Origin of the sequence: Janthinobacterium paucivorans, from assembly GCF_051380805.1 — a bacterium.
Lineage (GTDB): Bacteria > Pseudomonadota > Gammaproteobacteria > Burkholderiales > Burkholderiaceae_D > Janthinobacterium > Janthinobacterium lividum_D.
Map to the genome: position 1 here is coordinate 115343 of NZ_JBNYXR010000009.1, position 56279 is coordinate 171621.

General features: G+C 61.5%; 55 protein-coding genes and 2 pseudogenes (1 of these 57 cut by a window edge). 29 read left to right on the forward strand and 28 right to left on the reverse strand.

The features are described 5' to 3' along the window. The 5 genes from ACQ4V8_RS12950 to ACQ4V8_RS12970 form a co-directional block, all read left to right on the forward strand. Positions 1-863, forward strand: the 3' portion of a protein-coding gene (locus ACQ4V8_RS12950) for an MBL fold metallo-hydrolase (RefSeq protein ID WP_436571601.1). It extends 481 nt beyond the left edge of the window; only the last 863 of its 1344 coding nucleotides appear in the window; its start codon lies beyond the left edge, outside the window; the stop codon is at positions 861-863. A 53-nt stretch (positions 864-916) separates the two neighbouring features. After that, positions 917-1426 carry a peptide-methionine (S)-S-oxide reductase MsrA gene (gene msrA / locus ACQ4V8_RS12955; RefSeq protein WP_010397805.1) on the forward strand — a complete coding sequence of 170 codons (510 nt, stop codon included), beginning with the start codon at positions 917-919 and terminating at the stop codon, positions 1424-1426. 367 nt (positions 1427-1793) lie between these two features. Next, complete coding sequence (locus ACQ4V8_RS12960; protein ID WP_010397807.1) at positions 1794-2192, forward strand: DUF1842 domain-containing protein; 399 nt, start codon at positions 1794-1796, stop codon at positions 2190-2192. A gap of 129 nt (positions 2193-2321) precedes the next feature. Continuing rightward, positions 2322-3626, forward strand: a complete 1305-nt coding sequence (gene hmgA, locus ACQ4V8_RS12965) for a homogentisate 1,2-dioxygenase (RefSeq protein ID WP_436571602.1) — start codon at positions 2322-2324, stop codon at positions 3624-3626. Between the two features lie 210 nt (positions 3627-3836). Next, positions 3837-6542, forward strand: coding sequence for a polysaccharide deacetylase family protein (locus ACQ4V8_RS12970; protein WP_436571603.1), 2706 nt, complete (start codon positions 3837-3839; stop codon positions 6540-6542). 21 nt (positions 6543-6563) lie between these two features. Here the strand turns inward: ACQ4V8_RS12970 and ACQ4V8_RS12975 are convergent, their stop codons facing one another. The 7 genes from ACQ4V8_RS12975 to ACQ4V8_RS13005 all read right to left on the reverse strand — a co-directional run bounded on the left by ACQ4V8_RS12975 (position 6564) and on the right by ACQ4V8_RS13005 (position 14577). Continuing rightward, the gene (locus ACQ4V8_RS12975) at positions 6564-7787 is read right to left on the reverse strand and encodes a response regulator (protein ID WP_436571604.1); all 1224 of its coding nucleotides are present in this window, start codon (positions 7785-7787) and stop codon (positions 6564-6566) included. A gap of 118 nt (positions 7788-7905) precedes the next feature. Then, positions 7906-8928, reverse strand: coding sequence for a hypothetical protein (locus tag ACQ4V8_RS12980; RefSeq protein ID WP_070347385.1), 1023 nt, complete (start codon positions 8926-8928; stop codon positions 7906-7908). Then, the gene (locus ACQ4V8_RS12985; RefSeq protein WP_436571605.1) at positions 8925-9944 is read right to left on the reverse strand and encodes a hypothetical protein; all 1020 of its coding nucleotides are present in this window, start codon (positions 9942-9944) and stop codon (positions 8925-8927) included. The genes ACQ4V8_RS12980 and ACQ4V8_RS12985 overlap by 4 nt, the downstream gene beginning before the upstream one ends. A gap of 71 nt (positions 9945-10015) precedes the next feature. Continuing rightward, positions 10016-11272 (reverse strand): alpha-xenorhabdolysin family binary toxin subunit A, encoded by a 1257-nt coding sequence (locus tag ACQ4V8_RS12990; protein ID WP_010397819.1) that lies wholly within the window; start codon positions 11270-11272, stop codon positions 10016-10018. Between the two features lie 69 nt (positions 11273-11341). Continuing rightward, positions 11342-12616, reverse strand: coding sequence for an alpha-xenorhabdolysin family binary toxin subunit A (locus ACQ4V8_RS12995; RefSeq protein ID WP_010397822.1), 1275 nt, complete (start codon positions 12614-12616; stop codon positions 11342-11344). 411 nt (positions 12617-13027) lie between these two features. Further along, on the reverse strand, positions 13028-13480 hold the full coding sequence (locus ACQ4V8_RS13000) for a hypothetical protein (protein WP_436571606.1): 453 nt from the start codon (positions 13478-13480) through the stop codon (positions 13028-13030). A 14-nt stretch (positions 13481-13494) separates the two neighbouring features. Further along, positions 13495-14577: a YeiH family protein gene (locus ACQ4V8_RS13005; RefSeq protein WP_436571607.1), complete on the reverse strand. Its 1083-nt coding sequence runs from the start codon at positions 14575-14577 to the stop codon at positions 13495-13497. Between the two features lie 118 nt (positions 14578-14695). Here ACQ4V8_RS13005 and ACQ4V8_RS13010 point away from each other — a divergent pair, with 118 nt between their 5' ends. After that, positions 14696-15598: a LysR family transcriptional regulator gene (locus tag ACQ4V8_RS13010; protein ID WP_436571608.1), complete on the forward strand. Its 903-nt coding sequence runs from the start codon at positions 14696-14698 to the stop codon at positions 15596-15598. Positions 15599-15610: 12 nt separating this feature from the next. Here the strand turns inward: ACQ4V8_RS13010 and ACQ4V8_RS13015 are convergent, their stop codons facing one another. The 3 genes from ACQ4V8_RS13015 to ACQ4V8_RS13025 all read right to left on the reverse strand — a co-directional run bounded on the left by ACQ4V8_RS13015 (position 15611) and on the right by ACQ4V8_RS13025 (position 18485). Continuing rightward, positions 15611-16717, reverse strand: a complete 1107-nt coding sequence (locus ACQ4V8_RS13015) for a flavodoxin family protein (protein ID WP_436571609.1) — start codon at positions 16715-16717, stop codon at positions 15611-15613. A 296-nt stretch (positions 16718-17013) separates the two neighbouring features. Continuing rightward, positions 17014-17442, reverse strand: coding sequence for a c-type cytochrome (locus ACQ4V8_RS13020; protein ID WP_280720894.1), 429 nt, complete (start codon positions 17440-17442; stop codon positions 17014-17016). Positions 17443-17606: 164 nt separating this feature from the next. Beyond that, entirely contained in the window at positions 17607-18485 is an 879-nt protein-coding gene (locus tag ACQ4V8_RS13025) for an EamA family transporter (protein ID WP_029496377.1), read from the reverse strand. A 210-nt stretch (positions 18486-18695) separates the two neighbouring features. On the opposite strand from ACQ4V8_RS13025, the gene ACQ4V8_RS13030 reads away from it, so the two are divergent. The 7 genes and pseudogenes from ACQ4V8_RS13030 to ACQ4V8_RS13060 all read left to right on the forward strand — a co-directional run bounded on the left by ACQ4V8_RS13030 (position 18696) and on the right by ACQ4V8_RS13060 (position 25828). Further along, positions 18696-19022 carry a hypothetical protein gene (locus tag ACQ4V8_RS13030; RefSeq protein WP_010397836.1) on the forward strand — a complete coding sequence of 109 codons (327 nt, stop codon included), beginning with the start codon at positions 18696-18698 and terminating at the stop codon, positions 19020-19022. 27 nt (positions 19023-19049) lie between these two features. Continuing rightward, positions 19050-19664: pseudogene (locus tag ACQ4V8_RS13035) on the forward strand (IS5 family transposase); the annotation flags it as partial. A gap of 168 nt (positions 19665-19832) precedes the next feature. Continuing rightward, a complete protein-coding gene (locus tag ACQ4V8_RS13040) occupies positions 19833-20759 on the forward strand; it encodes an AraC family transcriptional regulator ligand-binding domain-containing protein (protein WP_436571610.1) in 927 nt (308 codons plus the stop codon). 226 nt (positions 20760-20985) lie between these two features. Next, positions 20986-22380: a class I SAM-dependent methyltransferase gene (locus tag ACQ4V8_RS13045; RefSeq protein WP_010397841.1), complete on the forward strand. Its 1395-nt coding sequence runs from the start codon at positions 20986-20988 to the stop codon at positions 22378-22380. Continuing rightward, entirely contained in the window at positions 22380-23738 is a 1359-nt protein-coding gene (locus ACQ4V8_RS13050) for a sensor histidine kinase (RefSeq protein WP_436571611.1), read from the forward strand. The genes ACQ4V8_RS13045 and ACQ4V8_RS13050 overlap by 1 nt, the downstream gene beginning before the upstream one ends. Further along, on the forward strand, positions 23725-24822 hold the full coding sequence (locus tag ACQ4V8_RS13055; protein ID WP_070347230.1) for a hybrid sensor histidine kinase/response regulator: 1098 nt from the start codon (positions 23725-23727) through the stop codon (positions 24820-24822). Before ACQ4V8_RS13050 ends, ACQ4V8_RS13055 begins: the two co-directional genes overlap by 14 nt. Then, complete coding sequence (locus ACQ4V8_RS13060) at positions 24815-25828, forward strand: response regulator (RefSeq protein ID WP_436571612.1); 1014 nt, start codon at positions 24815-24817, stop codon at positions 25826-25828. Before ACQ4V8_RS13055 ends, ACQ4V8_RS13060 begins: the two co-directional genes overlap by 8 nt. 243 nt (positions 25829-26071) lie before the next feature. Here ACQ4V8_RS13060 and ACQ4V8_RS13065 read toward each other — a convergent pair whose 3' ends face one another. Then, positions 26072-26599, reverse strand: coding sequence for an SRPBCC family protein (locus ACQ4V8_RS13065; protein ID WP_010397845.1), 528 nt, complete (start codon positions 26597-26599; stop codon positions 26072-26074). A gap of 227 nt (positions 26600-26826) precedes the next feature. Here ACQ4V8_RS13065 and ACQ4V8_RS13070 point away from each other — a divergent pair, with 227 nt between their 5' ends. Both ACQ4V8_RS13070 and ACQ4V8_RS13075 read left to right on the forward strand, forming a co-directional pair. Next, positions 26827-27612: a DNA/RNA non-specific endonuclease gene (locus tag ACQ4V8_RS13070; protein ID WP_436571613.1), complete on the forward strand. Its 786-nt coding sequence runs from the start codon at positions 26827-26829 to the stop codon at positions 27610-27612. A 21-nt stretch (positions 27613-27633) separates the two neighbouring features. Next, positions 27634-27888: a nucleotidyltransferase family protein gene (locus tag ACQ4V8_RS13075; RefSeq protein WP_010397849.1), complete on the forward strand. Its 255-nt coding sequence runs from the start codon at positions 27634-27636 to the stop codon at positions 27886-27888. Positions 27889-28004: 116 nt separating this feature from the next. On the opposite strand, the gene ACQ4V8_RS13080 is transcribed toward ACQ4V8_RS13075, so the two are convergent. The 3 genes from ACQ4V8_RS13080 to ACQ4V8_RS13090 form a co-directional block, all read right to left on the reverse strand. After that, a complete protein-coding gene (locus tag ACQ4V8_RS13080) occupies positions 28005-30893 on the reverse strand; it encodes a M16 family metallopeptidase (protein ID WP_436571614.1) in 2889 nt (962 codons plus the stop codon). Between the two features lie 152 nt (positions 30894-31045). Further along, positions 31046-32032, reverse strand: a complete 987-nt coding sequence (locus ACQ4V8_RS13085) for a sensor domain-containing diguanylate cyclase (RefSeq protein WP_436571615.1) — start codon at positions 32030-32032, stop codon at positions 31046-31048. 85 nt (positions 32033-32117) lie between these two features. Continuing rightward, complete coding sequence (locus ACQ4V8_RS13090; RefSeq protein WP_436571616.1) at positions 32118-33011, reverse strand: sensor histidine kinase; 894 nt, start codon at positions 33009-33011, stop codon at positions 32118-32120. Positions 33012-33297: 286 nt separating this feature from the next. Here ACQ4V8_RS13090 and queE point away from each other — a divergent pair, with 286 nt between their 5' ends. From queE to tadA, 3 genes are read left to right on the forward strand one after another with little or no spacing between them, the layout of a single operon-like run. Then, a complete protein-coding gene (gene queE / locus ACQ4V8_RS13095; protein WP_010397857.1) occupies positions 33298-33933 on the forward strand; it encodes a 7-carboxy-7-deazaguanine synthase in 636 nt (211 codons plus the stop codon). 19 nt (positions 33934-33952) lie between these two features. Continuing rightward, positions 33953-34399: a 6-carboxytetrahydropterin synthase QueD gene (queD, locus tag ACQ4V8_RS13100; protein ID WP_010397859.1), complete on the forward strand. Its 447-nt coding sequence runs from the start codon at positions 33953-33955 to the stop codon at positions 34397-34399. Continuing rightward, on the forward strand, positions 34392-34901 hold the full coding sequence (tadA, locus tag ACQ4V8_RS13105) for a tRNA adenosine(34) deaminase TadA (RefSeq protein WP_010397862.1): 510 nt from the start codon (positions 34392-34394) through the stop codon (positions 34899-34901). The genes queD and tadA overlap by 8 nt, the downstream gene beginning before the upstream one ends. Positions 34902-35341: 440 nt before the next feature. Here the strand turns inward: tadA and ACQ4V8_RS13110 are convergent, their stop codons facing one another. The 6 genes from ACQ4V8_RS13110 to ACQ4V8_RS13135 form a co-directional block, all read right to left on the reverse strand. Continuing rightward, a complete protein-coding gene (locus ACQ4V8_RS13110) occupies positions 35342-36214 on the reverse strand; it encodes a CPBP family intramembrane glutamic endopeptidase (RefSeq protein ID WP_436571617.1) in 873 nt (290 codons plus the stop codon). A gap of 4 nt (positions 36215-36218) precedes the next feature. After that, positions 36219-36896, reverse strand: coding sequence for a DUF2987 domain-containing protein (locus tag ACQ4V8_RS13115; protein WP_157998731.1), 678 nt, complete (start codon positions 36894-36896; stop codon positions 36219-36221). A 2-nt stretch (positions 36897-36898) separates the two neighbouring features. Then, entirely contained in the window at positions 36899-37939 is a 1041-nt protein-coding gene (locus ACQ4V8_RS13120) for a lysophospholipid acyltransferase family protein (protein ID WP_436571618.1), read from the reverse strand. 19 nt (positions 37940-37958) lie between these two features. Next, entirely contained in the window at positions 37959-38900 is a 942-nt protein-coding gene (locus tag ACQ4V8_RS13125; RefSeq protein WP_436571619.1) for a hypothetical protein, read from the reverse strand. After that, positions 38900-40180: a hypothetical protein gene (locus ACQ4V8_RS13130; protein ID WP_436571620.1), complete on the reverse strand. Its 1281-nt coding sequence runs from the start codon at positions 40178-40180 to the stop codon at positions 38900-38902. The genes ACQ4V8_RS13125 and ACQ4V8_RS13130 overlap by 1 nt, the downstream gene beginning before the upstream one ends. 116 nt (positions 40181-40296) lie before the next feature. Then, a complete protein-coding gene (locus ACQ4V8_RS13135; RefSeq protein ID WP_280720904.1) occupies positions 40297-40422 on the reverse strand; it encodes a hypothetical protein in 126 nt (41 codons plus the stop codon). A 396-nt stretch (positions 40423-40818) separates the two neighbouring features. Between ACQ4V8_RS13135 and ACQ4V8_RS13140 the strand changes: the two genes are divergently transcribed. From ACQ4V8_RS13140 to ACQ4V8_RS13190, 11 genes and pseudogenes are all read left to right on the forward strand, one after another. After that, complete coding sequence (locus ACQ4V8_RS13140) at positions 40819-41391, forward strand: hypothetical protein (protein WP_010397874.1); 573 nt, start codon at positions 40819-40821, stop codon at positions 41389-41391. Beyond that, positions 41391-41636, forward strand: a complete 246-nt coding sequence (locus tag ACQ4V8_RS13145; RefSeq protein ID WP_436571621.1) for a helix-turn-helix domain-containing protein — start codon at positions 41391-41393, stop codon at positions 41634-41636. The genes ACQ4V8_RS13140 and ACQ4V8_RS13145 overlap by 1 nt, the downstream gene beginning before the upstream one ends. A gap of 352 nt (positions 41637-41988) precedes the next feature. After that, positions 41989-42846, forward strand: a pseudogene (locus tag ACQ4V8_RS13150) (Tn3 family transposase); the annotation flags it as partial. 229 nt (positions 42847-43075) lie between these two features. Continuing rightward, complete coding sequence (locus tag ACQ4V8_RS13155) at positions 43076-45451, forward strand: TonB-dependent receptor domain-containing protein (RefSeq protein WP_436571622.1); 2376 nt, start codon at positions 43076-43078, stop codon at positions 45449-45451. A 61-nt stretch (positions 45452-45512) separates the two neighbouring features. Further along, a complete protein-coding gene (locus ACQ4V8_RS13160) occupies positions 45513-46670 on the forward strand; it encodes a hemin-degrading factor (protein WP_436571623.1) in 1158 nt (385 codons plus the stop codon). 162 nt (positions 46671-46832) lie between these two features. Next, positions 46833-47774, forward strand: a complete 942-nt coding sequence (locus ACQ4V8_RS13165; protein ID WP_010397888.1) for an alpha/beta fold hydrolase — start codon at positions 46833-46835, stop codon at positions 47772-47774. Between the two features lie 206 nt (positions 47775-47980). Further along, complete coding sequence (gene ldcA / locus ACQ4V8_RS13170) at positions 47981-48898, forward strand: muramoyltetrapeptide carboxypeptidase (protein ID WP_070347236.1); 918 nt, start codon at positions 47981-47983, stop codon at positions 48896-48898. 5 nt (positions 48899-48903) lie between these two features. Then, entirely contained in the window at positions 48904-50103 is a 1200-nt protein-coding gene (locus ACQ4V8_RS13175; RefSeq protein WP_436571624.1) for a DUF418 domain-containing protein, read from the forward strand. A gap of 225 nt (positions 50104-50328) precedes the next feature. After that, on the forward strand, positions 50329-51453 hold the full coding sequence (locus ACQ4V8_RS13180; RefSeq protein ID WP_010397893.1) for an alkene reductase: 1125 nt from the start codon (positions 50329-50331) through the stop codon (positions 51451-51453). A 93-nt stretch (positions 51454-51546) separates the two neighbouring features. Further along, positions 51547-51852 carry an ArsR/SmtB family transcription factor gene (locus ACQ4V8_RS13185; protein WP_010397896.1) on the forward strand — a complete coding sequence of 102 codons (306 nt, stop codon included), beginning with the start codon at positions 51547-51549 and terminating at the stop codon, positions 51850-51852. A gap of 223 nt (positions 51853-52075) precedes the next feature. After that, complete coding sequence (locus ACQ4V8_RS13190; RefSeq protein ID WP_010397898.1) at positions 52076-52297, forward strand: hypothetical protein; 222 nt, start codon at positions 52076-52078, stop codon at positions 52295-52297. A 13-nt stretch (positions 52298-52310) separates the two neighbouring features. On the opposite strand, the gene ACQ4V8_RS13195 is transcribed toward ACQ4V8_RS13190, so the two are convergent. From ACQ4V8_RS13195 to ACQ4V8_RS13230, 8 genes are all read right to left on the reverse strand, one after another. Further along, positions 52311-52556, reverse strand: a complete 246-nt coding sequence (locus ACQ4V8_RS13195) for a hypothetical protein (protein WP_070347237.1) — start codon at positions 52554-52556, stop codon at positions 52311-52313. Between the two features lie 56 nt (positions 52557-52612). After that, entirely contained in the window at positions 52613-52834 is a 222-nt protein-coding gene (locus tag ACQ4V8_RS13200) for a hypothetical protein (RefSeq protein ID WP_070347238.1), read from the reverse strand. Then, a complete protein-coding gene (locus tag ACQ4V8_RS13205; RefSeq protein ID WP_070347239.1) occupies positions 52831-53037 on the reverse strand; it encodes a hypothetical protein in 207 nt (68 codons plus the stop codon). The genes ACQ4V8_RS13200 and ACQ4V8_RS13205 overlap by 4 nt, the downstream gene beginning before the upstream one ends. Positions 53038-53132: 95 nt before the next feature. Then, on the reverse strand, positions 53133-53702 hold the full coding sequence (gene mntP / locus ACQ4V8_RS13210) for a manganese efflux pump MntP (RefSeq protein WP_010397905.1): 570 nt from the start codon (positions 53700-53702) through the stop codon (positions 53133-53135). 58 nt (positions 53703-53760) lie between these two features. Continuing rightward, a complete protein-coding gene (locus tag ACQ4V8_RS13215) occupies positions 53761-54615 on the reverse strand; it encodes an undecaprenyl-diphosphate phosphatase (RefSeq protein WP_436571625.1) in 855 nt (284 codons plus the stop codon). 288 nt (positions 54616-54903) lie between these two features. Next, a complete protein-coding gene (locus ACQ4V8_RS13220) occupies positions 54904-55062 on the reverse strand; it encodes a hypothetical protein (RefSeq protein ID WP_157998732.1) in 159 nt (52 codons plus the stop codon). A 2-nt stretch (positions 55063-55064) separates the two neighbouring features. Next, positions 55065-55706, reverse strand: a complete 642-nt coding sequence (locus ACQ4V8_RS13225; RefSeq protein ID WP_436571626.1) for a hypothetical protein — start codon at positions 55704-55706, stop codon at positions 55065-55067. Between the two features lie 152 nt (positions 55707-55858). Beyond that, on the reverse strand, positions 55859-56176 hold the full coding sequence (locus ACQ4V8_RS13230; RefSeq protein WP_029496383.1) for a hypothetical protein: 318 nt from the start codon (positions 56174-56176) through the stop codon (positions 55859-55861). Between the last annotated feature and the right edge of the window lie 103 nt (positions 56177-56279).

Consider the following 56279-nt stretch of genomic DNA (forward strand, 5'->3'; position numbering starts at 1 on the left):
CTCCCTGGGACATGGTCTTGTGGCCCTTCCAGACCATGCGCGAGATTGCCGTCATCGCGCCCTCGCTGGCAGCGCGCGACCAGGTGACACTGCCCGATGACTGGGTGCCGCAATTGCGCGCCCTGGCGCCGCGTTACCTGGTGCCCAGCTCTTGCCAGTTCGTACAGGAAGATTGGTCCTGGTACAACCAGGCGATGTTCCCGATAACGTACCGCCAGTTTGCGCAGGAGATCGGTGCCGCCCTGCCTGATGCGCACATTTTTCGCCTCGATCCGTCCACGTCCGTGCTGCTCGATGCGCAGGGCTTGACGCCCGCCGCGCCGCTGCCCTGGGTCATCCCCGTGGGACCGCAGGACGTCGACTTCGACTATCGTCCGGCGCTATGCCCGCCCGCTACCGCCGACATCGCCCGCCATTTTGCGCCCTTGAATGCCGCCGAGACGGCGCTGGTGCTCGATTTTTGCCAGTCCGGCTTGCTCGAGCGCTACCGCGACATGGAACTGTCCGAAGACAGCTATTTCCAGGCCCCACGCCTGTGGCGCTTGTCGCTGTATGGCCATGACGGCGGCGTCACCGTCCTGCATTACCGCACGCATGGCGACGTGATCGACCGTGTGCCCGCCACCGGCGAGGCGCCGGACTGGACCACCGAAGTGCCCTTGGTGAAGTGCCATGCGGCGCTGGTGCTCGGTGAATCGCTGACATCAATGTATATGCGCATCAACGATGGCCCGTTTGACGCGGCGACGCAGGCAGAACTGATGGACGCCGACATCGTCGACGACCCCTTGATCCGCTGCCTGTTCAACGACGCCATCGGCGCTTACCAGGCAGCGCAGCTCAAGCGTTTGCTGGCCCGCTGAAGAAAATGCCGCGACAGGGTAAGATAAGGCCCTCAGATCAAGGAATGAACAACATGACACAAAATAACGAAACCGCGATCCTGGCCGGCGGCTGCTTCTGGGGTGTGCAGGACTTGCTGCGTCGCTATCCGGGCGTGATCGCCACGCGCGTAGGCTACAGCGGCGGCGACGTGGCCAACGCCACCTACCGCAACCACGGCACGCATGCGGAGGCCATCGAGATCATTTTCGATCCGCACACCATCAGCTACCGCAAGATCCTGGAGTTTTTCTTCCAGATCCACGACCCCAGCACGGAAGAGCGCCAGGGCAATGACCGTGGCACGAGCTACCGCTCGGCCATCTTTTACACCAGCGACGAGCAAAAGCGCGTGGCCGAAGCGACCATCCGCGATGTCGACGCTTCCGGCCTCTGGCCCGGCAAGGTGGTGACGCAAGTGGCGCCAGCCGGCCCGTTCTGGGAAGCGGAAGCGGAACACCAGGATTATCTGCAGCGCTTGCCGCACGGCTACACCTGCCACTACATCCGGCCGGACTGGGTCTTGCCGCAGCGTCAGCAATAAAGGCTAGCTCGGCAGGGCAGATGCGCAGCGCTGCGAGGTGGGCGATGCACAGCCATCGCGCCCGCCGGCTGTTCAAAAGGCGCTTGCGCGCAGCAGCATCGCGGCACTCCAGCCAGCACCATTGTTTGCGCCAGATCTAAGGCCGCATGCCGCATTCATGGCAGGGTGCCCCGCATATTGGGGAATGCAGAAAAACCCTGGAATTCAAGGCAATAATGTGAGTATATTGATACGAAAACACAGGCTATGCTGTCGCTAGAGTGTTGATGCGCCCAAGCGCCATCAGCATGGCTGATAGCCAGTGCCTGTCGCCGCGCGCGATCTCTCTTTTCATGGCTCAGTAACCATTTCCCCAAAGGAGTTCATTGTGTCTTCATCTGAACTGAATGCGGTAGAACATGTCTATCTGATCGCCGGCAATCTCGGACTGCCCGGTGCACCTATCCTGAATCTGGCCCTGTTTTACCATCCCGACGATGGCAGTGTCAGCGGTGAAGCCCTGATTACGCAGTCGATCGCGCCGCCGCATGGCCGCGTGGTGATCCGTCCCGTTAGCGGTCCCGTGCATGGCCTGGGCCTGGGTAAAGCCACGCGCGTGTTCAGCCTGACTGGCGAATACGTGGTGTCCGTGCCGCCACCGGCCATAGGCAGCTACCTGGCCAAGTTCGAAGCGACATTTGTGACGGATAACAACTGGAGCGGCCACGGTTCCTTCAGTTATGGCAACCAGAAGATCGACAACGTGCCCATCGCGAAACGCGGCTAGTGTTTTTGGCCAACGGACAATGTTGCGAGCACGCTTGGCCTTGCGGGGCATGGGCGCCATCGGCCAGGGTGACGTGGCGCAGCGCTTGCTGTGCCAGTTCGGCCTGGCCGGCGCCCTGGCGGTGAGCGCATGACAGGCGCCGGCTACCAAAGCGGCTTTGGCAATGAATTTGCCACGCAAGCGGCGCCCGGCGCCTTGCCGCAGGGACAAAACTCGCCGCAGCAGGCTCCCCTGGGCCTGTATGCGGAACAATTGTCGGGCACGGCGTTCACGGCGCCGCGCGCGCAGAACCGGCGCTCGTGGCTATATCGCATCCGCCCGGCGTGCCAGCATCGCCCATTTACCCTGCTCGACAATAGCCGTATCGTCAGCGATTTCCATGCCATGCCGCCCACGCCGCCGAACCAGCTGCGCTGGGACCCGCTGCCGCTGCCCGACAGCAGTACGCCGGTCGATTTTATCGACGGCTGGCAAACCATGGCCGGCAATGGCAGCGCCGAAGCGATGAGCGGCTGTGCCATCCATGTGTATGCGGCTAACAGCGCCATGCAGCGTTTCTTTTATTCGGCTGATGGTGAATTGCTGGTCGTGCCGCAGGAAGGGCGGCTGGCGATTGCCACCGAACTGGGCTTGCTCGAGCTGGAGCCGCAGGAAATCGCCGTCATCCCGCGCGGCGTGCGCTTTCGCGTGACCTTGCCCGACGGCCAGGCGCGCGGCTATGTGTGCGAAAACTTCGGCACGGCGTTTCGTTTGCCCGACTTGGGGCCCATCGGCTCGAATGGCTTGGCGAACGCGCGCGATTTCCTTACGCCGCACGCGGCCTACGAGGATATCGATGGCGAGTGCATGTTGGTGGCCAAGTTTTGCGGTCATCTGTGGCAGACAACGCTCGACCACTCGCCGCTGGACGTGGTGGCCTGGCACGGCAATTATGCGCCGTACAAATACGATTTGCGCCGTTTTAACACCATCGGCTCGATCAGCTACGATCATCCGGACCCGTCGATCTTTCTCGTGCTGCAAGCACCGAGCGAAAATCCGCTCTTCGGCGCCATCGACTTCGCCATCTTCCCGCCGCGCTGGCTGGCCGCCGAACATACGTTCAGGCCGCCGTGGTTCCACCGCAATGTGGCCAGCGAGTTCATGGGACTGATCCACGGCGTGTACGACGCCAAGGCGGCTGGCTTCGTGCCCGGTGGGGCCAGCTTGCACAACTGCATGTCCGGCCACGGTCCCGATGCGCAAACGTTCGAACGCGCCTCCCACAGTGACATCTCGGCGCCGGCAAAGGTGGCCGACACCATGGCCTTCATGTTCGAGACGCGCACCATCCTCAAGCCCACGCCCTTCGCCCTGGCCAGCGAACTGCTGCAAAACGACTATTATGCGTGCTGGCAAGGCTTGCGCAAGCACTTTGCTGCGCATCAGCCTTAAGTCCAACCGTCGTCACCCAGAGCGCCCCGACGCAGAGTTTCTTGTGCAGGGTCTTTGCCGTTTTTACGAGCAATCGTGGGTTGCCGGAAATTATTGCCGAAATTCATAGGTGCGCCCTGAGCAAGTGCCAAGCGTGCTCTACAATTATGCATCGTGCGCATCTGCGCCATTTCAATTGTATGCATAGTATGTGAAGGGAATGATAAGCCTGTGACTTCCAAGCAGATCAAGATCGCCGCCACCGTCGTCGTGGCACTCGCCGCCGGGGCCGGCATGTATCGCTACACCCGTCCTGCCGCCACCGCCACGGCGCAGGCGCCCGTCTCGGGCAACCCGGCCGCCGCGCCGCAATCCGGCGTTGATGCGGCCGCCGTGGCCAGCGATCTGCGCGACTTGCTGGGCAATTTCCGCAAGATCATCGTGTTGCTGGCCGATGAGCAAAGCTTGGCGGAAGGCGCGCGCGACGAGGCGAGAAAAGTGGGGCAGGCGCTGTTCCATGAAAACCAGGAACGCATCGCCAAGCTCGACGCCGCGCTGGACCAACTGACGGCGCCCACCAATCCCGGCCGCTTCGAGGCGCTTGATGGTCTGTTGACGTATATCGAATCGGCCCCCGGCCTGTTTGACGCGGACCGCCTGGCTTTTCGCGAACTGCTACAAAGCATGCTGGCCCACGTAGCCAAGGATAGCTCCTTGCCAGCAATCAAGCTGCACAAGCGCATTTCCGAGGATCTCGACGCGCTGGGCGAGATCGAGCGTCATTACGAGAAGGAAATCCGGCAAATCTTCGGCAACCTGGGCCAGCGCGCCATCGAACTCAAGCGCGAGCGCTGGGACGATTACGTGGCGCAACTGAAAAAGCTGTACAGCCGCGAGCAGATCCTCAAGGAAAATGGCATCATCGTACCCTACACGGTGCCGCCGGCCGCGCCGTCAGCCGGCACGGTGCCTGAAGTGAAGCCGGCGCCAAAAAAAGATGAGGCGGAAATCTTTGGCCTGGGTTTGCCGAAGAAAACCATCGTGCTGACCTTTGACGACGGCCCGCACCGTCGTTACACGGAAGAAATCAGCGCCATCTTGAAACAATATGGCGTGCCGGCCGTCTTCTTCAGCGTGGGGCGCAACCTCGGTAGCCTGGACGCGCAAGGGCGCGCCAAGCTCAATGCAGGCGCGCAAGTGAGCCGCAAGCTGATGCAAGAGGGCTATGCAGTGGGCAACCATAGTTTTAGCCATGCACAATTGTCAAAACAGACGGGCGACAAGCTGAAAGGCGAAATCCTCGGCACCGATACCCTGTTGAAAGCTATCAGCCCCGAGCGGGCCGCGCTGTTCCGTTTTCCGTATGGCGCGCGCAATAGTGAAGGCATGGCCGCGCTGGCCGACGCCCAGTTGAAATCCGTGATGTGGAATATCGATTCACTGGACTGGGCCGACCCCGTGCCGAGCTCGATCACGAATCGCGTGCTGGCCTCGGTCGACAAGGCGGGACGCGGCATCGTCCTATTCCACGACATCCACGAACGCACGGTGAAAGCCTTGCCGGCCGTGCTCGACAAGCTGATTGCCGAAGGCTATCAATTTGCGGGCTGGGATGGCAGTAGTTTCCAGGTCGCCAACAGCACGGCGCCCGCGCCCGAAAAAGTTGCCGTGACGACTGGCTATGCCAATTCCTGGGCCGTGGTGATCGGCATCGACGATTATGCGAAGTGGCCGAAACTACACTATGCGGCGCGCGATGCGCAGGGCATGCGCGAAACCTTGATCGACAAATTCGCGTTCGCGCCCGAGCGCGTCGTGACCTTAAAGAATGGCGAAGCGACGCGCAACAACATCCTGGCTGCCTTCCATGACAAGCTGGCCCACGGCGGCGTGCAAAAGAATGACCGTATTTTCGTCTTCTTTGCCGGCCACGGCGCCACGCGCAAGCTCAGCTCCGGGCGCGACCTCGGCTACATCGTGCCCGTCGATTCCGACCCGGCGCAGTTCGCCACGGATGCGATTGCCATGACGGAAATCCAGAATATCGCCGAATCGCTGACCGCCAAGCATGCGTTCTTCGTCATGGATGCCTGTTACAGCGGCCTGGGCCTGACGCGTGGCGCCGGTTCCAGCACGTTCTTGCGCGACAACGCCAAGCGCATAGGCCGGCAAATGCTGACGGCCGGCGGCGGCGACCAGTTAGTTGCCGATGGTGGGCCCAATGGTCATTCCGTGTTCACCTGGACTTTGCTGCAGGGCCTGGCGGGCAAGGGTGACCTGAACGGCGATGGTCTCATCACGGCCACGGAACTGGCGGCCTACGTGGCGCCGGCCGTGTCCAGCGTATCGAACCAAACCCCTGCGTTTGGCAGCTTGCCTGGTTCGGAAGGGGGAGATTTCGTCTTCGAATTGCAGAGCGAGACGGAATTTCTCAGCCCGAACACGACGCAGTTATCGACGCAAGCCATCGCCCTGAACAGCAAGCTCGATGCCAAGCCGCCAGCGGCCAGCGTGACGGTGAAGGATTTGCAGGGCGGCGAACAGACGATCGTCACGCCGGGCGCCGTGCCGACGTCCACGCGCCAGTTGGCGCAGCGGGCCAATGACCGTGGTTTGCAGTTGTATAAGGAGAAACAATATGTGGCGGCGGAAGCGCAATTTACGCAAGCGCTGAAATTGCGTCCCGATTTCGCGCTGGCGGCCAATAATCTGGGCTTTGTCTTTTACAAGCAGGAAAAATACCGCGAAGCGGCGCGCTGGTTTGAACATACGCTCAAAATGGACCCGTCGCGCGCCGTCGCCTACCTGAACCTGGGTGACGCCCATGCCAAGGCTGCCGATGTCGCCAAGGCCAAGGCTGCGTACAAAACCTATCTTGAGCTGGCGCCGATGTCTTCGACGGCGCCAGCCGTGCGGCAAAAGATGGAAAAACTGTAAGCCATGTCTGCCATGCATCTGTCATGAGATAAACGAAGGAGCGCCATCTGCGCGTCCTTGATGCAGTAGCTGGTTGACGCTGGCCAGCAGGCTGGTGCCCGAGGTGGTGATGAAGCGGGCGCCGGCCATTTCCGCTTGCGTGCCGTAGTTGGCGAGCGTATCCTTGCTGCAATATACGATGATGGGCAGCTCCGGCTGCACTTGCCGTACCTCGCGCACTGTGCGCACGCCCGCATCCTTGAGCCTGCGGCCGTTTTCCACCCGCCCCATGTCCGTGATGAACAGGGCGTAGCGTTTCTGTTGCAGCATGGCCAGTGCCTGGCGGGTCGACACGGCCTGGTCCACCTTGATGTTTTCCCGTTCCAGTTGTTCCACCAGCAAGGTATTGTTGCGCGGATGGTCGTCCAGCCACAGCACCAGGCTCGATGGTTTTTGCGCCGTCGGCACGCCGGCCATGGCCGTCACGGCCGCGCCGCCATCGGGCGGATGGGCCAGCAGCAGCTGCGTGACGGCTTGCTGCATGTCGTCGAGTGACTTTTGCTGTAATCGGCTCAGTTCCGTCACTTCGATTTCCTTGCCGCTTTCCAGGCGCACGGACTCATTTTTGACAAGGCTGTCGGCGCGCTTGATCATGATGGACAGGTAAATGCGCGTGAGCAGGTAGCCGATCAGGAAACCGTGCACGGAAAAAAACAGCATGATGCCGCCCACCAGCGCCATGGCCGTGGGCATGTCCGTGGCCAGGCTGGGCGCGATGAAGGCGGCCATGCTGTGCGCGCTGCCGGGCAAGCTTTTGAGCTCGATCAAGCCTACGCCGACGATGATCTTCGTCAACCAGTCCGACACCTCCACCAGGTTCGAATTGATTTCCATGGGTGTGGGCGTGCCCAAAAACAGGGTATTGCTGGCGTTGTCGGCCGCCGCATCGGCGTTAGGCGCAGGTGGCTCGTCCGTGGGCCTAGCCTTGCCATTGGCCCGCTCGTCGGACGGCGCGGCGTTGACGGTGCCCAGTGGCAGGCTGCGCGGTATGCCGAACAGAAATCCCAGCAGCATGCCGCTGACGCAAAGGCCCATGCTCCACAGCAGCGCCGGTACAGCGTGGTAGTACGGCGGCAGCAGGGCGCCCGCCATGACGGCCAGCAAGCCCGCCAGCAGGATGTATAGCAGGATGAATGGCAGCGCATCTTTCTTGCGCACCGCTGCCGGCGCACTGGCGCCGACGCTGCTGGTATCCGATTTGCCCACGGCCCCCCCCCCAATAGATGCGGCATTGCACAAGCTGCATATGCGCATCATAGGCAGTAGGGCGGCCGTGGCATTGAGACGGCGCAAAGCGGCGACATCGCGCCAGTGTCAGTCTTTGTCAGCCGCCTCCTTGCGCCAGCGCCGATTCGCGCGCCACCCGCGTATAGGCATTGGCCAGGTCGTGCCATTGCTGTTTCGCCGCATTCAGGTGCAGCCGCTCGAGGAAACTGCCCAGCTTGTCGTTCTGCTCCGCCTTGAGCAGGTCGAGGATGGATTGCATGTCGGTCTGCGAGGTGACGACAGCGCCCAGCAGTGCTGCCAGGCCGGTCTCGGCGCCGCGGCTGCTGCTATCGAGCTGCTGGAACGCTGCCGAGATGCTTAGGATCGAACGCTTGAAGTCGTCGCGGATGGCGTTGAACTTTTGCGGCAAGCCATCCTGGCAGTGATGCGACTGGGCCGCCTGTTCAATCTGCCGCAGCGCTTCCTGGGCCGAGCGGTCGGCACCCTCGATGGCCAGGCGGATCTGTTCGTGATAGGCGCTTTGCTGCTGCAGCGACACCGCCAGCGCCTGCGTGCCCGCCTTCAGCTGGGCCGAACTGCGCTCCATGTCGCTGCTCAGCTGTTGCAGCGCCTGCGTCGCCGTTTGCCGCTGCTCGTCGTTGGGCCCGATTCCCTGGCGAATCTGCTCCTGCACCGCCAGCACGCGGTCGGCGTTCGCGTCAAAGGCGCGGCTAAAGGCTGGCAAGCTGTCTATCCACGCCTGGGTGGGAGCATAGGTCGCGCCCAAGTTGCCCGCATCGCGTTCGGCGCGGGCCAGCACTTGATCGAGCTCGTTGCGCGTCCATGTGAAATCGACATTTTGCGACCATGTTTCCGTGGTCGTCTTGGTGCACATGCCAAGGCCCCACCACGCGTGCTCACTGCACCAGCTGCACTGCGTCGACAGCGGGTACGGTCCCAGAGGCTGGCGTACGGCATTGCGCATATTGGCCACTTCGCGCTGGAATTGCGCCAGTTGGCGCAGCGCGTTTTCCAGCGCGGCGGTATTGCTGTTTTGCGCCATGGCGGGCACATGCAGCAGTCCCAGCGCCAGAGTGGCCATGGCCAGCAGATGCAGCAGGCGTGCGACGGCGCGCATCATGGCTGCCATCCCGTCGCGTTGGGCGGCGCGGGGAAGTCGAGCAGCGCGTTGCTGGCGTAGCGTTGCGCGGCGACGATGAGCGCCTGCCACAGGGGAAAGGCGCTGGCGCTGGCCAGTGTTTGCGCCAGCCAGCTGTCGTTGCCCAGTTCCGCGTCGCTGGCGTCAGCCGCCAGCTGGGTCGTACCGGAACCGAGAGCACTCCACGCGGTGCGCAAGCCGTCCAGCCAATGGATTAGCTCATCGATAGCCGCTTCCAGCCAGCCGCTATTGGCCAGCAGCAGGTTGACGCCTTCCAGTTGTAGTCGCAGCTGTTCGGACAGCGCCGTGTCGCGCGCCAGCTGCTCGCGCAAGGCGTGCAACTGCGCCTCCAGTTCCTTTTTCTTGTGCCCGCTGAACAGTCCCAGGTGCGCCAATTGTTCCTCTATCGATGCGATGGCTGCCAGCAAGCCCCCCAGCGCCTCTTGCTGCGCCTGCAGATCGGTGCCCGTCTGTGTTGCCAGCATGGCCAGCGCCGCATTCGCCGGCAAGACGCCATCCTTCCAGCTGTTCAAGCCTTGCCGCAGGGGGGCAATGGACGCGCGCGCTTCTTCCACCATCGGTCCCAGCGCATGCAGTACTTCGCGCCTGTCGCTGGCGACAACACCGGCCTCGAGCAGTGATTGTTGATACGACAGCATGCTGGCAGCCGAACTTTTCAGGTGCAAGACAAACCACACCAGGCCCGCGTACAGCATGGCCGGCCGCGTGTCCTGCGCCAGGGCGTCAGGCGATGTGGACAGCAGGGCACGCAAGCTTTTCGGCGTGCCAAAGCGGGCAGCCTCGTCCGCTACGGCTTGCGCCGCCGCTGCCAGCGGCTTGTCCGGACCGGGCTGCTGCTTGTCCGCCTGAACGATGTAGTACGTGAGGTGATCCCAGGCGCTGCTGCCTTCAAACGCCAGATGGGGATTGCCATCATCAACCGGTTGCCACAGTGCCGCCTGTTGCACTGCCAGCGGATATCCGAATTGTCTCGACATGGTGTTTGCCTTTCTGTATGCCAACGATCGGTATGTTTGCCCCCCGGTGCCTGAACCGGGGGGCAAAGTCATCAAGCGGCGCGCTGGTTTTCCGACAAGTGCTGGCCGAATGCGAGGTTGTCGTAGTCGACCAGCGACTGCACGGTAAACTGCTTGGCGCTGTCATCGATGGCTTGCCAGGAATCGATGGCCAGATTGGCTTTCGCCTTGACGAGGAAAGGCATGCTGCCCACGTTCGATTCCGTGATGCTGTTGCCCAGTGTGATCATGTCCGTATTCATCTGCACCCATACGCCTTCCACCGTTTGCAGGCTGCTGAGGAATTTGGACATGGCCGGCCCCACGCGCGCCATCTGCGTGTTGAAGTCGCCCAGGTCGCTGCGCAGCCGCTGTTTCTTTTGCAATTCCTGCGTCTGGCTGCTGATCTGTGTGCAATATTCGTTGTAGGCGGCACGATTCTGCGCCGCCTTGACGCCCAGCCCGACGCCGGTGGCGATGGCCGCTGCGCCGCCCACCAGCAGCGAGACGCCGCCCGTGAATGGCGCCAGCAGGCCGCCGATCAGCGCGCAGCCGACGGACGCCGTGACGGCGGCGATGGTGAAGTCGCGCCAGGCCTTGTAGGCTGCATCGCGCAGTTTCTCCAGCTCCACGATCTTCGTTTCCAGGCCGCCGATGGTGCGGTTTACATCAGCGATCATCGTCGACGAAGTGCTGGTAAATGCCTGCAGCTTGCTGTTGTATTCATTCATTTTCTGTTCGAACAGACCCAGCTTCCTGATCAGTGCCGCCACTTCGGTCGACATTTTTTGCGCCAGCGGTATCGGACCCATGGTCTGGTCGAACAGATAGGCTTTCAAGTTCTCCACCTGTTCCTTGGCCGGCAGGCCCGGCAGTTCATCGAGCACGCTTTGATAGCCGCTCACCAGCTTGGTCGAGGTGTCATGCACGCGCTGGCCCAGCCATACTGTGTGCGTGTAGATCTCTGTCGGCGGCGTCGGCGTGGCCAGCAGGCCGGGATTCTTGATCAGGGCCGCGCGCAGGCTTTTCGGGTTGCCGAATTCGGTGGAGGCGTTTTGCACGCTTTTCATTGCGCCGATGCAATCGAGTACCGTCTGCGAGCCATCGACGGCACCGTACTTGCTTTCGAAATCGCCCTTGGTGATGGGCAACTCGCTGGCCGAGCCCACATAGGCTTGCAATTCGATCCAGCTATCGCTGAACAGGGCAAACTGGCTCTTTTGTCCGGATTGGGGATTGGCCGGCGTGGTCAGGCCTGGCGGCGGTTCGATCGATGGCGTGGCGGCGGTATTGATAGCGGTAACACTCATGGTAGTTCCCTTCAGTGATCAGGTCAGACTGCGTGGAAGTACGGAAAACAGCGACTGAAAACGCTGGCGTCAGGCGGCGAGCCTGGTCGCCAGTTGCTGCTGCCAGTCGGGCTGGTCTGGCGGCAAGCTGGCGCCAAAGCCGATCAGATTGGCATCGACAAAGGACCCGGTAATAAACGCCTTCAAGGCGTTGTCGAGCGTGCGCCAGCCATCGGCAGCCTTGACCATCTCGGCTTCGCGCAGCCATGGTCCGGTATGCAGGTTGTCCACGCTCAAATCGCTGGCGCGCGCGCCCAGTTCCCGCGCCGATGCGCTCCAGGCCGCTTGCACGCTGCGCAACTGGCCCAGGATGCCGTTCGATGCCGGCAGCGAGAATTTCATCAGTTCATCGAGCGCGCCCAGGTCGCTGCGGTAGCACACGCGCTTGGCGAGGAAGGCGCTTTGATCGTGTACTTCTTGTACCAGACCATCGTATTTGCCGCGCGCCACGCCGGCCGCCGCGCCCAGCGCCGCTGCGGACAGCGCCACGCCGCCGCCGGTGACGGCCGAACCGATGGCAAAGCTGCCGCCGCCCGTGGGCACGGCCAGGATCACCATGATGGCAATGCCGACGATGCCGATGACGGCCGGTACGATGCAGGCGGAAATAGTCAATGCCAGCCATTTCGAATAGGCGGCGTCGCGCGCGCGCTCCAGTTCCCCGATTTTCTGCCCCAGCGCGCCGATTTCCTTGTCGAGTTCAGTGCGTGTCTTCGATGAGCGTTCGGTGAAGGTGCGCATCAGCAACTGGGCTTCGTCCAGCGCTGTTTCGATTTGTTCGAATTCCGCAATCAACTCGCCGATTTGCGCGATGGTGTTTTGCATATTGTCGAGTATCTGGCCATTGTTGAGGAACAGGCTCTTGATGCCGGCCGTGACGTCGGCCGCCGATTCGTGGCGCGCCATTTCCGGGATGCTGCGCAAGGTCGACGACAGCGTAAAGGCATCGCGGTGCGCCCGTTCCACGGTCCAGACGGTGGCGGAAAAGGCATCGTTTTTCGGGCGCGTGCCGCTGGCCAGGAAATTCGGGTCGCGCAAGATCTTTGCCCGCAGGCTGCTGGGACTGCCGTAGCGCTCGGCCGTCTGGCGCAGCTTGCGCATGGCGTCGAAGCATTCCTTCATTTGCGAACCGGACGAGGCGTCGCCGTAGCGCTGTTCGTATTCGCCGATATCCGACGGCAGGGCCAGCACGGCCTGGATGCGCGTCTGCAAGTCTATCCATTGCTGCGAGGCCAGCACGAAGCGCTGGCTATCGGGATTGTCGCCCGGTGTCAGCAGAGTGGACGAGGGCAGGAACAATGTCATGTAGTTCTCCAGTTCAAAGTGGTCGCCAGGCCGCGCCGTGCAGGCGCGCCGGTGTCTGACAATATGGAAAAAACCAAAGATTTTGCCGCGGCTGCGCCAGCCTGCATGGTCGACATGGCAGGGCGTCGCTTAGACGGCGAAATCACAGCGACAGCCCTGATGCGCGCGGCGGTGCGGCGCGGGCGAAAGAGCGGCAGGCGTGGCGGGAGATGCTGGCGGGCCGGTCTTGTGCGCGGATTCTGGAAGCTAGTATGCACTTTTTACATGGCAACATTCTCTCTAAAGATAACCTTGCCTCGATTTATTGCATTGTTTTAAAACAAATGTTTTGCAGCTTGATTTTGCGCAAATGTTTGAATCTTAACGCCGGTGTTTTGCCTTTCTTCAGAAGCGAGTCACAAGCAGTTCTTTTCAGGATGAACGGCACTTGTTGTCCGGCCTGTAGGTCAACGGCAACAATGGACTGTGGGACGTGCCGCAAAGCGTGCGTAAATATAGCGGCGTGCTGCGCAATAGCCAGGGCAGGCCAGACGATGGGTACAGCGTGACGGGCATGGCGTATCGCAACAACTGGAACGCCACCGACGAGGTGCCGCTGCGCGCCTTGGAGTGCCGCAGCCCTGCCTCTTCTTTCCTTGAATTGGCCGTGCCGAGCGCCACGCGTGCATCGGCGACGATGCTGGTCTTGCTGCGCCATTGCGCGATGCCCAGGTACACCAGGTACAGTGCGCCAGCCAGTTCGACAGATGCATGGGTGTTCCTGGGGGAGGTCCGAAAGGGGAGTGTGGAGTCAAAACGCACTGACTGTCCGGAGTTTTCGACTCCTGCGTCAGTGGCACCCGCTTGAATCAGGCTCAAGCTCATCTTCAGCTTCAGCTTCAGGCAAACAAGCTGGCCACGACATGGTTGATGGCGGCGCCACCGGCGATCAGCCAGCAAAATAGCAGGCCGCCCAGCAGCAGGGGCTTGACACCGGCGCGGCCGATGGCCGACATGTGCGTCGTCAAGCCCAAAGCCGCCATGGCCATGGCCAGCAGGACCGTGTCCAATTCGGTGATGCTGGCCACTGTGCTTGCTGGCAACAGGCCCAGCGAATTGAAGGCCAGCACGGCAATAAAGATGAAGGCGAACCAGGGAATTGCCAGCGCGGCCGCCTTGTCCTGGTCGCTGTTGCCTGCCTGGCCCTTGCCACGCGCCAGCACTGCCGACAGGATGACGAGGAAGGGCGCAAGCATCATCACGCGCACCATCTTGGCGATCACGGCCGCATTCGCCGTTTCTTGGCCGATTGACTTGCCGGCCGCCACCACTTGCGCCACTTCATGTACGGTCGAGCCAATATATACGCCGAAGGCGGCAGGCGTGGCCGCCAGCACATGCCAGCCTTGATTCCATTGATACAGCAGCGGATAGACAAAAATCGCGATGCTGCCGAAGAGCACGACGGTCGAGACCGCTACGCTGACATCCTCGCTGTTTGCCTTGAGCACGGGTTGCGTGGCCATCACGGCTGCCGCGCCGCAGATGGAACTGCCGGCGCCGATCAATATGGCGCTGTTGCGCTCCAGCTTGAACACTGCGGTGCCGAGCAATATGGCCAGGCCAAACGTCGACATCAGCACCAGCGCGTCGATGGCGATGCCGGCCATGCCCACTTGTCCGATATCGTGGAACGTCAAACGAAAACCGTAGAGGATGATGCCCAGACGCAAGAACGTCTGCTTGGAGAGCGCCACGCCCGCGCCGCAGGTGGGCGCCAGGCGGCCATACACGCTGTTGCCGAGCACAATGCCCAGCATGATGGCCAGTGTCAGGGCGCTCATGCCGTGGCTTTGCATCCATGCGAGCTTGCCCAGGACGATGGCGCCATAGGCGATCACGCCGCTCAGCAGCAGGCCTGGAAGAAGGCGGCCATAGCGGTCGCAGAAACTTGTTGTGTTGCGTGTTGATAGCGATGACATGCCGTGCTCCATGGTTACTGGTGTGTTTGGCATGACTGTACAGTGCGCCTATTAAATGGTAAAACGGATTGTTTTTGTATATTCAACCTAAAAAATAGGTAGATAGGGGAGAGAAAGCGTGGCGTTAACCTTGCGGCAATTGCAAATTTTCCTGGCCGTGGCGGACACGGGCAGCACCAGTGCGGCCGGCGAGCGCATTGCGCTGTCGCAATCGGCCGCCAGCGCGGCGCTGAATGAACTCGAAACCTTGCTGGAGGCGAAACTGTTCGACCGCGTGGGCAAGCGATTATTGCTCAACGACAATGGCCGCCTGCTGTTGCCGCAGGCGCGGCAGATGCGCGACGCGGCTGACAGCATCGAGCGCCAGTTTGCGGGCGCCGACCCGTCCGTGCCCGTCAGCCTGCAAATCGGCGCCAGCACCACCATCGGCATCTATCTGTTGCCGCAGCTTTTGGCGCAGGCGGCGCGGCAGCATGGGCCCAGCATTCCGCAGGTGACAATAGCCAACACGGCCGACATCGCCGCCGCCGTGGCGCAGTTTCGTGTCGATATCGGCCTCATCGAAGGGCCGTGTCACGCAGCGGGCTTGCTGGTGGAACCGTGGCTGACGGACCAGATGTTGATCGTCGCCGCGCCCACGCACCCGCTGGCGCAACGGCGCCGTTTGCTCAGCTTTGTGGAATTGCAGCAGGCGGGCTGGCTGTTGCGCGAAGCGGGCTCGGGCACGCGCGAGGTGGTGGAGCAAGCGCTGCTGCCACATTTGCACTATTTGCGCGCCGCAGGTGAATTCAGCAACTCGGAAGCGATCAAATATGGCGCGGCGGCCGGGCTGGGCATCGCCTGCCTGTCGCGCGTGGTGGTGGCCGATCTGTTGGCCAGTGGGCAACTGGTGGAACTGGAAACCATGCTGCCTCCGCTGGAGCGCAACTTTTACCTGCTGCGCCAGTCCAAAAAGATTCTGTCGCCGCGCTTGAACCGGTTCCTGGCACTGTGTCGCCACGCGACACGCAAGGCGGGGTAGGCCGGCGCGGCCTCATTTTGGCCGTGGAGCCTGTAATGGCGCATCGGGCGGTACCAGCTCACCCGCCCGCAGTCGCTGGACGGCTTCGGCCACGGCGCGCGCCACGTTGCGCACTTCTTCCTGCACATGGGTATCGCGGTCCAGCGTCTCATGGCTTTGCGCATAGCTGTCGTAATAACCGATGTAGCGGTCCAGCCGCGATTTCGCGCCCGCATCGATGAGGCCCATCCAGTCGAGCCAATCCGACAGGCCCCGCCGCACGCCTTCGATGCCGGCCACGTCGCCATGCACGACCAGGCCATACGCGCGTCCGGCCAGGTGTTTCGGATAATTCCAGCCTTGTAATTCCAGAGCCTTCGCTTCCACGGCTTTTTTGCCATGCGTGCTCGTGGGGTCGGGGTTGCCGCCATCGGCGCAGACGAGCCGGTCTATCATCAGTTTCAGCACGCCAGGCGTCTGGTACCAGTACACGGGCGTGAGGATAATGACGGCGTGCGCGGCCGTCCAGCGCTCGTAAATGTCGGCCATCCAGTCATTCGTCTGGCGTTCGCCATGGTTCGGATAGCAGCTGCACGGCCAGTGGCACAGGGGCATGGCCGTCGAGACGCAGCCCTTGCACGGATGGATGTGCAAGTCATACGACGATGTCAGCAAGCTCAGGTCCAGCACGTCCGCTTCGATGTGCTCGGCCTGCAGCACGTCCTTGGCCCACTGCGTCATGCGCCAGGTCTTTGAGATTTCTCCTGGGCAAGAACCGTCGTTGCGCGCCGCGCCGCAGATCAGCAGCACGCGCGATGGCGTGGCTGGCTCTTTCTGGCGCGCTGCGGCGGCCAGCAGGCGCTCGCGCGTGGCCAGCCATTCCACCGACAGTTCGTAGTCTGGGTCGGCAAAACCGGGCCCCGCCTTCTGCGTGACGGGCGCCTTGCGGCCATCCTGGTAATTCTTCCAGGCCACTTCTTCCACCTGCACCAGGGCGCCGCTGACGGCGTCGAACGTGGGATCGGCAAACGAGCGGATGAATTGCAGATGAAATTCAACCCTGTCCAGCGGCGCAGGCGCCTGGCCCTGGCGCGGCTGGGGGATGGGGGGAGTGGTTGGCATAGTGGGAGTGGCGGACATGGCTTCTCCTTAAGGATGGCACTATCTTGTCGCAGGAGTTGGCGCTGGTCTGTGCGTTGAGTCACTGTGCAGCGATTAGTCAGCAAAACTGCCGTTTCAGACCCTGCGCCGCGCATGGTCTGGCCATGTAGCGCTTGCTGCGCTCGCTGCGCATGCGGGCCGCAAGGAAGAAGTCGCGGCGCGCATCGTCAACAACAAAGAGCGCAAGTGCGTGAAGTGCAGGCGGTGCCGCCGTTGTCAGCTGCGTTATGGAGGCATGTGAAGCATGCCTTGTTGCCGGCGCTAATCGGAGGTGTTTATTGCGTGCGCAGGTAGGCCAGCAGGTCCGCTACTTGCTGGGCATTGCCGATGCCCCAGAAGCGCATTTTGTTTCCAGGAATGAAATCGCTCGGTGCCTTGAGGTAGCTGGCCAGGTTTTGCTCGGTCCAGACGATGTTCGCGTTTTTCATGGCAGCCGAATATTTATAGTCGGTAGTGGAACCGGCTTTGCGGCCGATCACGCCCGTCAGCTTGGGGCCGAAGCCGGCGCGCGCCGAAGGCCCCACCTGGTGGCAGGAGGCGCATTTGTGATACGCGGCCTTGCCCGCTTCGGCATTGCCCGTGAGAGCAGCGGGAGCGGCGGCGGCCTGCGCGGTAGCGCCTGGGGCCAGCAGCAAGGCGGTAGCGGCGAGCGGTGAGAACAGACGCAAAAGAAAGCTGGCAGAGATCATCAGTGAGGCTGGCATAGGCTGTAAGGACCAGAGGTCCGAGATGGCACGCGATGAGGTATTCTACAGGCGGGCAGCAAAACCTGCCGGCCAGTGGCGCAATGATGTCAGTATCCGGTGCCTGTGCCAGTGCCGGTACAGGAAGCGCCGCAGCAATGGGTAGGCAAATAGTTTGAATAGCGTCAGCGCTTGGCGCCTTGGGCGCCGAGCGCCGCCATGGCCGATGCGAACACGATGCAGGCGATGGCCAGCCATTGCGTTAGGCTCAGCAGTTCCCCCAACACCGCCATCGCCGCCAGCGCGCTGACGGCGGGTGCGGCGCTGCTGAACATGCCGAACACCCCTTGCGGCAAACGGCGCAGAGCAAAGATTTCCAGCGAATACGGCAGGGCGCTCGATAGCATGGCAATGGCCAGGCCCATCAGCGCCATCGACGGTGCCAGCAGGTCCGTGCCCGAATACGTGATGCCGATGGGCACAGTCACCATGGCCGCTACCGTCATGCCCCAGGCGACAGCTTGCCCGCCTTGCAAGGTCGAGGCGCGTTTGCCGAAGATGATATACAACGCCCAGCATACCGCCGCCCCCAGCGCGTACGCCACGCCGACCGGATCCAGGCTGCCTGGGCTACCCTGCAGCGGCAGCAATAAATACAGGCCGAACACGGCGCACGCGACGGCCAGCAAATCGCGCGGCCGGCGCGACGCCAGCATGGCCACCGCCAGCGGCCCCGTCACCTCGATGGCGACGGCAATGCCGATCGGTATCAGCGCAAACGCGCGGTAAATCAGCAAGTTCATCAGTCCCAGCACGGCACCGTAGACCAGCAAGTTCAGCACATCCTTGCGCGTCAGCCGGAAACGCCACGGCCGGAAGATCGCCAGCAGGATCAGCGCCGAAAACCCCACGCGATATGCGGTAATGCCTTCGACGCCCATGACAGGAAACAGATTCTTCGCAATCGCCGCCCCCAGATTGACGGAAATCTGCCCTCCCAGTACAGCGAGGGAAGAGAGCAAAATGCTGTCGGGCAGGGGGGAGGTCGAGGCGGATGAGGTCATGGGGCGCTATTTTAATATGCCTAAGCCTGGCAATTGCTGGCAGCTTGCTAAGCGGGGCGATATTTGATTGAATAGTTGCCGACTTTATTGCCGTATCGCGGCTTCCTTTTCGATATTTTCTAGCAAAATACGCTACAGTTATACAAATGTTTCCTAGTGGATAAGAGTAGTCGGCGCAAAGACCTATTTTACCAACTCAGGAGTTATCTATTGGACAAAGCTTACTTCTTCATTGTGGGCGCATTCGCATTGTCTGTGTTGCTAGGTTTGCGCAACACAAGACTCTGGCCTGTGCTTTGTCTTGTAGCGATAGCGCCTTCTGTACTAAGCCTTGCAGGCTTAGGCTTTGCGTCGACAAGCATGCTGTTTTTTAGTCTTCATCTTGTCGGTATAACAATTCTGTACACCTTCATCGGTTTGGCGGGGGTGCTGCTGGGCAAAAGCATCCGCAAGCGATTGAGCAGAAATGGCGGCCAGGGAAGCACTAATTTATTCATCTGGCACCATTCCCTGCTGCGGTTTGACCTGAGACAATAACGGTATCGCCACCGTCCGCCATCGATCATGCAAAAGAGCTTCTCTGACCTCGAATACGCCGCCAAGAAGAAACTAACGCGGCGCGACCGCTTCCTGGCGGAAATCGACAGCGTGACGCCGTGGGGCAAGCTGCACAAGCTGATCGAGCCGTTCTATCCGAAGGTCGAGGGCGCCGGTCGCCCGCCGACCGGACTAGCGCGCATGCTGCGCATGTATGTGGCCCAGCAATGCTTTGGATTGTCTGACGAAGGCATCGAAGACGCAATCTACGACAGCCAATCGATTCGCGCCTTTGTCGGCATTGATCTGGGCCGCGAGTCGGCGCCAGACGCGACGACCTTGCTGAAGTTCCGCCACCTTCTGGAAGCCAACGCGCTGACGCGCCAGATTTTCGACACGATCAACGGGCACTTGGCCGAGAAGGGTCTGATGATGCGCGAAGGCACCATCGTCGACGCCACGCTGATCGCCGCGCCGCCGTCCACCAAAAACAAGGACGGCAAGCGTGATCCGGAGATGCACCAGTCGAAAAAGGGCAATGACTGGCACTTTGGCATGAAGGCCCACGTCGGCGTGGACGCCGCGTCTGGCCTGGTGCATACCGTCATCGGCACGGCCGGCAATGTTGCCGACGTGACGCAGATTGAGGTTGTCCAACAGTGTACGCAAAACGTGTCTGGCTTTAAATAGCGGCCAGCTACGACGGGGTACATAATCACACGACTCTAGACATTGTAACTGTCCCCCCCCCATCATCAGCCTGCGCTGGTACTCGATTACGCACGCAGCCGCGAGCTGGCCACGGCACCGTTGCTCAAGGGCACGGGCCTCGATGGTGCTGCGCTGCCATCGGCGGAAAGCCAGGTCAGCGCCGTCCAATACCTGCAATTGCTGGCCAACGTGGCGCGCGGCCTCGACAGTGCCGACACCAGCTTCATGCTGGGCCAGCAAATGCTGCCCGGTCATTACGGCGCCGCCAGCCATGCCTTGTTGCAGGCGCAGAGTCTGCGCCAGGCCTTGGGCATCCTGTGCGCCTTTCATACCTTGCTGTGTCCGTTGCTGCAGCCCCGCTTGCGTGCGGCGGGCGAGTTGCAGGTGCTGTACTGGACCGATGCGTTCGGCGCACCAAGCCAGCTGCCTTTTTTGGTGGAAATGCACATGACGGCGCTGGCCGCCATGTGCCGCTGGCTGGCCGGCGAGGCGCTGCCTTGGCGCTTTTGCTTCAACCGTGCGCGGCCGCGTCACGTGGAACAGCATGAAGTGCACCTGGGCCAGGCGCTGCGTTTCGATTGCCAGGTCGATGCCATGCTCATCGATTCGGGCTGGCTCGACAAGCCCTGGCCGCGCGGCAATGCCACGGCGGCCGCGCTGGCCCTGCGCTCGGCGGCAATGGCGCCCGTGCCCGCCGCCAGCCTGCCAGGCGCGTTGTACGACTATCTGCTGGCCAATATCCGCTGCGCCCCCACGCTGGAGCGCACGGCGCAGCAGTTTGGCGTCAGTCCAGCCACCTTCAAGCGCCACCTGGCGCGCCACGGCACGCATTTCCAGGCCGAACTGGACCAGGTGCGCGCGCACAAGGCCATCTATCTGTTCCATGTGCATGGCTACGACAACGATGGCGTGGCCGCTTACCTTGGCTTTCATGATGCGACCAACTTTCGCCGCTCGTTCAAGCGCTTGACCGGGCAAACGCCGCAACTGTTGCGTCATGCGCTGGCGCTGTTCGTAGCCGGTTAAGCTGAAGCGGGCGCGTCGCGTGCCTAAGCCGCAGACAGTTGTTGTAGAGGGAACAATTGCCCGTTCTACCACATCCATAGTACACTCGATCAGAGAGCGAACAGACGCGCTTTGAGGCGCTCAGGCACAGCGGCAGACGATCGGTGTGCCGTGCCTTAACCCAGCCTGGAAATTGGCGCGACCAGCGTGGTGCGCCGTGAACCGGGCAACTTGATAATGCTCAATCGTGTATTCACAATCGCAGATCGATCCAGTCGTCAGTTTCCGTAACACCCAGGGTGAGGCCGTGCGCGGCACTATGGTTAACTTGCAGCGCAATTCTCTGGTCATGGAAATCTACAATCCCTACTCGATTGTGCAGGTCAGCGAGATGCTCAATGACGTGACGGTACGCATGGGGGCGAAGAACGCCTACGTGGGCAAGGCCGTCGTCATCAGCAGTGTCAATACTGGCCTGACCGCCATCGTTTCGGTAACCCTGATCGATGAGTGGCGCGAGTTGAGCGACGTAGTGGTGGTCAAGGGCGCCGTAGCGAAAGAATCGAGCGCCTTTGTCGCCGGCTGGGGCGAGCGCTTCCGCATCCGCCGCGATTATCAGATCGTCGTCAACGAAATGCGCGCCTTTTTGACGGAAGTGGCGCGCTGGGTCGAGCAGGTCGATTTGTCCGACTCGCTGCCGAAGGAAAACGGCCGCCTGCGCGCCGATATCTTCGATGAACTGGCCTTGCCGCTGATGGAGCAAACCCAGCTGTACTTGCGCCAGCTCGAGGTGGAAGCCTCGCTCGTCGAGGAAGAGCGGGCGCCGGCCCACCGCGCGTTCGCCCAGGCGGCGTTGCACCCGTTGATCCTGCGCGCACCGTTCGTCTTTCGCACGTACACAAAACCGCTAGGCTATGCAGGTGACTATCAGATGGTCAACCAGTTGTTGGACGATCCGCGCCAGGGGCCGAGCACCTACTTCCAGATCGTCAATGCGGCATTTTTGCAGGCGGCCGTGGCCACGGCGCACCGCAACCGCATCGATATCCTGACGCAATTCCTGGAGCAAAAGGCGCGCGCGGCGCGTGCCGCCGGGCGCGTCTACAGGGTGCTCAACGTGGGCTGCGGCCCGGCCATTGAGGTGCAGCGTTTTATCGAAGCCTGCCCCGATGCGCAGTGGTTGGCCTTCGAGCTGGTCGACTTCAGCAGCGAGACGCTGGACTGGACGCGCGCGCGCCTGAGCAGCATCATGCAGCGCACGGGACGCGTGGTGGCTATCGATTATGTGCACGATTCCGTGCACAAGCTGCTCAAGCGCCGCCATGGCTCGGGCGGCACGGGCTCGCCCGGCAGTTACGATGCGGTGTATTGCGCCGGCCTGTTCGATTACCTGTCCGACAAGGTCTGTGCGCGCCTGATGCTGCACTTCGCTTCGCGCCTGCGACCGGGCGGGCGCTTGCTGGTGACGAATGTGCACGCTGACAATCCGGGCAAGTTTGGCATGGAGCATTTGCTGGAGTGGCATTTGATCTATCGCGATGAAGCGGGCTTGTCGGCCTTGTTGCCCGAACATGCGACGCAGCCGAAAATTTATGTCGACGCCACCGGTGTCAATGTCTTTGCGGAAGTGAGCATTCCTTGATGGATACGCCAGCCCTGCACGCCGGCTACGCCGCTGTTTTGCGCGAATTCCGCCTCGAATTTAGCCGCGGCGGGGCTTACACGGGCATCATGCTGATCCTGCTCGGCATGGGTCTCGATTCGGCCCTGTATCCGGACCAGCAGTCGGTCTTCACCGGTGCGCGCATCGTCGTGTCGGCGCTGATCTTTTGCGTCGTGCTGGCCATGCGCACGCGCTGGGGGCAAGAGCGCATCGAGGGACTGACTTTTGTGTGGCTGATCCTGCCGCAAATCATGATCGCCTCGATGATCGCGGTCACCGAAGGCGCCACTTCCATCTACTATGTGGGCATGACCCTGGCGATCTATTCGTCCGGCATCGTGCTGGCGTTTGGCTTGTGGCAAAACATGGTTTTCGGCGTCATTTCCTGCCTGTTGTACGTGGCCGCCTGCGCCTGGCATGCAGGCGGCTTCGACTTGCCGGGGTCGTTTGTCGTCAACTGTTTATTTCTCATCATGTCGGCCAGCGTCAGCGCCGTGTTTACCCATTTCAACGAGCGCGCTCGCTTCATGCTGTTCCAGCTGAAGGCGGAAGTGGCGCAAAAGAACACGCAACTGGAAGAAACCAATAAAAGCTTAGCCGATATCAAGGGGCAGATGCTGCAGCAGGAGAAAATGGCCGCCATCGGCACCCTGGCCGCCGGCATGCTGCATGAAGTGAACAATCCCGTCAATTTCTGCATGATGGCCATCGAAATAGCCATCGAAGACCCGGCTGCCCGGCAAAGTGCGTTGGTGAGTGAATGCCTGGCCGACGCCAAGCAGGGCATGCTGCGCGTGCAGCACATCGTTTCCGACTTGAAGACCTTCGCTTACCGCAAGAGTGGCGACCAGCTCGAAACGGGCCACTTCCAGTTTCGCAGCGCGCTCGATGCGGCCATCCGCCTGGTGGGGCATGAAACGAAGAATGTCAGCATCAGCCACGACTTGCCTGCCGACACCTTGGTGCGCGGCGACGAGGCGGCCATCGTCGGCGTGCTGATCAATTTGCTGGGCAATGCCGTGCTGTCCATGCGCAAGGGCAATGTGCCGCCGTTCGAGATCCGCATCACGGCCCGTTGGGATGACAAGCGCCTGCGCATCAGTGTGCGCGACAACGGTCCCGGCATTGCTGCGCAAGACCTGGCGCGCGTGTTCGAACCCTTCTTCACGACGCGCGAAGTTGGGCAGGGCTTGGGCTTGGGCCTGAGCATCAGCTATGGCGTGATCGAGCGCCACGGCGGCACCCTCAGCGCCGAAAGCGAGCTGGGCCAATGGGCCAGCATGAATTTCGACTTGCAGCGCTCTGACTGGGAGGGCTGTCAGCATGCACAACGATAGCCGCGCCAGCGTGCTGTATGTGGATGACGAAGCGCTCGCTTGCAAATACTTCGAGCGCAGCCTCGGTCCCCGCTATCGCGTGCTGACGGCGCAGAGCGTCAATGCGGCACTGTTTGTGCTGGCAGACAAGGGTATCCACATCGACGTACTCGTCACCGATTACCGCATGCCGGGACGCCTTGGCAGCGAGTTGCTGCAGGAAGTGGCGCAGCGTTATCCGCACATCGTGTGCATGCTGGTGACGGCGTACGCGGACAAGGACGTGCTGCTCGAATTGATCAACGGCGGCACGCTATTTCGCCTGCTGGAAAAGCCGCTCGACTTGTCCGCCATGCAAACGGCGCTGCAGCTGGCCGTGCAGACGGGACGCGAGCGCGTCGCGCGCCGCCAGGCGCTGGTGGCGATGGAGGAGTCGCTGGCCTTCCTGGCGCATGAATTGAACACGCCGCTGGCAGCCGTCGCCAATTTTGCGCGCGGCATCGCCCGGCGTACGCAGGCGCACGCCGCAATGCAAGCGGAAATCGGCGAAGCGGCCATCTTGATGCACGACAATGCGCGTTATTGCCTGTCCGTGCTGGCCAGCTTTGTCGACACGCTGCGCCTGGCCAGCGCCGGGCCCGGCATGCAAGGCGGGCGCAGCGCGGGCAGCGCGCGTCAACTGCTGGCCACCTTGCTTGACAGCTATCCTTTGAACACGACCCAGCGCGCCGCCATTACGCTCGAACAAGGCGAGGATTTCGCCATTGCCGAGTCGCCCAATTGCGTCGCGCTCATCGTCTCGTCCGTGCTGGCGAACGCCTTGCGCTCGGTTGCAGAGAAAGCGCATCCTGCGATCAGCATCGGCATCGACGCGGGGCGCATCACGGTGCGCGACAATGGCGCCGGCATCGCCCCGAAAATTGTGGCGCAGCTCTTGAACGACCCTATCGGTGCCAGCGGCGACGAAAGCAAGGGCTGGGGCATGGTGTTTTGTCAGCGCATGATGCAATCGTTCGGCGGCAACCTCGATATCGCCACCGAGTCTGGCAGTGCCACCACGGTGACCCTGAATTTCCCCGTACACATAAGGAGCGAGCATGACTGAGGCCCATCTGCGTTTACCGGCTCAGCGTGAGCCGGTGCAAGGCTTGCCGACGATACTCTATGTCGATGACGAAGCGAACGCCCTCAAATACTTCCAGCGTGCCATTGCGCCGCTGGCCAACGTGCTGACAGCGAGTTCGGTCGAGGAGGGCAAACGCATCCTCGACGAGCACGCCGAGCGCATCGCCGTGCTGGTGTCGGACCAGCGCATGCCTGGCGCCTACGGCAATGAGTTGCTGTCATATGCCTGGGACCGTCATCCGCATATCGTGCGCATTTTGACCACTGCATATTCTGAACTGGAGCACACTGTGGAAGCCGTCAACCAGGGGCAGATCCACCGCTACATCCAGAAACCATGGGATATCGCGGCCCTGCGCATGGAGTTGAAACAAACGCTGGAACTGGCGCGGCTGCGCAATGAACATGCCCAATTACTGCGCGAAAAACTGATGGTGCGCCAGCGGCAAGTCGTCGCCAACCGCATCGGCAATCTGTATGCGCTGTGCGCCAGCCTGGCTGGTGCGGAGCAGCAGCTGCCCGTGGAGGCGTATCTGTCGGCGGCCTTAACGGCCGGCGTCACGCCGCCCGAGCCGGACTGGCTATTGATGGATTATGCCGACCTGGTCAGTTCGGAAGCCTTCCGCAGTACCGCCTTTGCCGCCACCGTGCGCCTGCAGCTCGACACGCTTGAGCGCGAGCATCCGGGGCGCGGCGTGGAGCAAACCATCGACATGCTGTTGCCCGTGTTTGGTGCTGCTCTGCAACAACAGGGCGGCACGGCGCTGTTCCTCGATGCACGCCTGCTGACGCAATTCCTGGAGTCGCCCACCACCATGCCCGTCTCATCCATCCACGCATTCTGGCTGGCCAGCTTGCTGTGGCTGGCGCGACGCGGCTGGTCCCTGCAGCTGAGCAAGACGGAACTCGGCCTGCAAGGCAAGGTGGTGCAGGCTGAACCGGCGCTTACGCCCGATCATCTGGCCGCCTGGATAGAGCAGTTCTGAGCGGACCTGAGCACAAGGGGGCGGCCTAACAAACAGGGCCGCGTGACTAATGCCGTTCAGTTAAGGGTTTTGGCGTGATTTATGAGCGCCAGTAAATTCGCTAACCCCAGAGGCAAAGAGCTGGGGTCGGACCCTCAGGGTCCGACCCCTGTCCTAGTTCTTGGGCTAAAAATAGCATCACTAACACACTAACTGAACGGCATTAGGGCCGCGTGACTCCTGTTTCTGCCGCTAGCGGGCGCCTCAGCGCTCCGCCGCCGCCTTCAGATTATTCAAGCCCTTTTCAAAATCCTTGCCGATCATCGTGTCCATGCTGACGAAAACCATCATGACCTTGCTGACGTAAGGGCTGGGGCCAGTCATGGTCCAGTTCACCCTGGTGCCGTCACCCTCGGCTGCCATGCTGAAGGTAGTGGTGTTGTGGCTTTCGAATGGTTTCTGGAAGTCGAGCTTGATCACAGTGCGCGTGGGCTGGGCCGCTTCCGTGATTTCCATGCGGCCGGCACCCACCTTGTCATTGCCTTGCCATGCATATTGCGCGCCCAGGCCACTGGCCGTGCCCGTAAAGGTGCGGCGCATGGCTGGATCGAGCTTTTCCCATGGCGACCAGGCGGCCCAGTAATGAAAGTCCGTGATCAGGGCGGCGATTTTATCGGGCGGGGCCTTGATGACAATTTCGCGCTCGACACTGAAGGTGTCGGGCTTGGTGGTGGCATAGCCGAGGATGGCGGCGACGACGACAACGATCAGCAGCAGGGTTTTTTTGATCATATGCTCTCCAAGTGTTGAATGGTCGATGCGAATAAATCAAGACAATCTTAGCAGATATGAATAGTAGTGCGCAGCCGCTTGACCTATATTTGCGCCAGCTGCGCGCAGCGCCGCATGCACGCCCGTTGCCTCTCGCACACAGGCGCGCACGCCAGCTTTGTGCGCATTGGTGGTGAAGGCCGGCGTCCGCTAGAATGCTGGCCTGCAAAGATTTCATTTAGGGAAATATGATTCAACGATCGATCGCCAGGCTGACCCTGGCGTGCGGCTTGCTAGCCTGCGCTTTTGCCGCCAACCTGGCGCATGCCGATGCCTGTCCGGCCCATTATGTCGATGGCCGCAAGCCGGAAATCACCAACCCGAAGCTGGACGTGGCGACGCAAGAACTGTGCTACAAGGTGTTTGGCGTGATGCATTCGGGGCTGACGCGCACGCCCTTGTGGTCGGCCGAGCACTTGACGGCGAACAAGCTGGAAGCGGCGCATGATCTGTCGCGCGAGAATTCCTTCCATGCCGAACCCAAGCTGCCCGCCGCCCAGCGCGCAGAATTGGCCGATTATGCGCGCAGCGGCTTCGACCGCGGCCACATGGCGCCGAACGGCGACATGCCGGACCGCCAGAGCCAGCGCGACAGCTTTACCCTGGCCAATATGGTGCCGCAAGACGCGCGCAACAACCGCTATGTCTGGGCTGGCATCGAAGGCGCCGTGCGCAAGATGGCCAAGAAAGAGGGCGACCTGTACGTGATCACGGGGCCAGCCTTTATTGGCGGTAACTTGCGCAAGGTGGGACGCGTGCTTGTGCCCAGCCACCTGTACAAGGTCGTGTACAGCCCGCGCCAGCGCGCCGGCGCCGCCTATTTCATTGAAAACGTCGATACCAAGGCGTATGAAGTGCTGAGCATTGCGCAACTGGAAGACAGGATAGGCATCGATCTGTTGCCGTCGCTGACGCGCCAGCAAAAGCTGCGCATGCTGCGTTTGCCGAAGGTTAATAGCAAGTCCAACAAGTAATACGCTAGAAAAGGAAACCCCATGTGCGCAAAGAAATTCGTCCCGTATGCCAATGAAAGCGATGTGCTCGACATCGGTGGCTTGAATATCGAAAACCGCATCGACCGCATCAGCATCAGCGGTGATATCGACCTGACCCTGGACAAGCCGGGCCTGGCGCTGGCAAAACAGCTGCAAAAACTGCTGGGCGACGTAGTGGCCCAGCTGGAAAAGCAAGCGCTGCCCGACCAGTTGCCCCCGCCCAAGGTGACGTCGGTGGCGAATCCCTTCGAGTGAGGTGGGATGCGGCTGGACGCGCTATGCATTGGCTGCGGTAGGGCCCTCACCGGCGCGCGTGCGGCGCGCAAGCCCATCCGACGGCCTGCATCGGATGGGGCTGACACATCACCGGCTTACTTGGCGAATGCCTGCGCCGCCGGCGTCACGGTGACCGCTTCGGGCTTGATGCCCAGCTTCATCGCGCCGATGACCTTGTCTTCATCGAGTAAGGCTTGCGGTTTGTTGCCGTCGTACTTGATGGGAGAAAACGCATCGCTGACGAGTTTTTCTTTCAAGCCGGCCGCATCCTTGGCGACCATCACCACGGACAGGTTCTTTGCCGACAGGTGTTGCTTGATGGCGCGGTTGACGTCAAGCACCGTCAGCTTGGCCAAGCCATCACGCATCAGCTTGGTGAACTCGGGCGTGCCATACCATTGCGAATCGAGCGCATAGCCCAGTTGCTGGTCTTGCGTCGAGGTCATGACAAAGACGTTTTTCATCAGGTAGTCGCGCGTGGTGGCAAAATCGTCTTGCGTCAAGCCATTGTCGATGAGCTTACCCAATTCCGTCAGGGCCACGCGCAGCGCGAAGTGGGCGTTATCGGGCGCCACCGGGCGTATCCAGATTTCGAACAGCTGCGCCTTGCGGCCCAGGTTCGGGTTCGGGAAGAACTGAACCATGCCGTGCGGGAAGGCTTCGATATACGCATAATCGCCATAGTTCATGCCGCGCAGTTCGCGGATGCGCTGGTATAGATAGGAATTCGAGGCGCGGTGTTCGCCCAGCCAGGTCTTCGCCAGCCACAGGGCGGGGAAGTCCGGGTGCGTGCGCGTCACCTCGAGCGGCAGGCCGAAGGAGATGGCCGTGGCGCGCGTGTTTTTCTCGATGATCTCCACTTCCAGTCCCTGTGCCTTGCGGCCCACAGGTTTTACCGTGGCCGGCAAGCCGGCGCCGGCCGGCAAGCTTGCCAGCGCCTGCGTCAGCGTCGCCGTCATGGCAGCCGAGACGTCACCGGAAATGCCCACCTTGACGGCGCCTTGCGCATACGCGCTTTTCCAGAATTGTTTCACGTCGTCGAGGGTGATGGCGTCGATGCCGGCGAGCGTGCCCAGCACCGGGTGGCCATATGGCGTGCCCGCATACACATTCGTTTGCAGGCGCTCCTTGGCGAATTCCTCTTCGTTATTGTCTTTCAGGTCCAGCAACAGCGCGTTGCGCTGCGCATCCTTGAGGCGACGGAAGTCATCTTCGCGAAAACCGGGCGAGAGCAGCAGGGGCAGGGCGATGGCGTTGAACTGCGTCCAGTTATCCCTGTGGATGGAGCCCGTAAAGGTCGTCATTTCCTTGTCCGTCTGCTGGCTGAAACTGCCGGCCAGCGGGAACAGGGCCTGGTTGACTTCGTCGATCTTGCGTTCCGACGAACCACCGGAGGCCACCATGGCGGCCGTCAGCGCGGCCAAGCCTTCCTTGCCTTTGGGGTCTTGCGCGGAACCGGCCGTAAACAGCAGCTTGTAGCGGATTTGCGGCAGCGCAGATTTTTGCACCAAGACGTCGAACTTGGCGTTCAAGGTAGCCGGCAGCAGGCTGGCCAGCTTCGGCGTGGCGGCGATGGTGGCCGGCATCGGCTGGTGCGACAGGGTGGTTACCACCAAGCCGTCATCGGTCAGGTATTTGCGCGCGGCCGCCTGCAGGTCGGCCGGCGTGAGCGTATCGATCAGCCGGTAGTACTGGTTCAGGGTGGCATACGAGCGCTCGAAATGCACGAAGGAAGCCAGGGTGCCGGCGATCTGCTCGGTATTGTCCAGGGTGCGTATCAAGCCATACTTTTCGGCCGACTTGGCGTCCGCCAAGTCTTTTTCGCTCACTGGCGTGTCGCGCAACTGCGCTACCGTGGCCAGGATGGCGTCGCGCACGTAGACGGCGTCATCGATGTTTTTCACGCGCGCGCCCAGCACGGCCAGGGTCGGGTCGACCCGATCCGGCGTCATGTCGAACAATTGGTCGACCTTTTGTTCGTTTTGCACCAAACGTTTATACAGCGGCGAGGTGCGGCCGAACGACAGCGACAGCAGGGTCGCCAACGCCGCTTGATCCTTGTCCTTCACGGAAAACGCGGGTGCGTGGAAACCCACGGCTACCCACGGCAGGGTCGGCGTGGGCCAGGCCACGTGCTTGTAGACGGGGCCGCGCGGTTTCGGCTCCACCGGCACGGCCGCCTGCTGCTTGCCGCGCTGCCAGCTGCTCCAGTATTTTTCCACCAGCGCGATGGCATGCTGCGGCTCGACGTCGCCGGCGATGATGATGGTGCTGCGCTCGGGACGGTACCAGCGGTCGAAGAAGAGCTTCGAATACGCGTACTGGTTCGGCATGTCTTCGATGTCCTGGATAAAACCCATCGTCGTGTGCTTGTAGGTATGCGTGGTGTAGGCGCTGTCGCGCATCACTTCGAACAGTTTCGAGACGGGATTGGCGCTGTTCTTGTTGTATTCGCCGAGCACTGCCCGCGATTCCGTCTTGAACGCGTCTTCCGCGTAATCGAGGTGCTGGAAGCGGTCAGCTTCGACCTTCAGCACGGTTTCCAGGTCTTGCTTGGCAAACGTGGTGTGGTAATTGGTCAAGTCGTCGCTGGTGTAGGCATTCTGGCGCGCGCCGGCGCGGGTGATGACTTCCTGGTATTTCTCGGGCGGATAGGCTTTGGTGCCGCGGAACATCATGTGCTCGAAGAAATGCGCAAAGCCGGACTTGCCCGGCTCGACTTCATTGCGCGAGCCCGTCTGCACGGGAATCTGCAGTGAAACCAGGTTGGGGAAGCCGGTCGGCACGATGATGATTTTCAAGCCGTTGGCCAAGGTTTTTTCGGTCGCCTTGAATGGCAGCAGATCGGTCTTGTTGGCAGAGGCGCTGCTGGCGCTGGCCGGTTTGATGGGCGCGGCGCCCAAGTTCGACGCGGCCATGGCTGACAGCGCCAGGGCGAAAGCGGGTAGGAATGTGGGTAGCAAAGCGGGCATGACTCTTGACACGGGGGGCTCCTTCTTTTGAATGTTATGAAAGTGCAACGCCGCAGCATAGAATATTCATGCCCCCCTGCATAGGGGCAAGTGTTTTGGCAGCTCAGCGCTGGCCCGTCAACGGTGCGCCAGAAACTGCCAAGGCCTGCTGCTGGGGCGGGTGCCTAGATGAGTGTCGATTCCGGCAGGCTGATGCGGTTGCGGCCCAGGTGCTTGGCGCGGTACAGGGCGCAGTCGGCCGTGTGGATCAGCTGTCCCAGTTGCGTGCCGGGGCCGGGCAGGGCCGTGGCGGCGCCGATGCTGACGGTGACGCAAGCACCATTGAGGTGCTTGCGCGGCAGTTGCAGCCGCTCCACGCGCTGGCGGATGCGTTCGGCCACGATGGCGGCGCCCTTGAGCGACTGGTTCGGCAAGATGACGGCAAACTCTTCGCCGCCATAGCGCGCTACCATGTCGTTCGCGCGCATTTCGCTGGCCACGGCGCCCGCTACCTTGCGCAGGCACAGGTCGCCGCCCTGGTGGCCGTGGCTGTCGTTGTATTGCTTGAAATTATCGACATCGACCATCAGCAGCGACAGAGGCTGGCCCTGCCGCTGAGCGCGCTGCCATTCGGCCAGGATAGTGTCGTCGAAGCAGCGCCGGTTCGCCAGTCCCGTCAGTCCATCGCGCGTGGCCAGGCGCTCCAGTTCTCCCTGCGCACGCTTTTCATCGGTCATATCGCGCAGGGTTTCGACGACGGCGATCAGTTCGTCGCCATTGTCGCAGATGGGACTGGCATCGACCGCCAGGTAGCGCCGCCGCCCCGTGCGCGGCATGTCGCACCAGTTTTGCGCGCATAAATTATTGCCCGTGCTGCTACGGTATTGCTGCTGCAGATGTCGCGCGCGCGCATCGCCGCCGCGCCCGGCCAGCAGCAACTCGGCCAGGGTGGGGCGTTCGTCGTTGTAAAAGCAGCGGCCCGGCCCGCACATGCCCAGCACTTCGTCTGCCGGCACGCCCGTCAGCTGTACGCAGGCGCGGTTCCAGATGATCACCCGCCCATGCGCGTCGAGGACAAAGGTGGGCACCACCAGCAATTCCATCATCTTGACGGCAAAATCCTGGCTTGCATCGCAGCTTGACGCGCTGGCATGTGCATGGCTATCCGGCATGTATGCATCCTTCTCGGGCGTGAATGGGGGGCGTAGGCCATGATGCGGCGTGGCGGGCCGATGGTGTTGATGTTGAGCAAGATCTTCAGTGATGGTGCATCGCTTCTTCGTGGCAGTCTGGCAGCGGTAGCGACAGGTGCAAGGTGGTGCCGGCACCGCTGTGGCTATCGATGTGCAGCCTGCCGCCGGCGGCGGCCACGCGTTCATGCATGCCGGACAGGCCGCAGCCCAGGCGCGGCGGTGAGCCCGGCAGCCCGACGCCGTCGTCGCTGATGCTGCACGCCACGGTGCTGCCCACTTGCTGCAGGCATAGCTGGACATGCGTGGCGTGCGCATGGCGGGCAATATTGGCCAGCGCTTCCTGCAGCGCGTGGTACAGCAGGCGGCCGTGTGCGCTGCCGGCGGCGGTGTCGAGCTGATAATTGCAGCTGCAGTCGATGCCCGTACTGCGTTGGAAGTCCGCCAGCAAGGCCTTGCACGCCGCTTGCAGACCGGCATCGAGGGCGGGCGGACGAAGATCGTGGATGATGCGGCGCAGCGCCTCGATGCTGAGCTCGACATTGCGCGCCATCATGGCCAATTGTCGCTCCAGAGCGGGTGTCGCGCCATGCGTGCCCGCTTGCAGCATGGATAGGTCGATCTTCAGGGTCAGCAGATGCTGGCCCAGGTCGTCATGGATGTCGCGCCCGATGCGCAGGCGTTCCTGCTCGCGCGCCTTGCGCTGCTCGCTGGCCAGGTGCGCTTGTTCGGCGTCTACGCGCAGCTGTTCCAGCGCCTGCAGGCGCAGCGTCTGGCGGCGCTGGCGCCGCAGCAGCAGCAGCAGCGCCAGCGCGCCCAGCAGGACGGCACAAGCGGCCATCAGCGTCGCTTGTGTGTCAGCCGGCAGCAGCGGCTCGATATGCGGGGCGGCGAGCGCGCCAGCTGCCAGGCAGGCCAGAATGCTCAGGCGGTACAGCAGGCTTAGCCAGCGTTGCAGCATGTTCTCGCTCCCCCAATGTTTTCCGTTAAGCAATGGTCTTACGAAAAATATATTAGCTTTAGGCTATTTACATTGTCTAAGCGCAAAAGCTATGCAGTTATGCCGGTCACCGCAGCAAGCTTGCCCGTTGGTGTCGCCGTGCCTGGGCGGGACGGCTTTTGCACGAAATCTGTCGCGGCGCGATATAATAGAGGGTTGTCAATCGGCTTTTGCGGTGACGGTGCTGCGCGCCGCAACCGCTGCGTACGCCCTGCGCGAGGACGCCAGCCAGCTCTTAGGAAATACAGTGACTTATAGCATCAAAGAGATTTTTTACACCCTGCAGGGCGAAGGTGCGCACGCGGGCCGTCCGGCCGTGTTTTGCCGCTTTTCCGGCTGCAACCTGTGGAGCGGGCGCGAAAGCGAGCGCGCCACGGCCGTGTGCCAGTTCTGTGACACGGACTTCGTCGGCACGGACGGCGAACTGGGCGGCAAGTTCAAGACGCCCCAGGAATTGGCCGCGCTGATCGACAGCCTGTGGCCGGCCAGCTACGCGCCCAGCAAATACGTGGTGTTTACGGGCGGCGAGCCGCTATTACAACTGGACACGGCCCTGATCGACGCCATGCATGCGGTCGGTTTTACCATCGCCATCGAAACCAATGGCACCTTGCCGGTGCCGGCCGGCGTGGACTGGATCTGTGTCAGCCCCAAGATGGGTTCCACCCTGGTCGTGCACAAAGGCAACGAAATCAAGGTCGTCATCCCCCAGTTCCAGCAAGATCTGGCTGCCTATGCAGGACTCGATTTCGAGAATTTTTTCGTGCAGGCGATGGATGGCCCGCTGGCAGCGCACAACTTGCAACTGGCCATCGAGACCTGCAAAAGCAATCCCCAATGGAAACTGAGCCTGCAGACGCATAAACTCCTGCAAATTCCTTAATTATTATTAATATAACAATATGCTGACTATCACACGCAAGCTCGAATTCGATGCGGGCCACCGCATTCCCGACCACAAAAGCCAGTGCCGCAACCTGCACGGCCACCGCTATACGGTGGAAATCACCTTGGTCGGCAAGGTCATCGAAGCGGAAGGCAATTCCGACAATGGCATGATCATGGACTTTTCCGACGTGAAAACGTTGGCCAAGCAACATCTGGTCGACGTGTGGGACCACGCTTTCCTGGTGTATGAAAAAGATACCGCCGTACGCGATTTCCTGGCCAGCCTGCCCGACCATAAAACGGTCGTCATTGACCGCATCCCGACCGTGGAAAATCTGGCGCGCATCGCCTTCGAGATCCTGAAAGCGGCGTTTACCGACCATTTCGGCACCGGCTTGCACCTGCATAAACTGGTGTTGCATGAAACCCCGAATTGCTGGGCAGAAGTGAGCGATGACTGAAATGCACGATAGCGTGCGCGACGCGCGCTATATGCAACTGGCCCTGGAGCAGGCCCAGCACGCGTGGGACCTGGGCGAAGTGCCCGTCGGCGCCGTTGTCGTCAAGGATGGGGAAGTGATCGCCGTCGGTTACAACCAACCGATCGGCCGCCATGATCCGACGGCGCATGCGGAAGTGATGGCGCTGCGCGCGGCCGCCGAAAAGCTGGGCAACTACCGCTTGCCAGGCTGCGAACTGTATGTGACCCTGGAGCCGTGCGTGATGTGCTCGGGCGCCATGTTGCATGCACGTTTGGCGCGCGTGGTGTACGGCGCGGGCGACCCGAAGACCGGTGCTTGTGGTTCCGTGCTGAACCTGTTCGCGCAGCCGGCGCTGAACCACCAGACGGCGATCGTTGGCGGCGTGCTGGCCGACGAGTGCGGCGCTTTCCTTAGGCGTTTCTTCGCCGAGCGCCGCCGCGCCCAGGCCGAAGCGCGCAAGCTGGCCAACCCGCCGGATTAATGCCAGCCAGGTGAGGGCAGGGTGGCCAAGTGCTTGCCCTGCCTTCCATGCCAGCCATCCCGGTTGGTTTTTTAGAAACTTTGCGAAAAAGCACTTATCTGGAGCGCTTTGCTATTCTCAAATAAGAATGATTCGCGTTACAGTGTTGTTTTCGCCAGCAAACTTCCCTTGCGTATCGTTATCGATCGAGGTTCAAGAGCCAGCCTTTACTCTTACACCGGATCATCATGACGACACTGTCTTTGCAGCGCTCTGCTGCGTTGTCAAGCGGCAGAGGTCAAGCCTGACAAGGAGGACAAGCGACGCGAGCTCAACCGTGCGATGTGCGTTCGTCCTGCCAAGGACGCTCGAAAGTCGGGCGCCCTTCCGCTGCGTGGTTGTCGTCAACAATACTGCCTCGCGCAAAACCGCCTGACACAAGGCACCGCGCTATTTCTGTTTCAAACAGCCGCCCGCCGCCACGACGGCTGTACGATCCGCGACGTGCGCACGCAGTGCATCAGCATGAGAATCCCCGCCAGCGTGCATAGGGTGGCAGCGACCACCGAGAGCTCGGCGCCGAACTGGCCGCCGGTGAGCCATTCGGCGCCGGTCAGGCGGGATTGAAACAGGCCCTGCTGGGCGTCGCCGGAGACAGCCACGGAAAAAATGCCGCCTTGGGAAAAATTCCAGGCGAAGTGGATGCCAATGCACAGCCATAGCCGGCGGGTGGCCATGTAGGCGGCGCCCAGCATGACACCGGCTTCGACCGCGATGACCAGGGCGCCGAGCAGACCCGAGCCGGGATTGGCGAAGTGCATCACGCCGAACACGAGGGCCGAGACGAACAAGGCTATCCAGCTTCCCAGCGCTTCTTCGAGAATGCGAAACAGGATCGCGCGGAACACCAGTTCTTCGAAGACGGCGCCGGTCACGAAGCCCGGGATGGTGGCGAGCATGGCCGCTACTTCGTTGCGGCCACTGATCTGGTAGGCGCCTGCGCCGGCCAGAGTCGTCATGCACAGGGTGAAAAGCAGCGCACCGATGCCCAGGCCCGCCGACAATTCGACGGCGGCGCCGTTGCCGCCAAGCTCGCCGACGCGACGCCGTTCGATCCACCGTACATAGCCGGCGTAAGCGCCGAGGATGCACAGCACGCTGATGCAGGCGAAGGGCCAGCGCATGGCGGCGCCGACGGTCATGTAGTAATGTTTTTTCAACGGCGCCAGCGCCGCCATTGGCGCTAACACGCACAGCAAGGCGATCACGATGCGAACGCATGCCCAGCCTGCTTGGCTGGCACGCAGCGAGGGCCATGCCGCTCCGTCGCGCATGGCTTTAGTCCTCGATGAAGTCGACGGACTGCGGCCGCTGCTGCAGCGTCACGCGGGGATTGGCCGCCATCGTTGCTTCATCGAACGGCAACTGCAGCACGCCGTTGCCGTCGGCGTTGACAACCCGCTCTTGCTCGCCGGAGCGGATGGTCGCGCTGGTGCGCTGGCCGGCGGGAAAGCGCATTTGAACGCCGACAAAGGTGGGCATCAGAAAACGCATCATCCCGGCCTGCGACTTGATCAGGGTGTTGACCTGGCGCACGCTGTCCATCAGGGCGGCATAGTCGAATTGCAGGCCGGCCGGCAGGACCGGGGTAACGGAAAACGAGAACCCGGCTTTTTCGCCGGCAGGCATGCTGGTCAAGACCTTGGGATTGTCGCGTGCCCACAGTGCATGGATCACCGGATCGAAGGTGCCGTCGGCGCCCACCACGATGCGCTTGCTCTCGTCGCCGTGAACGACAGTGAACACCACGTTGGCCGGCGCGATTGCCGGATTGTTCGGCTTCATCGTGCCAAGCATGCGCAATTTGTCACGCTGCGCTGCCGGGGCGGCGTAGAACTTGTCGAGGCTGGTGATTTTCATCAAGTTGCTGTAACTGGTCCATTCGCGGTCGGCGCACAGCGCGGGAGCGCAATACAATGCGGCGCAATACAGCGTCAGTGCAGGTAGGAATTTCATGGTCATGCCTCTCTTGGTATGGCGTGCATGGTGTCGGGGCAAGGCCCGGCGGATTGCATCGTCTTTATTTCCCGCAGGATTGCCGGCCAGTCGGGCAGCAAGGCGCTAAAGTGGCAGGTCGACGCGGCGAGCGTTTCCAGCCACTCTCTGCCGTCGCCGGCGCTCGACACCAGGCGGTCGGCCAGCAGGTCGCCGATCCCCTGCAAATAAAACCAGTGCTCGGGCGAATGGCGGATCTGGGCTTCGAGCTCGCGAAAGATCGCCGCAGTCAGGCCGGCGATATCGGCTTCCAGGTCACCGCTGCGCTCGAACACCAGGGGTCGGCCCAGCTTCAAGGTCGAAGCGAGCCCATCGCCGGGGCAGTTGTAGCCGACGATCACGGTAGCGCGGCTTTTCAATGCAAACAGCGCCGTGCCCGCCATCGCTGGGACGAGCCGGCCGAAAAATGGCACGTATAGGGCGTGGCCGCTGATATCGAACACGTCCGGCATCATCGTCAACGCTTCGCCCCGTTTCAGCACGCGCAGCGCTTTTATCACCGCGGTTTGATCGTTGAACAGGGCATTGAAGCCATAGCCGAGGCCCTTCAATAAGGTTTCGAAGCCTTCGGAGGTGCGGTTTTTCGAAGGCGGATTGTAGAATGCGTTGACGGTTTTCGCGTGGCCGATTTCCTTGATCAGTTTCAGGCAGCCGGCCGGGAAATTACCGTAGTGCGGTGTTACAAAAATGACCGGAGCAGCGCTTTGTTTCACCGCGTCGAGCTGGACTTTTCCATCGACCTGGACATTGCGCTCGATGAAGTCGCTCAACTGCCCGGCCGACAGTCCCGACATGTGTTCCTTCATCAGCATGAATTTACGCATCGACAACTGATAGCGCACGTACAGCGCCGCCTTGGCCTGCTCGCTCAGATGGGGAAAAGCGACGCCGACCGAGGTGGCGAACTGTTCTTTCGCGTTCCTGCTGGCGGCGGTGGGCAAGGCCAGAGCGAGGCGGGCCATGGCGATGCGGCCCAGCAGCAGCAATTCTGAAATTGATCGCATGGTGGCGACTCCTGTTCACTTAAGCGGCATCGCGCATGGCGGCAATCCGCGCCATGGCAAATTGGTGGGTATGGTCGAGCAGGCCGCCGCGCGCCTGCTTCCACATAAGAAAGTACGCTTCCAGTTGCTTGAGTTGATCGTTGCGCTCGATTCGACGACAATGCAAGCTGGCCCGGTACAACTGCGGCCAGGACAGGGTATGGGCGGGCATAGCGGCCGCCACCGCCGCCAGCTGCGCGCACAACCATTCCAGGGTGCTGCGCATTGCGCCGGCGGGATCGGCCACGCGGCACGCCGCAGCGTCCCATGCAACTAGGTGCAAACCAGCATCGGGCCCGGCAGCGGCGTGGCCGATGGTCAGCAAGGTATTGATCGAGTGTCGGCACAACAAAGGCTCCAGCAGCGAGAAACGGCAAGGCTTGTCGAGGAAAGTCACTGGCGCCGTCGTGCCCGTCCCCAGTGCGTGCAGCTCGGGAAAGCTGACGTAGAGCAGCGGCGCGTCGCTATTGGCGGCGGCCTTCACGTGGCCGATCACATCTTGGGTAGAGCAGCGCGGCAGGGAGCGGTCCGCCAGCGGTATTTCCTCGAGCACCGTGCGCAGCGCCGCGCTTTCGACCAGTATCAGTGGCATGCGCGCGTCGTTGGCCAGGTCCCGCATCAGCTGGATCGCCGCCGTGTTGAACGGCAAAGCGAGCAGGCAGGAACCATGCTCGAGCGCGGTAGCGAGCGTTTGCCGGACGGTGCCGTGCGGCAGCTGTGCGCTGGACTTGACGCTGATGCTGCGCAGAGACTGCCGCTGAACCAGCGCGGCCTGCGCCAGTGCGCCGGTGTCCTGATCGGGTCCGAAGAAATAGGCAGTCCCCCGGCTTGCCTGATCGAGCAGCTGGGCGTCGCGCCGCTGATGGACACGGCGCGCGCCGGCGGGAAGGAAACGCAGCATCAAACGGCGTGGGAAACGCATCAGATTTTCTCCAGGGAAGGCGTTGCACATGCGACAGTGGCGCGGGCCGTCTGCACACTGGCAACGATCTCAGACAGTGCACGGCGAAGCTTGTCAAGGAAGAAAAAGCTGCCGAGCAAAATCATGATTGGCCAAAACAAAAGTGCGCAAAACGCCCCGGCCGCCACGACTAGCTGCCATACGTGATCGATGGAAACGGGTCGCAGCGCTTGCGCAGCGGCCGACAGTTTCGGCAGCAAGGTGGTGGCCAGCAAGCCCACTTCACGCGCCAGGAACAGGCCGAAGTAGACGAAGTAGCCGATGCTCAACACGGAATACGCGTACAGCACGCTAGAGCGCACACTGGGCCCGGCCAGCGCGCGTTTCCTCATCAACATGGCGATCATCGACGCTGTCGACTGGCGCACCTGCTTGTGCAGATTGTGCAAGCCGCTCAGATCGGACAGCAGCCAATAGCCGTCGAATTTGAACACCGGATTGAGCGTGAACAACATGGTGAACGTGATCAGCCAGACCAGCTTGAGCGCCATGGGATCGCCGGTGAGCAGGGCGAAGGCATCAACGGCAATAAGAAAGATCGACTGAAAATACACACCGCCCAAGTCGACCACTGCCCGCTGTTTCGCCGGCAACATCCAGGCGGCGGTGACATCGGCATACCAGGCGGGAAAAATGAAGTACAAGCCAACACCGATCGCCCCGTGCCGACACTTGAAGTAGCGGCAGGCGCTGGTATGGCCGAGCTCGTGAATCAGGCCGCTCAACATGAACAGCGCCAGCATTTCGGCCGATTGGCCGGCTGTCCAGGCGCCGTGTGCGGTGCGCATTGCTGCCGGCAAGACCGCGATATGCAAGACGGCAAACGCCAGCATGAGGGCGATTGCCAGGCGCGGCGCGAACAACCAGGTCAGGAAACCGGTGACGCGGGTGGCCGCGCGGGCCGGCAGCAAAGTGAGGCTGAAAAGAAAAGGCAGCTCGCGCGTGGCTGCGGGCGCGCCGGCGAACAACGCGGGGGGCAAGCTTTGCGCCAGTTCTATCAATTGCTCGGCGGGCACGCGGTGGCCGCTTTCGGCCTCGAAGTAGTTTGCGAGCTGTGCGCTGTCGGCGGGCTGATACAGCAGGGCCACCACCAAAGCGCGGGTCTTGCCAGAAACGAGAAAATAACTGTCTTCCAAGGCCAGCAAAAACCGGGGAGAAGGGGAAACGGCACTGTCCTGGTACAGAGTGATGCCGATGCCGGGTTTGAGCCGCGGAACCGGCAGCGTGCTGGGAAGAGGCATGAGGTGGGTCCTGGCGACGATCAAGACGGTTGGACACGCCAGCTACGCCGGAGGGCGCAGCCGGGTGCCGATCAGGAGCGGGGCGCTGGTGCCCCGCTAGCCGGCACTTCCTAGAATCAGGACTCGAAAGTGCAGGTGCATTTCCAGTCGGTGCCTGGCACTTCTGGTACAGCTTCCATTTCAAAGCGGGCTTCCAGTGCTTCGATCGAGAATTCTTCGGTCATGACATTCGATGCTTTCATTTGAGACTCCGTAGTAGGTTGGATTGGAACGCCACATCGACGGTGACCGGACACCCGCTTCTTCGAACCGGGCTGCTTCAACCACGTCAACGCGCAGGGCTTCGCGCTGCCCTTGAATGCACCAGCGGCGCCTGTCTTTCAGCGTAATGCTGATGAACTTCGGTACCGCATCTGCTCTCAACTGCTGAGCACACTCTAACCATGAAATTTATTACTGTCAAACAATATTTATTTGTTCTTTTACGATAATTTAACGGGCTTCTCCGGTGCCAGCCCGCAGTCCCGATTTGCTTGCACGCCCGGATAACTCCAAGTCATAATGACCTTATAATAGGAAATATTTTTTACGATAAGAAGTATTGTAAAAATAATTTTTTAACTTTATTCAATGAGTATATGAATACTAGCGGCTTTACCAATCCTGGCCCGTTGCAGCTCACCCGCATGTGCCAGATTATCCGTGGGCTGCTGCTGACTTTCCTGTTTGCGCAGCTCGGCCTGTTTCTGCTGTCGTGGATCATCGCGTCGCCCCTGAGCATCGGCCCCATGCACGTCGAGCTCGGGCCCGACGGCATGGCGCCAGAATCGGTGCACGCCTTGTCTTTACTGCAGCGCATGGTCGGCATGGCGGTGGGGCTGCCCGGGCTGTTGGGTTTGAGCTACGGCATTTTCCGCCTGGGGCGGGCCCTGGCCAATTTCCAGAAGGGTAAAATATTCGCGGTGGACACGATCGGCCACCTGCGTGCGTCCGCCGGTGCCATGCTCGTGTCGGTTGTGTTGTTCAATCTGGAAAAACCCTTGCGCGGCGTTGCCTTGCACCTTGCCGGTAGCACCAGCCACTATCCGCTGGCGCTCGAAGTCACCTCAAACGAACTGCTGTTGATTCTGGTGTGCAGCCTGTTTTATCTGATTGCCGGCGTCATGCATGAGGGCCGTCGCCTCAGTGAGGAAAATGAGGGTTTCATCTGATGGCAATCATCATCAACCTCGACGTGATGCTGGCGAAGCGCAAACTCAAATCCAAGGAGTTGTCAAGTTACATCGGCATCACCGAACAAAACCTGTCCCTGCTCAAATCAGGCAAGGTACGCGGCATCCGCTTTTCCACGCTCGATAAGATCTGCGAACGCCTGGGATGCCAGCCCGGTGACATCCTCGAGTGGCGTGAAGGGGGGGAGGAGACGGATGATGACGGCGGCGGCATCGACGGGTGATGGGCGCGAGAAAGGCACGTCGCGACGCAGGCAGAGGGTCACGTCTGACAAGCGGACACGAACTCTGCCGTACTAGCGTGCGACTTGCCTCTGCTTATCGCATCGTTTCCGTTTTCCAGACGTGACTAGTGTGATTGTTGCGGGCGCGTCAGAAAATCCAGGGTGGCAGAGACATCATTGATGCCACCGCCCACCGCCCACCGCCTCAAATCCCATAATACGACCGCTCCGCTGCCCGCACCTTGCGGCGGTGGTGGTCCTGTGTTCCATGTGCTCATCCATCGTGGCGTTGTTGGCGTGGTAGGTGTAGCGGCTCGCGTTTGAAACGTGCCATGCTCGCATTCGACGCGTTTTCACCCGCCACTTCATGCGCCTCAAAAGCGGTGCGCAGGTTCAGAACAAGACCTTGCTGCTGTCGGCGATCTTAGCTGACTCGATGAACCTCGGCTTGACCAAGATGGCGGAGTCGAGCCCGGCGCGCGCTATTTCAACCTGCTCAGACACCGCCCGATTCACGGACCATGTGTTCGCGCTGATGCGCATGCTGGCATTCCGCTTCGCGCCGCGCATCCGGGATCTGGGCGACACCAAGCTGTATTTTTCCGCAGCAGTTGGGGAATATCCCAGGCTGAAGATCATGATCGGTGGCACCCTGAACATCAAGCATATGCGCACCCTTTGGGACGATATCGTGCGTCTAGCCTCGTCGATCAAGCACGGCACCGTGACGGCATCGCTCATGCTGCGCAAGCTCGGCAGCCATCCGCGCCAGAACGGCCTGGCGATCGGGTTGCGCGAGCTGGGGCGCATCGAACGGACGCTGCTCATCCTCGACTGGCTACAAAGCGTTGAACTGCGCCGACGCGTGCATGCGGGCTTGAACAAGGGCGAGGCGCGCAACGCATTGGCCAGGGCGGTCTTCATCCACCGGCTTGGCGAGATCCGGGACCGATGCTTCGAGCAGCAGCGCCACCGCGCCAGTGGATTGAACCTGGTGACGGCCACCATCGTCGTGTGGAATACCGTATACCTTGAACGGGCGACGCAAGCATTGCCCGAAGCCGGCAAGCTGCCCGACGACGGCATGCTGCAATACCTGGCGCCGTTGGGCTGGGAACACATCAACCTGAGCGGGGACTAGGTTTGGCCGCAGAGCCGCAACATTGAAGAGGGAAAATTCCGCCCGCTTCGGACTGGCGGAAATTATTAGCGTAATATTTTTCCGAATTCTGTGGGCGCCCCTATCCCTATGTCAGCCATGTCAGCCCTCCCGGCTGATTTTTTTGAAAACATTGCGATAAAGTATTTATCTGGAACGCTTTGCTATTCTCAAATGAGAATGATTCGTGTTACAGTGTTGTTTTCGCCAGCAAACTTCCCTTGCGTATCGTTATCGATCGAGGTTCAAGAGCCAGCCTTTACTCTTACACCGGATCATCATGACGACACTGTCTTTGCAGCGCTCCGCTGCCCCCGCCGTATTGACCTCCCGCCTGCCTGTGCGCCGGCACAACCTGGTGCTGCGCGCCGCCTTGCTGGGCCTGTTTGCCGCACCGTTGCTGCCCGTGGCTGCGCAAAATAGCGCCATCAATGCGGCCATCAATGCAGGCACTGCCGCGCAGGAACCGGCCAAGCTGCCTGTCTTCCCGGAAATCGTCGTCAGTGCCAAGCAGGATGACGCGCGCCGCGCCGGCACCAAGAGCGTGCTCGGCAGTGAAGACCTGGAGCGCCGCAATGTGACGGAAATGGCTGGCATCGTGCGTTACCTGTCTTTGATTACGGCACCAGTGGCCGCTTCGGGCAGTGGCGCCGTGTGGGATGGCGCGGGTAACACCGGCTACAACATCCGTGGCCTGGAAGGCAACCGTGTCAGCCTGGAACTCGATGGCATTGCCCTGCCCGATGCCGCACCCAAGCCGGACGGCAATACGCTCAACGCCTTCGGCACGGGCCGTGATTATTTTGACCCAGAAACTTTCCGCGAAGTGCGCATCGATTCGGGCACGACGGCCGTCAGCGGCGCCAGCCCTGGGCTGGGCGGCGGCGTGGCCTTCATCACCAAGTCGCCCGACGATTACCTGGGTGAAGGACAGGACCATTACGTGGCCTATAAGTACGCCCGCGCCACGGCAGATCGCAGCAATGCGCACACGCTGACGGGGGCCGCCAAGATCGGCGCCAAACTGCAAGGCCTGGCCGTGTTCGTACACCGCGATGGCGAGCAGACGGACAGCCGTGGCAGCACGGCGCCCAACCCCGATGACTGGCATTCGAATGCCTTGTTGTCCAAGCTGGTGTGGGCCTTGCCGGGTGAGCAAAAGCTGGACTTGACGGTCGACATGTTCGAGCGCAAGAACAAGCGCGATCTGCGCAGCAAGGTCGCCACGTTTTATCCGACCGGCGTGCAGCAGGAGTCCGCCACCAAGCGCACGCGCGTGAGCCTGGGCCATGCGGTGGCACTGAAGGATTTCGTGCTGTTCGAGCGCCTGACGTCAAAAGTGTATCTGCAAAATGCGAAAACCGATGACAAGACGCAAGGCCGCTACACCTACATGACGCCGGCGCAGCGTTCTATCGAGACGAGCTTCAGCAATGACAGCATCGGCGTAAGCTCGGAAGCGTTCAAGCACATCAATGCCGACAATGCACTGCTGTATGGCGTGCAACTGGAACAGCTGAAAACGCGCCGTCCGTGGCGTGAGGACCGTCTCATCATCGCCACCGGCCAGCATCAGATTACCAACAAGAACCGCATGGCCGATATGGATAGCACCAAGCTGGCCCTGTACGTGCGCGATGACCTCAGTGTTAACCTGGCTGGCAAGAAGGCCGTGCTGACGCCAGGCTTGCGTGCCGATTACCGCAAGGATGCGCCTAAAAATTTGCAAAACTACGCCATCGGTGTGCCCGGTGCGGCCAAGGAGGTGCGTGCCGAAAGCGACACCTACTTCACGCCCAGCCTGAGCCTGTCGGTGGAAGTGCTGCCGCAAATGGATGCGTATGCCACCTTCACGCGCGGCACGCGCCTGCCAACGGCGGCCGAACGTACGGGCACTTACGATTCCATCAGCTATACGGGTGTGGGGCAGGGCTATGCCGTGCTCGGCAATGCAAATTTGCGCAAGGAAACCAGCGAGGCGTATGAGCTGGGCTTGAAGGGCGACGTGAGCAAGGGCTTGAGCATGCATGCCTCGCTCTACCAGACGCAATACACGAACATGATCGAGTATGTGACGCAAAAGGATGACCCGGTGAATTATCCCACCATTACACGCGGTTTGTTCCGCCCGGACAACATCGGCAATGCCCGCACCTGGGGCGCCGAGTTGACCCTGCGCGCGGAATTGGGTGCCTGGGCGCCGTCCTTGCAGGGCTACCACGTCGACCTCGCTACCGGCGTGGCCAAGGGCCGCTCCTTCAATACCCGGACGGGAAAAAGCGCTGGCCTGGCCTCGGTGGCACCGGCCAAGTCGGCCTTGACCGTCGGCTATGACCACGCGGCCCAGTTGTTCGGCCTGGCGCTGACGGCGGTGCATGCAGGCGCCAAGCAGGCGCCGGAAAACCCGCTCACCGGCGACTCAAGTGCGCTGTTTACCGTGCCCTCGTACACCATCTTCGACTTGGCGACTTACTGGAATGTGCACAAGAACGCCAAGATTGTCGTGGGCGTGTACAACTTGACGGATCGCAAGTACTGGGATTATGCGTCCGCCCGCAGCCTCCTCGCCGGCACCACGGCGAGCAACCGTGCCGAGATCGAACGCTATGCCAAGCCTGGCCGCAATGTCGCCGCCAGCGTCAGCGTGAATTTCTGATTTTTACCGGGGAGGGGTGTTTGCCCCTCTATTTTTCCATGTTTGATTGAATGGTCTTTTTATGAAGTTATCCAAACTCGTTCTATCCCTGCTAGGCAGCCTGCTGATTGCAAACGCATACGCGGCCCCAGCCACTTTGGCGGAACGCTGGTCCACCTTGCGCTTGGAGCAGCCGAAGCTGCAGATCCGCGATGCGGCGCGCGCGCTGGGGGTGTCCGAAGCGCAATTGCTGGCAAGCAATATCGGCAAGGGCGTCACGCGACTGCAAGCGGACGGCAATCAGCCGCGCGAAATCATGCGCGCCGCGCTGGACTTGGGTACGGTGCAAGCGATCACGCGCAATGAAAACGGCGTCATCGAAACGACGGGCGTTGCCAGCAAATTCAAGCAGGCGGGCGACAAGTCGGAACAGGCCGACGTCAAGCAGGATCCAGAAACCGAAGCGCGCCAGCGCAATATCGCAGGCGGCTACCTGGGCGGCAAGATCGACCTGCGTTTCCACTTTGAAAACTGGAAATATGCATTTGCCGTGGAGCAAGCGGGCCGCGATGGCAAGCCGACGCGCAGCCTGCAATTCTTTGACGCCAACGGCACTGCAGTGCACAAGATTTATGTGCGCAGCGAAGCGGGCGTGGCAGTCTACGACAAGCTGGTGGCAACGTTCCGCCAGCCACAGCAAAGCACCGAGCTGAACGTGCTGGCCGTGGCGCCCAAGGTAGTAGAAAAGCCGGATGCCGAGATCGACGTCAAGGAATTCCAGCTAGCCTGGACAGAGATGACGGATGTGCACCAGTTTGCGCAAATCATGCGTGAATTCCATGTGACGCGCGAACAGGCCCTGCGCCTGGCGCCGCCCGGCGTAGCCGAGCGCGTGACGCCGGCAGCGCTGCGCACCCTGCTGGAAAATGCAGCCAAGGACAAGGTCGCGATCATGGTCTTCCTGGGCAATGAAGGCGTGACGCAGATCTACAGCGGCAAGGTCGAGAAAACCATGGCCGGCGGCGGCTTCTTCAACGTGCTGGACCCGGACTTCAATCTGCACATCCGCGACACGGCGCTGCGTAGCGGCTGGGTCCTCAAGCGCGGCGGCGTTACTTCCGTCGAATTCTTCGATAGCGATGGCACGCAAGTGGTTTCCTTCTTCGGCGTGCGCGAGCGCGGCAAGCCGCAGCCACAGGCTTGGGTGGAGCTGGCCGATTCCTTGCCAAAAGCCAAGTAAGCCGCAGCGGCGAGATGGCAGCGTTGCCGTCCGGCGTATCGGCGCGGCAACAGTTGGACTGCGCGCCGCGTGCCGGTCTCATGTCTGACGCACCTTAGTGGTATGCTAAGCGCAAGGCCGCAGCGATGGTGCCTGCGTGCTGGTTCCTGAAGAGAGGCTATCATGGCAACCATCATGGCGAACGGCCTCAACATAGCGTATGAAAGCGACGGCAAGCCGGATGATCCGTGCGTGCTGCTGGTCATGGGTATGGGCCTGCAGCTGATCTCCTGGCCGGAGCACTTTGTCGAAGGCCTAGTCGAACAAGGCTACCGTGTGGTGCGCTTCGACAACCGCGACAGCGGCTTGTCGAGCAAAATGGCGCAGGCGGGCAAGCCGTATCTGCCGCTGGCCTACGTGAAGAGCCTGCTGGGCTGGCCCCTGAAAACTTCCTACACCCTCGACGATATGGCCGACGATGCGCTGGGCTTGCTGGCAGCCCTGAGCGTAGATCAGGCGCATGTGATCGGCGTGTCGATGGGTGGCATGATTGCGCAAGTGATGGCGGCCCGCGCGCCGCAGCAGGTGCTCAGTCTGACCTCCATCATGTCGAGCAGTGGCCGGCGCGGCTTGCCCGGCCCGACGCGGGCGGCGCGCAATGCTATATTGCAACGTCCGAAACGCAATGCCAGCGGCGTCGAATTGCTGGCGCACATGGCAGCGACCATGCGCGCCATCGGCAGCCCCGCCTATCCCGTGGCGGAAAAACTGCTGAACCAGCGTATCGAAGCGGCGCTGCAGCGCAGCAGTTGCCCTGAAGGCGAGGCGCGGCAAATGCTGGCCATTGCCGCCTCGGGCGAACGCACGGGCTTGCTGGCGAGCATCCGTTGCCCGGCACTGGTCATCCATGGCGCACACGATCCCCTGATACCGCTCGCCTGCGGCATCGATACTGCGGCCTTGATCCCAGGCGCGCAACTGGAAGTGATCGAAGGCATGGGGCACGATATGCCGCCGCAGCTGATCGAGCGTCTGCTCGCCTTGATCGATGTGCATCTGCAAGGTAAGATGGCGCCCCAGATACGCTTCCAGCGATCTCAAGTAACCCGCAAGAAATTAGTGTAATTTCTGGCTTCCACAAGCGGCCTGTGCGATGTTGCCCGCAGTTTGCAGTGCAGCCTGTACTTGTACTTGTACTTGTACTTGTACGTGCGCTTGCACTGCGTCGTGGCAGGCGCCTTGCATAGTATCGGCAACTGTTTGTCATCCATTTACAAGCCCATGCCGGGGATTACTTTGCCGCACCCACCACTCGACTTGCTAGGCATATTTTGAAGACACCTGAGATTGGCATCGCCATTGTGGCACCGGGCGGTTGCGCGCCCGACGAAGCGGCCGTGGCGCGCGGCATTGCCCGCTTGCAGGCGCAAGGCGCCACGGTTCACAATTACTACGACCCTGAGCAGACATTCCAGCGCTTCGGCGGCACGGATGCCGGACGTTTGGCGCAGCTCAACGCGGCTGCGGCCGACCCGGACGTGCAAGTGGTGATCGCCTTGCGCGGCAGTTATGGCATCAGCCGCATCTTGCCCGACATCGATTTCGAGCGCATGGCCGACAGCGGCAAGCTGTTTGTCGGCTACAGCGATTTCACCGCTTTCCACATGGGCTTGATGGCGAAAACGGGCCGTGCCAGTTTTGCCGGCCCGATGCTCTGCGACGATTTCACCCGCGACGACCCCGAGCAATTTACGCTCGATCAACTGTGGTCTTGCCTGGCCGGTCCGACGCACACGGTGACGGCCACGGCAGCGGGCAATGCGCAGCTCGATGTGACCGGAACCTTGTGGGGTGGCAACCTGGCGATGTTGCTTCACTTGCTGGGCACGCCGTATTTCCCGGACATCGATGGCGGCATATTGTTCCTCGAAGACGTCAATGAACACCCCTACCGTGTCGAGCGCATGCTGCTGCAATTGCTGCATGCGGGCGTATTGCATCGCCAGCATGCGGTGGTGCTCGGGGATTTTTCCGGCTATAAACTCAGTCCCATGGATAAGGGTTACGATGTCGACGCCATGCTGGCCTATGTGCGCCAGCGCTTGCCCGTGCCCGTACTGACGGGGCTGGAATTTGGCCATATCCGCCGCCGCCTTACCTTGCCGTTCGGCGGCCTGGCGCGGCTGCAATCGGATGCTGCCGGTTTCAGCCTGCAGGTCAGCGATTACCCAACCTTGTCACGCGCGTAAATGCCATGAGCGCCAAGAGCGCCGTGAACGCCAAATCCGGCAGGTTGCTGCAGCTCGATGTGCTGCGCGGCATCGCCGTGTTTGGCATCTTGCTGGTGAATATATGGGGTTTTGCCTGGGGCACGATTTCCTTGCGCTACGGCACCTTGCCCGCGCCGCCGCCGGTACTGGACCAGCTCCTCATTTTCGCCGTGGCGGCGCTGGCACAATTGAAGTTTTATCCCATCTTCGCTTTTTTGTTTGGCGCCGGCTTTGCCTTGCAGACACGCTCCTTGCAGCGCCGGCTGGGCAGCCGGGAACAGGCGCAAGCAGCGTATCGACGGCGTTTGCGCTGGCTGCTGGCATGCGGCCTGTTGCATGGTTTTCTTGTCTGGAGCGGTGACGTGTTGAGCTCGTATGCCGTTGCCGGCATGCTGCTACTGCCGCTGGCGTCCGCCAGACTCAGCCGCGTGCGCAACTGCGCCTGGCTGGTGGCAGCCGGCTTCCTGCTATTCATTTGTCTATTGATTCCTGTGGGCCAGCAGGGCGGCGCAGCGGACACGGCGCGCGAGTTGCGCAGTTTTGCCGACCGTTACGCGATGTACACGCAAGGCAGCGCGTGGGACGTGGCCTTGCTGCGTGCCAATGACTATCTGGTCTCGCTGCTATACGCCAGCATCATGTTGCCGCATATCATAGTGTTGTTCTTGCTGGGCATTTTGTGCGTGCGTTTCGGTTGGCTGACGCAGCCGCAGCGCCACCAGCGCCTGTGGCGCCGCGTGCGTGCCGTGGGACTCGGTGTGGGTTTGCCGTTCAACCTGCTGGCGGCCATCGCCATCGCCTGGCAAGTGGCGGATCCCTATCAAACTGCGCTCGACACGGCCCTGTTCGAGGTGGGTCTGTTCGCCGGCGGCCCACTGCTGGCGGCCGGCTATGTGGCTGCGCTGATGCTGGCCGGTCCCTTCATGCTGCGCTGGCTGGGCACATGGCTGGCGCCCGTGGGACGCATGGCCTTGAGCAATTATCTGCTGCAATCGCTGCTCGGCACCTGCTTGCTGCAGGGGCCGGGCCTGGGCTGGGGTGCTCGATTGCGTCCGGCCGAGATGCTGGGACTGGCCGTGCTGATCATGCTGGGGCAGGTGCTGCTGAGCCGCTATTGGCTGCGCCACTTCAGTCAGGGGCCCATGGAAGCGCTGTGGCGCCGCCTTGCGCGCCTGCCGACGTGACTGAGTCGCTATCTCGGCTGTAAGCACCGGGCAGCCTCCCTTGCGTAAGCACCGCGCAAGCGTCTATGATGATGACAGGCAAGGCGATATCGGCTCGGACTGTCACATCTATTTATTAAGATATTGCGATATCGCGATATATGAATTAGAATGTCTGTCTCGTTGCCCCGCAGAGCCTGTTGCTCTTCCTCTGGCAGCTGCTGCACTCAAACAAAGGATGAAATTTTGGAACACTCGACACTTTTTACAACGACCAGCCTCGGCCCGTACACCTTGAAAAGCCGTATCGTTTTGCCGCCTCTGACGCGCTCGCGCAGCACGCAGCCCGGCAATATCGCCAATGATCTGATGGCTACTTACTATGGACAGCGCAGTAGCGCCGGCTTCATGGTGACCGAAGGTAGCCAGATCGAACCACGTGGCCAAGGATATGCATGGACGCCTGGCATACATTCGGCAGAGCAAGTTGAGGGCTGGCGCAAGGTGACGGCGCGCGTGCATGCGCAAGGGGGCATCATCTTCGCGCAGTTATGGCATGTGGGCCGGGTGTCGCACACCACGCTGCAGCCTGGAGGCGCCGCACCGGTCGCGCCATCGGCCATCCTGGCGCCAGGGGTCAGCGTATTTATCGAGACGAGTCCCGGCGTTGGTGCCTTGGCGCAGCCGTCGATGCCGCGCGCCTTGGAGCGTGAGGAAATTACCGAGTTGGTAGCCATGTATGCGCAGGCCGCTGAAAACGCCATGGCGGCCGGTTTCGATGGCGTCGAATTGCATGCTGCGAATGGCTATCTGATTAATCAATTTATTTCGGCCCACAGTAACCAGCGTGACGACGAGTATGGCGGCAGTTTGAGCAAGCGCCTGCGCTTCCTGCGCGAAGTCACGCAGGCGGTGGCCGACAAGGTGGGAAAAGATCGTGTCGGCGTGCGTTTTGCACCCTTGTTCCAGAGCACGGACGAAGCGCGCGTCTATTTGGGGCTGGTCGAAGACGATCCCCATGGCACCTACATTGAAGCGATCAAGGTGCTCGAGGAAGTCGGCATCGCCTATCTGTCCTTGGCCGAAGCGGATTGGGACAATGCGCCCGAACTCCCGGAAACCTTTCGCGTCGCTGTGCGCGCCACATTTAGCGGACAGATCATTTACGCGGGAAAATACACGGCAACGCGCGGCGAACGGGTCATCGAGCAAGGCTGGGGCGACTTGATCGCCTTCGGCCGGCCATTCATCGCCAATCCGGACTTGCCGCAACGCATAGCCAACGGCTGGTCTCTTAATGCTGCTGATCCGAGCACCATGTACGGCGGCACGGCTGTCGGGTATACCGACTACCCACGCTACGGTGCTTAAGACGCGATTGCCGGTTATCACGGGCGGCGTATTTGCGCTGTAATCTTGATCGAAAATATCGTAATATGTCGAAAAGTCGATATGGTGTGATTTATGAGTGTAGATATCAGCGAAGTCCTGAAGGCCCTGGATAACCCGGGCAGGCTGGCGATCCTTTCCTGGCTCAAGGAGCCCGCCAAAAACTTCCCCGAACAGGCCGTCGATGCCGACGAGGTCGGCGTATGCGTGAGCATTATCCAGGCCCGCGCCAACTTGTCGCAATCGACGGTTTCCCTGTACTTGGCGGCGCTGCAGCGCGCCAAGTTGGTGACGTCGCAACGGATAGGTCCCTGGACTTACTATAAGCGCCACGATGAAAACATCGCCGAGTTTCAGCGCGCGCTGAGCGTGATGATATGACGCGAGAGTCGTCGGCGCACGCGCGCAATTGAACCAGCCTGCCACTATTGGCTGACGCCTTGCGCAGCGTCCAGACTCGGGCAGTCATGCCCGAGCGGCGAGGATGCACACGGGGAGGGCGCGCGTTTGGCGTGGGTGTGGTCCAGCGTACAGACTGCGGGCGCCGATCTGGCGCACAGTGGTGCTCAGTCAGATGGCTGACGCTTCTTGCATCGGAGGAACCATGTCGTTTGAAAATCCCACCATCCACAAAGGCTTTATCATTAGCGCCACGGCCAGCCAGCGCCGCGATGGTCGCTGGGTCGGCTCGTACGTCAGCCTGAACCAGGCCTGCGGCGCGTATGCCGACACCTGCGACTACGACGATTGCAGCAATGAAAAAGAGGCGCAGCAACTGGCGCTGTCTGTCGCTTGGCGCCTGGCCGACGGCATGCAGGCCGCTTAAGCCGTACGCCGCGTCAGCTTTTGCGTCGCAAGGCCACCAGCAAGCCGAGCACGGGCAAGAATAGGGCGGTGGCCAGGCGTACGGCATTCAATGAAGCCGTCTCCACGCCCAGCACATGCGGCAGGGCCAGCAGTAACAGTGGAGCCGGTACGGCGATGGCAAAGAAAAACAGATACCATGAGTAGCCCTTCCTCTTGGCCAGCAAGGCAATCAGGGCGCAGCCGATCAGGAAGGCCAGCGGTAAATTCACAAATTCCATGGTGACGCACTCTTAGCGGGGGGAGCGCGATTATACGCGTCTGTGCCTGCGTCGCGTTAATTGCCGACCATATCAGACGACTGCGGCACCCGCTTGCTACCGGCCGGTAAAGCCGCGGGCGGCAGCGCCGTGATGGTGCCGCGATAGAGGCGTTGCCGGGGATGCGCCGACGCCCCGGTCAAGGCCGCATGCACGCGCTTGTCGCTGCACGGCGTTTCGATCAGCACGGGCTTGGTGCATACCTGCTGCGTAGCGCCGCTTGCGGCAAGCGCCATCATCGAGCGCGAATGGCGCGTATTTGCTGGGCCGTTTCCTCGATCTCCCGATACGCTTCCTGGACATAGCCATGGATCGGGTGCTCATCCATCCACGCGATATAGGCGCGTTCGTCGTGCTTGATGGCAAAAGGAATATGCTGGTCGCGTATCGATACGGCTGTTTCGCGCACCAGCGAGGCAAATAGCAGCTCCAGAGTTTCCATGATGATCTCCTCGCGAGACAGCAATACAGGATGACGACTGTAGCACAAAGCGCGCCGCGCGCCACGCCGGCGCCTGTGGCGTGCGCGCCCTGGCCTCAGGCTGGATGACCGATATGCTCGTACAAAATTACGCAGCCGATGATGATCAGCACCAGGCCGCCCAGCAGTTCGGCGCGCCGGCCCGCCAGCGTGCCCAGTACCCGGCCCAGCATGACACCCAGAGTAACCATGACGAAAGTAGAAAAGCCGATGGCGGCGGCTGTCACGACAATGTTGGCGCCCAGCAAAGCTAAGCCCGCGCCCACCACCATGGCGTCGATGCTGGTGGCCAGGCCGGTGACGGCTAGCACCCAGAATGAGTGCGACTGGACCGGTGCTTCTTCCTCGTCGGCGTCGGCGAGGGCATTGCGTATCATTAATAGGCCGATGCTGCCCAGCAGGCCGAAGGCGATCCAGTGGTCCCACGCTTCCACGTATGGCGCCGCCACGCTGCCCAGGGCCCAGCCGATAATGGGCGTGATGGCTTCGATGATGCCGAAGATGAGCCCCGTGCGCAGCGCTTCGCGCCATTGCGGCTTGTGCAGGGCGGCGCCCTTGCCCACGGCGGCGGCGAAGGCGTCGGTGGACATGGCAAGCGAGAGAGCGGCGGTGGCTGCGAAATTCATCGTTGGCTTTCTGTAAAACCTGGCTGGGATGGGAGTGGAAACTGCAAACCCGGCGATTTTACCCCAGGTACAGCACCACCAGCGAGGCCAGCAGGCAATATCCGCCAAAGAAATGCCAGCGCCCCTGTTCCAGCCAGTGCGACAGCCAGCGCAGGGCCAGCAAGCCCGCCAGGAACGAGAGCAGCATGCCCAGCAGGCTCGGGCCGAGCAGGTGCAGCATGCTATTGCCGTGTTGTAAATGGTCCAGGCTGCCATTTGCCATGGCCTGGTAAAAGCGCCAGCCCTCTTTGAGCAGCACGGCTGGCGTCAGCACCACGGCCAGGGCAAAGCTGAATTCTTCCGCACTGCGCTGCGGCACGCCCATGGCGATGCCGGTCGAAATGGTGGCGCCCGAACGGGAAAAGCCGCGCAAGGGCAGGCACAGGCCTTGTACGGCGCCAATCACCATGGCCTTGACCAGCGACAAGGTGCCGCCTTCACGCGCCTTCAGTCGCGAGGACGCGATGATCAATATCCCGGCGGCGGCCAGCGCGGCGGCCATCAGTTGCGCATTGCCGAACAGATGCTCGATTTCAAAACCGGGCGTATCCTTGCGCATGATGTGGGTAATGCCCTCCAGCAAGCCGAAGCCGACGATGCCCGTCATTGCGGTAGCAGCGGCGAGCAGCAGGACATTGCTGCGCAAGGCGGTGGCCGAACTGAAATACGTGGCGCGCCAGGATGTCCAGAAGTAGACGATGACGGCGAACATGGTGCCGGTATGCAACATCACCAGCAGCATGGTCAGTTCTGGAGACGTGGGGTCCAGGCCCATCAGTTTTTCCGCCATGATGACGTGGGCGGAACTGGATACGGGCAGCAGCTCGGCGAAGCCCTGGACGATGGAAAGAATAAATAATTGCAGGAAGCTCATGGGTATCAGGACGCGGGCGTGGCAAAAAGGGTCGCCGATTCTACCTGCCGGTGGCGCCGCGCACGCCCTGCGCCGGATTACAGTTTGTCCATGTTTTGCAGCCAGGCTGCGTCTTGCCGCTTGAACACGGCGCGCAATGCGCGTTCAGGGCTATCCGATAATTGATGATAGAGGCTAGAGGCTAGAGGTTAGAGGCTAGAGGCTGGCATGGGTCTCTTCCGGCATCCTTTTCAGATGCCATGGCAAGCCGGGACGCCGCCTGAGGCGCCAGGGTGCCCTGGTTTCATCCTAGCAGGTGGCCAATGCCAGACCATGGTTGAACGGCGGCGGTTCCAGCACATATATTTCCAGCACCAACAGGCCCGCCAGCAATTCGCCGACGATGACCGTTTCGCCCACCACGGGGGCGCTCTTGCGCTCTTCGGCGCTGTCTGTCGGGCCCGTCAAATTTACTTGATCGTCAACAGTTCCCGTTCGCGCACGACACCTGTCTTGTCTACCGTATAGGCGACCAGCAGCGCGCCGTCGTCGGCGCAAGCATGGCAGCTTTTCATGGGCGTGGCAAACAGCAAGCGCAAGCCGCCATCGCCGATGGCCGTGCTGCCGACGAACTCGGCCGGAGCAAACGGTACGGCGTCCGGGTGGGCGCTGGCAAAGGCGCGCCAGGCGGGGCTGGCGCGGTCTTCCTCGCGCACCGCGTCTTCGTCGACGTCGATGGCCGCGCCATCGCTGCCAATGAGCAAGCTGCCTTCGTTCGTGTTGGCGCGGAAAGGATAGGTCACGGTGGCCAGTGCCGCCTTGTCCAGCGGGCGCCAGGCCGAGATGAAGCCCGCCTTGCCTGCCTTGACCAGCATCCTGGCTGCGGCGATCGCTCGCGGACGCGCGCCGTAGCGCTGCATGCTGCGCAGCAGGCAGACCTCGGGCGCGGCGCTCGATTGCTCGCTGCGGCAGGCCGACAGCGAGCGTTCCTGCCATACGGCGCGCGCGTCGACAGGGCCCGTCTCCAGTGCAAGAGCCGCTTGCGGGGAGGTCAGGGCGCAGCACGCCAGGACGGCGCAGCGAATTAGGTGGCGGGAAAAGCGTGTAGACATGGGGAGCTTTCAAGAACGGAAACAGGAGAAGCGTCAATTATAGGACGGCGCCGGCGTGCTGGCCCGCACCATCGGCTTGCTTCAGGGCACTGTACGACGCGTATTGCGCGCTTTGGCGCCCGGCCAGACGGGTGGGGCTCGTGGTGCGGCTATCAGGACGCAGCGCTAAGGAAGCGCGCGTCGATGTCTTCGGGCAGCGGTCCCACGGTGACCGTGGTGTGCCAGGCGGAAGGCTTGTCGTTGCCATCAAACAAGGCGATGCGCGTGTGGACAAACAGGACCGAATACACGCCAGATTTCACGTCGCGCTGCAAGTCCCAGTGCAGCAGTTCGATCGCTTCACCCAGGCGCGGCAGATGGGCGCCCGTTGGCAGCTGAATGTTCTGATTGATGAATTCCCTGCTTGGGCCCGGTTCCTTGTGGCGCGGATCGATGTAGCGGAACGAGACACTGGTAGTAATGGTTTGCATGGGCGGCACCTGCTTGGTTAGGTATCTGCTGACAATAGCACGGGACGATGATCGGCGCGTGCGCCGCACGTTGCCAGACGCGCGCATGCGCAGTTATGTTCGC

Excerpts from the sequence above, each read along its gene's own strand:
- msrA (WP_010397805.1), top strand. The coding sequence starts at position 917 with ATGACACAAAATAACGAAACCGCGATCCTGGCCGGCGGCTGCTTCTGG.
- ACQ4V8_RS13070 (WP_436571613.1), top strand. The coding sequence starts at position 26,827 with ATGATTCAACGATCGATCGCCAGGCTGACCCTGGCGTGCGGCTTGCTA.
- ACQ4V8_RS13050 (WP_436571611.1), top strand. The coding sequence starts at position 22,380 with ATGGATACGCCAGCCCTGCACGCCGGCTACGCCGCTGTTTTGCGCGAA.
- ACQ4V8_RS13160 (WP_436571623.1), top strand. The coding sequence starts at position 45,513 with ATGAAGTTATCCAAACTCGTTCTATCCCTGCTAGGCAGCCTGCTGATT.
- ACQ4V8_RS13195 (WP_070347237.1), bottom strand. The coding sequence starts at position 52,556 with ATGGAATTTGTGAATTTACCGCTGGCCTTCCTGATCGGCTGCGCCCTG.
- ACQ4V8_RS13155 (WP_436571622.1), top strand. The coding sequence starts at position 43,076 with ATGACGACACTGTCTTTGCAGCGCTCCGCTGCCCCCGCCGTATTGACC.
- ACQ4V8_RS13000 (WP_436571606.1), bottom strand. The coding sequence starts at position 13,480 with ATGAGCTTGAGCCTGATTCAAGCGGGTGCCACTGACGCAGGAGTCGAA.
- ACQ4V8_RS13230 (WP_029496383.1), bottom strand. The coding sequence starts at position 56,176 with ATGCAAACCATTACTACCAGTGTCTCGTTCCGCTACATCGATCCGCGC.
- ACQ4V8_RS13110 (WP_436571617.1), bottom strand. The coding sequence starts at position 36,214 with ATGCGCGACGGAGCGGCATGGCCCTCGCTGCGTGCCAGCCAAGCAGGC.
- ACQ4V8_RS13120 (WP_436571618.1), bottom strand. The coding sequence starts at position 37,939 with ATGCGATCAATTTCAGAATTGCTGCTGCTGGGCCGCATCGCCATGGCC.
- ACQ4V8_RS12990 (WP_010397819.1), bottom strand. The coding sequence starts at position 11,272 with ATGAGTGTTACCGCTATCAATACCGCCGCCACGCCATCGATCGAACCG.
- ACQ4V8_RS13025 (WP_029496377.1), bottom strand. The coding sequence starts at position 18,485 with ATGACCTCATCCGCCTCGACCTCCCCCCTGCCCGACAGCATTTTGCTC.
- ACQ4V8_RS13165 (WP_010397888.1), top strand. The coding sequence starts at position 46,833 with ATGGCAACCATCATGGCGAACGGCCTCAACATAGCGTATGAAAGCGAC.
- ACQ4V8_RS13205 (WP_070347239.1), bottom strand. The coding sequence starts at position 53,037 with ATGGAAACTCTGGAGCTGCTATTTGCCTCGCTGGTGCGCGAAACAGCC.
- ACQ4V8_RS13065 (WP_010397845.1), bottom strand. The coding sequence starts at position 26,599 with ATGATCAAAAAAACCCTGCTGCTGATCGTTGTCGTCGTCGCCGCCATC.
- ACQ4V8_RS13145 (WP_436571621.1), top strand. The coding sequence starts at position 41,391 with ATGGCAATCATCATCAACCTCGACGTGATGCTGGCGAAGCGCAAACTC.
- ACQ4V8_RS13090 (WP_436571616.1), bottom strand. The coding sequence starts at position 33,011 with ATGCTGCAACGCTGGCTAAGCCTGCTGTACCGCCTGAGCATTCTGGCC.
- ACQ4V8_RS12985 (WP_436571605.1), bottom strand. The coding sequence starts at position 9,944 with ATGTCGAGACAATTCGGATATCCGCTGGCAGTGCAACAGGCGGCACTG.
- queD (WP_010397859.1), top strand. The coding sequence starts at position 33,953 with ATGCTGACTATCACACGCAAGCTCGAATTCGATGCGGGCCACCGCATT.
- ACQ4V8_RS13115 (WP_157998731.1), bottom strand. The coding sequence starts at position 36,896 with ATGAAATTCCTACCTGCACTGACGCTGTATTGCGCCGCATTGTATTGC.
- hmgA (WP_436571602.1), top strand. The coding sequence starts at position 2,322 with ATGACAGGCGCCGGCTACCAAAGCGGCTTTGGCAATGAATTTGCCACG.
- ACQ4V8_RS13015 (WP_436571609.1), bottom strand. The coding sequence starts at position 16,717 with ATGTCCGCCACTCCCACTATGCCAACCACTCCCCCCATCCCCCAGCCG.
- ACQ4V8_RS13200 (WP_070347238.1), bottom strand. The coding sequence starts at position 52,834 with ATGATGGCGCTTGCCGCAAGCGGCGCTACGCAGCAGGTATGCACCAAG.
- ACQ4V8_RS13185 (WP_010397896.1), top strand. The coding sequence starts at position 51,547 with ATGAGTGTAGATATCAGCGAAGTCCTGAAGGCCCTGGATAACCCGGGC.
- ACQ4V8_RS13130 (WP_436571620.1), bottom strand. The coding sequence starts at position 40,180 with ATGCCTCTTCCCAGCACGCTGCCGGTTCCGCGGCTCAAACCCGGCATC.
- ACQ4V8_RS13140 (WP_010397874.1), top strand. The coding sequence starts at position 40,819 with ATGAATACTAGCGGCTTTACCAATCCTGGCCCGTTGCAGCTCACCCGC.
- ACQ4V8_RS13060 (WP_436571612.1), top strand. The coding sequence starts at position 24,815 with ATGACTGAGGCCCATCTGCGTTTACCGGCTCAGCGTGAGCCGGTGCAA.
- mntP (WP_010397905.1), bottom strand. The coding sequence starts at position 53,702 with ATGAATTTCGCAGCCACCGCCGCTCTCTCGCTTGCCATGTCCACCGAC.
- tadA (WP_010397862.1), top strand. The coding sequence starts at position 34,392 with ATGACTGAAATGCACGATAGCGTGCGCGACGCGCGCTATATGCAACTG.
- ACQ4V8_RS13125 (WP_436571619.1), bottom strand. The coding sequence starts at position 38,900 with ATGCGTTTCCCACGCCGTTTGATGCTGCGTTTCCTTCCCGCCGGCGCG.
- ACQ4V8_RS12980 (WP_070347385.1), bottom strand. The coding sequence starts at position 8,928 with ATGATGCGCGCCGTCGCACGCCTGCTGCATCTGCTGGCCATGGCCACT.
- ACQ4V8_RS13190 (WP_010397898.1), top strand. The coding sequence starts at position 52,076 with ATGTCGTTTGAAAATCCCACCATCCACAAAGGCTTTATCATTAGCGCC.
- ACQ4V8_RS12995 (WP_010397822.1), bottom strand. The coding sequence starts at position 12,616 with ATGACATTGTTCCTGCCCTCGTCCACTCTGCTGACACCGGGCGACAAT.
- ACQ4V8_RS13005 (WP_436571607.1), bottom strand. The coding sequence starts at position 14,577 with ATGTCATCGCTATCAACACGCAACACAACAAGTTTCTGCGACCGCTAT.
- ACQ4V8_RS13225 (WP_436571626.1), bottom strand. The coding sequence starts at position 55,706 with ATGTCTACACGCTTTTCCCGCCACCTAATTCGCTGCGCCGTCCTGGCG.
- ACQ4V8_RS13055 (WP_070347230.1), top strand. The coding sequence starts at position 23,725 with ATGCACAACGATAGCCGCGCCAGCGTGCTGTATGTGGATGACGAAGCG.
- ACQ4V8_RS13135 (WP_280720904.1), bottom strand. The coding sequence starts at position 40,422 with ATGAAAGCATCGAATGTCATGACCGAAGAATTCTCGATCGAAGCACTG.
- ACQ4V8_RS13215 (WP_436571625.1), bottom strand. The coding sequence starts at position 54,615 with ATGAGCTTCCTGCAATTATTTATTCTTTCCATCGTCCAGGGCTTCGCC.
- ACQ4V8_RS13085 (WP_436571615.1), bottom strand. The coding sequence starts at position 32,032 with ATGCCGGATAGCCATGCACATGCCAGCGCGTCAAGCTGCGATGCAAGC.
- ACQ4V8_RS13075 (WP_010397849.1), top strand. The coding sequence starts at position 27,634 with ATGTGCGCAAAGAAATTCGTCCCGTATGCCAATGAAAGCGATGTGCTC.
- ACQ4V8_RS13175 (WP_436571624.1), top strand. The coding sequence starts at position 48,904 with ATGAGCGCCAAGAGCGCCGTGAACGCCAAATCCGGCAGGTTGCTGCAG.
- ACQ4V8_RS13020 (WP_280720894.1), bottom strand. The coding sequence starts at position 17,442 with ATGCCAGCCTCACTGATGATCTCTGCCAGCTTTCTTTTGCGTCTGTTC.